Source organism: Shewanella sp. 10N.286.52.A9, assembly GCF_041468985.1.
GTDB lineage: Bacteria > Pseudomonadota > Gammaproteobacteria > Enterobacterales > Shewanellaceae > Shewanella > Shewanella japonica.
In genome coordinates this window covers 232,929-290,599 of the sequence record NZ_JBFRJQ010000004.1, presented here as the reverse complement: position 1 = coordinate 290,599, position 57,671 = coordinate 232,929, and the positions used below count along the sequence as shown (strand labels likewise).

General features: G+C 38.3%; 54 protein-coding genes (1 of these 54 only partly in view). 41 read left to right on the top strand and 13 right to left on the bottom strand.

The annotated features are described in order from the left end of the window. From speE to AB4128_RS03800, 9 genes are all read left to right on the top strand, one after another. Positions 1-75: the final stretch of a polyamine aminopropyltransferase gene (gene speE / locus AB4128_RS03840; protein WP_372036907.1), read on the top strand. Its footprint begins 804 nt before the window's first position; the window shows 75 of its 879 coding nt (coding positions 805-879); the start codon falls outside the window, past its left edge; it ends in the stop codon at positions 73-75. 27 nt (positions 76-102) lie between these two features. After that, on the top strand, positions 103-2,016 hold the full coding sequence (gene speA, locus AB4128_RS03835; protein ID WP_055023330.1) for a biosynthetic arginine decarboxylase: 1,914 nt from the start codon (positions 103-105) through the stop codon (positions 2,014-2,016). Between the two features lie 51 nt (positions 2,017-2,067). Next, the gene (locus AB4128_RS03830) at positions 2,068-2,997 is read left to right on the top strand and encodes an adenosylmethionine decarboxylase (protein WP_055023329.1); all 930 of its coding nucleotides are present in this window, start codon (positions 2,068-2,070) and stop codon (positions 2,995-2,997) included. Between the two features lie 31 nt (positions 2,998-3,028). Beyond that, positions 3,029-3,961: an agmatinase gene (gene speB / locus AB4128_RS03825; protein WP_055023328.1), complete on the top strand. Its 933-nt coding sequence runs from the start codon at positions 3,029-3,031 to the stop codon at positions 3,959-3,961. 234 nt (positions 3,962-4,195) lie between these two features. Beyond that, positions 4,196-4,834: a pyridoxamine 5'-phosphate oxidase gene (pdxH, locus tag AB4128_RS03820; protein WP_065107867.1), complete on the top strand. Its 639-nt coding sequence runs from the start codon at positions 4,196-4,198 to the stop codon at positions 4,832-4,834. A gap of 53 nt (positions 4,835-4,887) precedes the next feature. Continuing rightward, the gene (locus AB4128_RS03815) at positions 4,888-5,337 is read left to right on the top strand and encodes a YaiI/YqxD family protein (protein WP_055023326.1); all 450 of its coding nucleotides are present in this window, start codon (positions 4,888-4,890) and stop codon (positions 5,335-5,337) included. A 90-nt stretch (positions 5,338-5,427) separates the two neighbouring features. Then, entirely contained in the window at positions 5,428-6,018 is a 591-nt protein-coding gene (locus AB4128_RS03810; protein ID WP_372036904.1) for a YceI family protein, read from the top strand. Positions 6,019-6,071: 53 nt separating this feature from the next. Further along, positions 6,072-6,422 carry a DUF3802 family protein gene (locus AB4128_RS03805; RefSeq protein WP_055023324.1) on the top strand — a complete coding sequence of 117 codons (351 nt, stop codon included), beginning with the start codon at positions 6,072-6,074 and terminating at the stop codon, positions 6,420-6,422. 40 nt (positions 6,423-6,462) lie between these two features. Further along, positions 6,463-7,341, top strand: coding sequence for a RimK/LysX family protein (locus AB4128_RS03800; protein WP_192022847.1), 879 nt, complete (start codon positions 6,463-6,465; stop codon positions 7,339-7,341). Between the two features lie 80 nt (positions 7,342-7,421). On the opposite strand, the gene AB4128_RS03795 is transcribed toward AB4128_RS03800, so the two are convergent. The 3 genes from AB4128_RS03795 to AB4128_RS03785 form a co-directional block, all read right to left on the bottom strand. Further along, complete coding sequence (locus AB4128_RS03795) at positions 7,422-7,865, bottom strand: hypothetical protein (RefSeq protein WP_055023322.1); 444 nt, start codon at positions 7,863-7,865, stop codon at positions 7,422-7,424. A 21-nt stretch (positions 7,866-7,886) separates the two neighbouring features. Then, entirely contained in the window at positions 7,887-9,851 is a 1,965-nt protein-coding gene (locus tag AB4128_RS03790; RefSeq protein ID WP_372036979.1) for an EAL domain-containing protein, read from the bottom strand. 106 nt (positions 9,852-9,957) lie between these two features. Beyond that, on the bottom strand, positions 9,958-10,554 hold the full coding sequence (locus AB4128_RS03785) for a transglutaminase-like cysteine peptidase (protein ID WP_080915937.1): 597 nt from the start codon (positions 10,552-10,554) through the stop codon (positions 9,958-9,960). Between the two features lie 1,213 nt (positions 10,555-11,767). On the opposite strand from AB4128_RS03785, the gene AB4128_RS03780 reads away from it, so the two are divergent. From AB4128_RS03780 to AB4128_RS03685, 20 genes are all read left to right on the top strand, one after another. Beyond that, a complete protein-coding gene (locus tag AB4128_RS03780) occupies positions 11,768-12,763 on the top strand; it encodes an acyltransferase family protein (protein ID WP_372036901.1) in 996 nt (331 codons plus the stop codon). A gap of 28 nt (positions 12,764-12,791) precedes the next feature. Then, complete coding sequence (locus AB4128_RS03775) at positions 12,792-13,757, top strand: glycosyltransferase family 2 protein (RefSeq protein WP_372036899.1); 966 nt, start codon at positions 12,792-12,794, stop codon at positions 13,755-13,757. Beyond that, positions 13,754-14,668: a polysaccharide pyruvyl transferase family protein gene (locus tag AB4128_RS03770; RefSeq protein ID WP_372036897.1), complete on the top strand. Its 915-nt coding sequence runs from the start codon at positions 13,754-13,756 to the stop codon at positions 14,666-14,668. The genes AB4128_RS03775 and AB4128_RS03770 overlap by 4 nt, the downstream gene beginning before the upstream one ends. Before the next feature lie 17 nt (positions 14,669-14,685). Beyond that, positions 14,686-16,101, top strand: a complete 1,416-nt coding sequence (locus AB4128_RS03765; RefSeq protein WP_156003264.1) for an oligosaccharide flippase family protein — start codon at positions 14,686-14,688, stop codon at positions 16,099-16,101. Beyond that, on the top strand, positions 16,088-17,233 hold the full coding sequence (locus tag AB4128_RS03760) for a glycosyltransferase (protein ID WP_080915932.1): 1,146 nt from the start codon (positions 16,088-16,090) through the stop codon (positions 17,231-17,233). The genes AB4128_RS03765 and AB4128_RS03760 overlap by 14 nt, the downstream gene beginning before the upstream one ends. Further along, positions 17,230-18,123: a glycosyltransferase family 2 protein gene (locus tag AB4128_RS03755; RefSeq protein ID WP_055023314.1), complete on the top strand. Its 894-nt coding sequence runs from the start codon at positions 17,230-17,232 to the stop codon at positions 18,121-18,123. Before AB4128_RS03760 ends, AB4128_RS03755 begins: the two co-directional genes overlap by 4 nt. Before the next feature lies 1 nt (position 18,124). Further along, positions 18,125-19,234 (top strand): glycosyltransferase, encoded by a 1,110-nt coding sequence (locus AB4128_RS03750; RefSeq protein ID WP_055023313.1) that lies wholly within the window; start codon positions 18,125-18,127, stop codon positions 19,232-19,234. After that, positions 19,231-19,962 (top strand): WecB/TagA/CpsF family glycosyltransferase, encoded by a 732-nt coding sequence (locus AB4128_RS03745; RefSeq protein WP_372036894.1) that lies wholly within the window; start codon positions 19,231-19,233, stop codon positions 19,960-19,962. Before AB4128_RS03750 ends, AB4128_RS03745 begins: the two co-directional genes overlap by 4 nt. Before the next feature lie 37 nt (positions 19,963-19,999). Next, on the top strand, positions 20,000-20,686 hold the full coding sequence (locus AB4128_RS03740; RefSeq protein WP_372036893.1) for a heparin lyase I family protein: 687 nt from the start codon (positions 20,000-20,002) through the stop codon (positions 20,684-20,686). Beyond that, complete coding sequence (locus AB4128_RS03735) at positions 20,677-21,921, top strand: O-antigen ligase (protein ID WP_144430134.1); 1,245 nt, start codon at positions 20,677-20,679, stop codon at positions 21,919-21,921. The genes AB4128_RS03740 and AB4128_RS03735 overlap by 10 nt, the downstream gene beginning before the upstream one ends. A 10-nt stretch (positions 21,922-21,931) precedes the next feature. Next, positions 21,932-23,332 carry an undecaprenyl-phosphate glucose phosphotransferase gene (locus tag AB4128_RS03730; protein ID WP_065107882.1) on the top strand — a complete coding sequence of 467 codons (1,401 nt, stop codon included), beginning with the start codon at positions 21,932-21,934 and terminating at the stop codon, positions 23,330-23,332. 41 nt (positions 23,333-23,373) lie between these two features. Beyond that, complete coding sequence (locus tag AB4128_RS03725; protein ID WP_055023308.1) at positions 23,374-24,573, top strand: outer membrane beta-barrel protein; 1,200 nt, start codon at positions 23,374-23,376, stop codon at positions 24,571-24,573. An 11-nt stretch (positions 24,574-24,584) separates the two neighbouring features. Next, complete coding sequence (locus tag AB4128_RS03720) at positions 24,585-25,106, top strand: polysaccharide biosynthesis/export family protein (protein WP_192022836.1); 522 nt, start codon at positions 24,585-24,587, stop codon at positions 25,104-25,106. Continuing rightward, the gene (locus AB4128_RS03715) at positions 25,106-27,322 is read left to right on the top strand and encodes a polysaccharide biosynthesis tyrosine autokinase (protein ID WP_055023306.1); all 2,217 of its coding nucleotides are present in this window, start codon (positions 25,106-25,108) and stop codon (positions 27,320-27,322) included. Before AB4128_RS03720 ends, AB4128_RS03715 begins: the two co-directional genes overlap by 1 nt. Next, positions 27,319-28,050: a tyrosine-protein phosphatase gene (locus tag AB4128_RS03710; RefSeq protein WP_119968633.1), complete on the top strand. Its 732-nt coding sequence runs from the start codon at positions 27,319-27,321 to the stop codon at positions 28,048-28,050. The genes AB4128_RS03715 and AB4128_RS03710 overlap by 4 nt, the downstream gene beginning before the upstream one ends. Positions 28,051-28,139: 89 nt before the next feature. Further along, positions 28,140-28,769 carry a hypothetical protein gene (locus tag AB4128_RS03705; protein ID WP_156669075.1) on the top strand — a complete coding sequence of 210 codons (630 nt, stop codon included), beginning with the start codon at positions 28,140-28,142 and terminating at the stop codon, positions 28,767-28,769. Positions 28,770-28,771: 2 nt separating this feature from the next. Beyond that, complete coding sequence (locus AB4128_RS03700) at positions 28,772-30,112, top strand: O-antigen ligase family protein (protein ID WP_372036889.1); 1,341 nt, start codon at positions 28,772-28,774, stop codon at positions 30,110-30,112. Positions 30,113-30,132: 20 nt separating this feature from the next. Continuing rightward, positions 30,133-31,020, top strand: a complete 888-nt coding sequence (gene galU, locus AB4128_RS03695; RefSeq protein WP_055023303.1) for a UTP--glucose-1-phosphate uridylyltransferase GalU — start codon at positions 30,133-30,135, stop codon at positions 31,018-31,020. A 304-nt stretch (positions 31,021-31,324) separates the two neighbouring features. Beyond that, positions 31,325-34,234 (top strand): ExeM/NucH family extracellular endonuclease, encoded by a 2,910-nt coding sequence (locus tag AB4128_RS03690; protein WP_372036887.1) that lies wholly within the window; start codon positions 31,325-31,327, stop codon positions 34,232-34,234. A gap of 151 nt (positions 34,235-34,385) precedes the next feature. Then, positions 34,386-35,084 (top strand): RluA family pseudouridine synthase, encoded by a 699-nt coding sequence (locus tag AB4128_RS03685; RefSeq protein WP_372036885.1) that lies wholly within the window; start codon positions 34,386-34,388, stop codon positions 35,082-35,084. A 202-nt stretch (positions 35,085-35,286) separates the two neighbouring features. Here the strand turns inward: AB4128_RS03685 and hppD are convergent, their stop codons facing one another. Both hppD and AB4128_RS03675 read right to left on the bottom strand, forming a co-directional pair. Beyond that, positions 35,287-36,327, bottom strand: coding sequence for a 4-hydroxyphenylpyruvate dioxygenase (gene hppD, locus AB4128_RS03680; protein ID WP_372036883.1), 1,041 nt, complete (start codon positions 36,325-36,327; stop codon positions 35,287-35,289). Between the two features lie 75 nt (positions 36,328-36,402). Continuing rightward, the gene (locus tag AB4128_RS03675; protein ID WP_055023299.1) at positions 36,403-37,563 is read right to left on the bottom strand and encodes a homogentisate 1,2-dioxygenase; all 1,161 of its coding nucleotides are present in this window, start codon (positions 37,561-37,563) and stop codon (positions 36,403-36,405) included. A gap of 276 nt (positions 37,564-37,839) precedes the next feature. Between AB4128_RS03675 and AB4128_RS03670 the strand changes: the two genes are divergently transcribed. From AB4128_RS03670 to AB4128_RS03655, 4 genes are all read left to right on the top strand, one after another. Then, a complete protein-coding gene (locus tag AB4128_RS03670) occupies positions 37,840-38,754 on the top strand; it encodes a LysR family transcriptional regulator (protein ID WP_065107891.1) in 915 nt (304 codons plus the stop codon). A 270-nt stretch (positions 38,755-39,024) separates the two neighbouring features. Continuing rightward, positions 39,025-39,936 (top strand): sulfurtransferase, encoded by a 912-nt coding sequence (locus AB4128_RS03665; RefSeq protein WP_372036880.1) that lies wholly within the window; start codon positions 39,025-39,027, stop codon positions 39,934-39,936. 55 nt (positions 39,937-39,991) lie between these two features. Next, entirely contained in the window at positions 39,992-40,456 is a 465-nt protein-coding gene (locus tag AB4128_RS03660) for an EVE domain-containing protein (RefSeq protein WP_055023296.1), read from the top strand. A 10-nt stretch (positions 40,457-40,466) separates the two neighbouring features. Further along, complete coding sequence (locus AB4128_RS03655; protein ID WP_372036877.1) at positions 40,467-40,781, top strand: hypothetical protein; 315 nt, start codon at positions 40,467-40,469, stop codon at positions 40,779-40,781. Between the two features lie 118 nt (positions 40,782-40,899). Here the strand turns inward: AB4128_RS03655 and AB4128_RS03650 are convergent, their stop codons facing one another. After that, a complete protein-coding gene (locus AB4128_RS03650; RefSeq protein ID WP_055023294.1) occupies positions 40,900-41,313 on the bottom strand; it encodes a YccF domain-containing protein in 414 nt (137 codons plus the stop codon). 279 nt (positions 41,314-41,592) lie between these two features. On the opposite strand from AB4128_RS03650, the gene AB4128_RS03645 reads away from it, so the two are divergent. Next, the gene (locus AB4128_RS03645) at positions 41,593-42,576 is read left to right on the top strand and encodes a 1-aminocyclopropane-1-carboxylate deaminase/D-cysteine desulfhydrase (protein ID WP_372036875.1); all 984 of its coding nucleotides are present in this window, start codon (positions 41,593-41,595) and stop codon (positions 42,574-42,576) included. Between the two features lie 1,027 nt (positions 42,577-43,603). Here AB4128_RS03645 and AB4128_RS03640 read toward each other — a convergent pair. From AB4128_RS03640 to AB4128_RS03625, 4 genes are all read right to left on the bottom strand, one after another. Next, positions 43,604-44,299 carry a ChrR family anti-sigma-E factor gene (locus AB4128_RS03640; RefSeq protein ID WP_119968627.1) on the bottom strand — a complete coding sequence of 232 codons (696 nt, stop codon included), beginning with the start codon at positions 44,297-44,299 and terminating at the stop codon, positions 43,604-43,606. Beyond that, positions 44,292-44,972, bottom strand: coding sequence for a sigma-70 family RNA polymerase sigma factor (locus AB4128_RS03635; RefSeq protein WP_080915916.1), 681 nt, complete (start codon positions 44,970-44,972; stop codon positions 44,292-44,294). Before AB4128_RS03635 ends, AB4128_RS03640 begins: the two co-directional genes overlap by 8 nt. Before the next feature lie 188 nt (positions 44,973-45,160). Further along, positions 45,161-45,709, bottom strand: a complete 549-nt coding sequence (locus AB4128_RS03630) for an LON peptidase substrate-binding domain-containing protein (RefSeq protein ID WP_055023290.1) — start codon at positions 45,707-45,709, stop codon at positions 45,161-45,163. A 101-nt stretch (positions 45,710-45,810) separates the two neighbouring features. Beyond that, positions 45,811-46,347 carry a lipocalin family protein gene (locus tag AB4128_RS03625; protein WP_055023289.1) on the bottom strand — a complete coding sequence of 179 codons (537 nt, stop codon included), beginning with the start codon at positions 46,345-46,347 and terminating at the stop codon, positions 45,811-45,813. A gap of 247 nt (positions 46,348-46,594) precedes the next feature. Between AB4128_RS03625 and AB4128_RS03620 the strand changes: the two genes are divergently transcribed. Continuing rightward, positions 46,595-47,539, top strand: coding sequence for a chemotaxis protein CheV (locus AB4128_RS03620; RefSeq protein ID WP_372036872.1), 945 nt, complete (start codon positions 46,595-46,597; stop codon positions 47,537-47,539). 123 nt (positions 47,540-47,662) lie between these two features. Here the strand turns inward: AB4128_RS03620 and AB4128_RS03615 are convergent, their stop codons facing one another. Next, positions 47,663-48,304, bottom strand: a complete 642-nt coding sequence (locus tag AB4128_RS03615; protein WP_372036870.1) for a hypothetical protein — start codon at positions 48,302-48,304, stop codon at positions 47,663-47,665. A gap of 105 nt (positions 48,305-48,409) precedes the next feature. Beyond that, on the bottom strand, positions 48,410-48,769 hold the full coding sequence (locus tag AB4128_RS03610; RefSeq protein ID WP_055023286.1) for a DUF2750 domain-containing protein: 360 nt from the start codon (positions 48,767-48,769) through the stop codon (positions 48,410-48,412). 218 nt (positions 48,770-48,987) lie between these two features. Here AB4128_RS03610 and AB4128_RS03605 point away from each other — a divergent pair, with 218 nt between their 5' ends. The 3 genes from AB4128_RS03605 to AB4128_RS03595 all read left to right on the top strand — a co-directional run bounded on the left by AB4128_RS03605 (position 48,988) and on the right by AB4128_RS03595 (position 51,242). Further along, a complete protein-coding gene (locus tag AB4128_RS03605; RefSeq protein WP_055023285.1) occupies positions 48,988-50,205 on the top strand; it encodes a lytic murein transglycosylase in 1,218 nt (405 codons plus the stop codon). 207 nt (positions 50,206-50,412) lie between these two features. Continuing rightward, on the top strand, positions 50,413-50,895 hold the full coding sequence (locus AB4128_RS03600; protein WP_055023284.1) for a peptidylprolyl isomerase: 483 nt from the start codon (positions 50,413-50,415) through the stop codon (positions 50,893-50,895). A gap of 119 nt (positions 50,896-51,014) precedes the next feature. Next, positions 51,015-51,242 carry a DUF3389 family protein gene (locus tag AB4128_RS03595; protein ID WP_119968624.1) on the top strand — a complete coding sequence of 76 codons (228 nt, stop codon included), beginning with the start codon at positions 51,015-51,017 and terminating at the stop codon, positions 51,240-51,242. A 149-nt stretch (positions 51,243-51,391) separates the two neighbouring features. Here the strand turns inward: AB4128_RS03595 and AB4128_RS03590 are convergent, their stop codons facing one another. After that, entirely contained in the window at positions 51,392-52,420 is a 1,029-nt protein-coding gene (locus AB4128_RS03590) for a glutathione S-transferase family protein (protein ID WP_372036867.1), read from the bottom strand. 477 nt (positions 52,421-52,897) lie between these two features. Here AB4128_RS03590 and ushA (AB4128_RS03585) point away from each other — a divergent pair, with 477 nt between their 5' ends. From ushA (AB4128_RS03585) to ushA (AB4128_RS03575), 3 genes are all read left to right on the top strand, one after another. Further along, entirely contained in the window at positions 52,898-54,610 is a 1,713-nt protein-coding gene (gene ushA, locus AB4128_RS03585; protein WP_372036865.1) for a bifunctional UDP-sugar hydrolase/5'-nucleotidase UshA, read from the top strand. Between the two features lie 152 nt (positions 54,611-54,762). Continuing rightward, on the top strand, positions 54,763-55,443 hold the full coding sequence (locus tag AB4128_RS03580) for an alpha/beta hydrolase (protein ID WP_055023280.1): 681 nt from the start codon (positions 54,763-54,765) through the stop codon (positions 55,441-55,443). Positions 55,444-55,851: 408 nt separating this feature from the next. After that, positions 55,852-57,528 (top strand): bifunctional UDP-sugar hydrolase/5'-nucleotidase UshA, encoded by a 1,677-nt coding sequence (gene ushA, locus AB4128_RS03575; RefSeq protein ID WP_372036977.1) that lies wholly within the window; start codon positions 55,852-55,854, stop codon positions 57,526-57,528. The last annotated feature ends 143 nt before the right edge of the window (positions 57,529-57,671 follow it).

The following is a 57,671-nucleotide window of genomic DNA, read 5'->3' as shown; positions in this document are numbered from 1 at the left end:
CTACACATGGCGAGCTTTGCTTTGCCCGCTTTTGTTGAAACTGCAGTGAAGTCCGCACAGTCGGTAACTGCATAATCTGCTTGAATAGACGGAATGGATAATATGAAAGATTGGTCTATCGAAAATGCTCGTGCAAGTTATAACGTGACACATTGGAGTCAACAGTATTTTGGTATTGATGATAGTGGCGAGGTGACAGTAACCCCTGATCCGAATAAACCAGAATGCACTATCGGATTAAATGAGTTGGCTAAAGATATGGTTAAAGCTGGGGTTGCTTTACCGGTTTTAGTGCGTTTCCCACAAATTTTACATCGCAGAGTTGAAAACTTATGTGATGCCTTTAATGCGGCGATTCAAAAATACGAGTATCAAAATGATTACTTGTTAGTGTATCCGATTAAAGTAAACCAACAGCAAACCGTTGTTGAAGAGATTTTGGCTAGCCAAAAGTCAAAGGAAGTGCCACAACTAGGGCTGGAAGCAGGTAGTAAGCCTGAGTTAATGGCCGTACTTGCTATGGCGCAAAAAGCCAGCTCAGTTATCGTTTGTAACGGTTACAAAGATAAAGAGTATGTGCGTTTAGCACTCATCGGTGAAAAGCTTGGTCATAAAGTTTACATCGTCATCGAGAAAATCTCTGAGCTTAAGTTGATTCTTGAAGAATCTAAAAATTTGGGAGTGACGCCAAGACTGGGTATCCGCACTAGACTTGCTTTTCAAGGCAAAGGTAAGTGGCAAGCCAGCGGTGGAGAAAAATCAAAGTTTGGTTTATCTGCAGCGCAAGTGCTTAAGGTGCTTAATGAATTAGAAGAGCTCAATATGATGAGTTCGCTGCAATTAATTCATTTCCACTTGGGTTCGCAAATCGCCAATATTCGAGATATTCGCCAAGGTGTAAGTGAAGCTGGCCGCTTTTACTGTGAGTTGCGTAAAATGGGCGCACTTATCGATACCTTTGATGTGGGCGGCGGCTTAGCTGTAGATTATGACGGTACTCGAAGTCAAAGTAATAACTCGATGAATTATGGTTTGACTGAATACGCCAATAATATCGTCAATGTGTTAACCGATATTTGTAATGAATATGAGCAGCCAATGCCACGTATTATTTCTGAGTCAGGTCGTCACTTAACAGCGCATCACGCGGTGTTAATCACTGACGTTATTGGCACTGAATCATACAAGCCTGAGGACATTCAACCGCCCGAGGAAGATGCGCCGCAGCTACTTCATAATATGTGGATGTCTTGGACTGATATGAGTGAGCGTCCTGATAATCGGGCTATTATTGAGATTTATCATGATACTCAAAGCGATATTGCTGAAGCGCACTCGTTATTTTCTGTCGGGCAACTGACATTAATGCAACGTGCTTGGGCTGAGCAAACTAACTTGCGTGTTTGTCATGCTCTTAAGAGTTTGTTGAGTAATAATAACCGTTATCACAGACCCATTATTGATGAGTTGAATGAAAAGTTAGCGGATAAGTTCTTTGTTAACTTCTCCTTATTTCAATCTATTCCAGATGCATGGGGGATTGATCAAGTATTCCCTGTTCTGCCATTGAGCGGGCTTGATAAGCCACCAGAAAGACGGGCTGTGATGTTAGATATTACCTGTGACTCGGATGGTATTGTTGATCAATATGTAGACGGTCAAGGTATTGAGACTACGTTACCTGTTCCTGCTTGGACACCTGAAAGCCCTTATTTGATCGGCTTTTTCATGGTTGGTGCTTACCAAGAGATTTTAGGTGATATGCACAATTTATTTGGTGATACCAACTCTGCTGTCGTTAGGGTTGAAGAAAGCGGTATTCCAAATATTGAGTCAGTTCTTGCTGGTGATACAGTTGCTGATGTACTTCGCTATGTGAACTTAGACGCCGTTGCGTTTATGCGAACTTATGAAGAATTGGTCAATCAGCATATTGCTGAGGATGAAAGAACATCAATACTAGAAGAGTTACAGTTAGGTCTTAAAGGTTATACCTATTTAGAAGATTTTTCGTAATACGAGTACCCGCAGAGCCGATAAAACGGCTCTGCTTTTGTAGGTTTTAATATGTTTTTTGAAGGTTCAGAGAAAAAGATTGAAGTCATTATTGCTGACTCATCTTTGAATATACGTGAATTTGGACAAGCATTCTGGGCTGATATTGTCGCCTGCGCTAATGCAGAAATTCTGTCATCGATCAGTAATGAAGACTGCGATGCTTATTTACTCAGTGAGTCTAGTTTATTTGTCTGGCAAGACCGTTTTGTGATGTTAACCTGCGGCACTACAACACTGGCTGATGCTGTGATGTCATTCATCGAACATGTTGGTGAAGAGTCTATTGCATTTGCCAGTTACCAACGTAAAAATGAATATTTGTCTCACTTACAATCAAGCTCTTTTCAAGATGACTTGAAAAAAATACGCAAAACAATTGCAGGAAATGCATATCGAATTGGCCACTTAGATTCGCATCACCACTATATGTTCAGTACAAAGCGGCCATTTATTGCACCTGATTCAGACGTAACCAATGAATTACTCATGTACCACATTAACGGTAAGGCTGCGGATTATTTACGTGGCGTAAATCAGAGTAAACAAGGTATACGGGATTTATTAGCGTTATCTGAGCTGTTTCCTGATTTCGCTGTTGATGACTTTTTATTTGAGCCATTTGGTTATTCAATTAACGGCATTAAAGGCAATGAATATTTTACTATTCATATCACACCTCAAGAGAAAAGCTCTTATGTGAGCCTTGAAACCAATGTTAATTTAGCCAATCACAGTGTCGATATTTATGCTCGTTTACTGTCAATTTTGAACCCTGGCAGTTGGGATGTGATTGGGTTTAATTCACCTAAGAATACCCAAGGATTTCCTGCTCACCTTTGTTTAGGCAGTTGCTCTTTGGCAACCGAACAAGGTTACAACATTGATTTCAGTCATTATCAGCAACTTTGTCATGAAGTACTGATCCCAGAATATTTGTAGTTATTGGCTTATTGCCTTTACGGAGAGTTTTATGAGCACTTTTGCTGAAAAAGCAGATTATTCACTGTATTCCAATGCATTTGGATATTTACGTCAGCCATTAAATTTTAAACCAACAGAAACCAATGCTGATGTTGTTGTCATCGGTTTACCTTTTGATATGGCAACGACAGGCCGCTCTGGTGGCAGAATGGGACCTGAAGCCATTCGCCGTGCATCTGTTAACCTTGCTTGGGAGGAGACTCGCTGGCCTTGGGATTTTTCTATTTGTGAAACCATTAATGTCGTTGATGCGGGTGATTTAGTTTTTGATTGTGGCGATCAAGAAGACTTCACGACTCGTCTAGAAGCATTTGCAACGCGCATTTTAGAGAGTGACAAAGCCTTACTAAGTTTTGGTGGTGACCATTTTGTGACATTGCCTTTGCTACGTGCTCATCACAAAAAGTACGGAAAAATGGCATTGCTGCATTTTGATGCTCATACCGATACATATAGCCAAGGTAGTAAGTATGATCATGGCACAATGTTTTATCATGCGCCTAATGAAGGCTTGATTGCGCCTGAAAACTCAATTCAAGTGGGGATCAGAACCGAGTACAACAAAGCGGAGCACTTGTTTGATGTTATTGATGCAGCACAAGCGAATGAGTTAACTGCAGATCAAATCGTCACGCAAATTAAACAGCGGGTAGGTGATATGCCTTTGTATGTCACATTTGATATTGACTGTTTAGACCCTGCTTATGCGCCAGGTACTGGTACACCAGTGTGTGGTGGCCTAACAAGTGATAAAGCAATGAAAATCATTCGTGGATTACGTGGCATGAACATAGTCGGAATGGACGTAGTCGAAGTTGCTCCAGCATATGATTCTGCTGATATTACCGCACTAGCAGGCGCAACACTGGGACTAGAAATGCTGCACGTATGGGCAGAAGGTAAAGGTTTGGTGAAAAAGTAGCACCAAGGTTTATAGCTAAATTAAAGCCAGCGATTATTGCTGGCTTTTTTATATTTAAGAGGTTGAACCTTATTTAGCGTCGTATGCAGACGCCGTGTTGTGGCTATATTCAGAGTGAAGCCTTTTGAAATGACTTGAATCGTCGAGCTTAATGTTTTCCTGAATTTATCCAGTATGTAATGATCATATATCAGTATCTTTGAGTATAATGATGAGAATAAAAGAGGGATATTAATGAATGATTTAACTGATATCCGCCGAGAGTATACTCAAGGTGGATTACGCCGCAAAGACTTACCTGAAAACCCACTTGTGTTATTTGAAAAGTGGATTGAGCAGGCTAAACATGCTGAGTTAACAGATCCCACTGCGATGTGTGTTGCGACAGTGGATGCTGATGGTCAACCCTTTCAGCGCATTGTGTTATTAAAAAAATTTGATAATGATGGTTTTGTATTTTTCACCAACCTTGAAAGTCGAAAAGCTACCCATTTAGCGAATAATGCAAAAACCAGCTTATTGTTCCCATGGCATCCTCTAGAGCGCCAAGTGGCTATTACCGGAGAAGCCGAGCCATTATCGATGATGGAAGTGACTAAGTACTTTATGACAAGGCCAAAAGATAGCCAAGTTGCTGCATGGGTATCAAATCAATCAAGTAAAATTAGTGCACGCCAAGCATTAGAAACCAAATTTAACGAAATGAAAGCCAAGTTTGCAAAAGGCGATGTGCCACTTCCCAAGTTTTGGGGAGGCTATAGAGTTAAGCCGCAAAGTATCGAGTTTTGGCAAGGCGGTGAAAAACGATTACATGATCGATTTATATATCAAAAGTTACCATCCGGTTGGAATATCGATAGATTAGCGCCTTAATTTTCTTAGGGAAGCCAGATTAATGAGCCAGACTTTACTTTAAAGAAGAAAAAATGAGCCATAAAATATGGGTTGATGCAGATGCATGCCCAAACCCAGTAAAAGACATGTTATTTAGAGCGGCAGACCGTAAAACGATTCCTCTCGTACTTGTTGCTAATCAGTTAATTCGAGTACCTGCTTCACCTAATATTTCTGTTGTTAGAGTGAGCTCTGGATTTGATGAAGCAGACAACTACATTGTTGAGCAGCTTAACGCGGGTGATTTGGTGATAACTGGTGATATTCCTTTGGCTGCTGATGCGATAGACAAAGGCGCAGTCGTGTTTAATCCGAGAGGTGATATATACACTGTTGACAATATAAAACAAAGATTAACTATGCGAGATTTTATGGAAGAGCTTCGCAGCAGTGGTGTCCATACAACGGGGCCAAATAGCTTTTCTCAGGCAGATAAACATGCATTTGCACAGGCGTTAGATAAATGGCTGAGCCGTTTATAAGTTCAGAAAATAATAGCTTGGCTGATTCCAGTCGAGTTAATAAATTTTAATCTATAATTTAACTGTTTTTATTCACAAAAGGGATTAATGATGAAAAAATGGCTAACAGCGTTACCAGTGGCATTAGTGTCAACAGCGCTATTATCTGCATCGGCGTTCGCCGCTGACTGGCAGGTCAAGCAAGGGCATTCAAAGGTCAGTTTTATTTCTGTTAAAAAAGGCGATATTGCAGAAGTACATGACTTTAAACAGGTCAGTGGCAGCTTAACCCCTGAAGGAGCATTCAATTTAACGATTGAATTAGTCAGTGTAGATACAGGGATTGAAATACGTGATGAAAGATTGCAAACCATGTTATTCGAAGTGGCTAAATACCCACAAGTGAAATTAAATTCAGTGATTAACCCGAAATTGCTGGCAGATTTGAGTGTCGGCTCAACGTTAATGACACAAATTGATGGCACTATTGATTTGCATGGTAAAACCCGCCAAATGTCGTTTGATGTATTGGTGGCAAAGCTTTCTGATACCAAAATGGTAGTAAGCAGTTTAGCGCCAGTAATTGTACAGGCGAATGATTTCGATTTAGTAGAAGGGGTTAACAAATTACGTGAAATAGCTGGATTAAGCAGTATAAGCTTAGCTGTTCCCGTATCGTTTGTACTCACTCTGTCTCAATAATTATACAATGTGGCTTATAGTTAACAGCTTAAGCCACGTTAATAGGGCATTTAATGGTCACTGATAAAGACGGCTATATTCACTTAATTCAATATTTAACAGAACACCTTGGTTTATTTGAAGCTTCAGAAGATACCAGCATCAATAATCAAACGGTGATGGAATTATTTGAAGATCAACTCTCTGCACAAATCATCATGGTTTGTGGTCAAAACCCTAATTTATCTTTCGCGCAACGTAATAAGGTGATTCGAGAAATCGACGCTATTGTCTATGATCTTGAAGAAATTTTAGCAAGTGTAGCTAGCCATAATGCCACGCCAGAGCAATCAGTTTTTATTACAGAGTTTTCTGGTTTAATCAAAAACCTTTTTGATAAAGAAATCGAACAAATTTTACGATAAACCCGCACCTTGTTTTTAAAAGTCATAATTAGGAATTCAAATGCTTAAATCTGTCATTGCCGCACTATTAATAGGTGGAGTTTCTTTTTCAAGTTTTGCTGTAGACAAACAAGTCTTAGGACAAACTGAGATGATGTCAGTTAGTGCTGATGGCATCGTGTTTGAGGCAAGAATGGATACCGGTGCAGTGAACTCATCATTACATGCATTAGATATTTCTGTTGCTGGTGGCAGCGCAACAAAAATGAAAGATAATGTGGGTAAAGACGTTACTTTCACTACGTTTAATGAAAAAGGCGAGAAGCAAGTCGTTACTGCCGAAATTGTTGGTACATCTACGGTTAGTAACTCTCAAGGTACAGAAACTCGTTATGCAGTAAAATTACCGATTAAGTTTGGTGATAACACGCGTAAAGTTAAGGTTAATTTACGAGATAGAACAACCATGGATTACAAACTACTTATTGGTCGTAATTGGCTTAAAGGAAAGTATGTGGTTGATGTTTCAGAAAAGAAATTTATCGGTCCAACAGCGGACATTAGCATTGTTGAGTCTGGTTTGATGTTTGATACTCGTATTGATACTGGTGCGGTCGAGAATTCACTTCATGCAACAAACTTAAGAATTAAAGATGAAGATAAAGAAAACATGGAAAACAATGTCGGTAAAGATGTGACATTTACAACCATGAATGAGAAAAATGAAACAGTAGACGTTACTGCAAGAATTCATAGCACGTCACTTATTCGTAATGCTCAGGGTAGTGAAATTAGATATATGGTGACGTTAACCATTGGTGAACCAGGTCAAGAATTCAAAGTTGATGTTAACTTAAGGGACCGAAGCAAAATGACCTACAAATTACTTATTGGTCGCAATTGGCTTCAGGGGCATTACATTGTCGATGTGGACATGTAGTTAATTCAGTTTTGATAGTTATATATTAAAAGTGGTACAAAAAAAACCTGCATAATGCAGGTTTTTTTTGTGGAAGGCGATTAGTTACCCGAAATTGTTCCGCCACCACCGCCAGAACCGCCACCTAATCCTAGTGCACCTGGTGTTGGGGCTGCGCCCAGTGCAAATGCACCCGCTGCAGTTTGAGTTTCTTCGATAACCTCAGAAACGATAGAAGGGTCAATGCCATTGGCTAGCGCGATAGCTAGAATTTCATCTGGATCCATTCCACTTTCAAGGGCTGCAGCTAGGACACTTTTAACGATTGCCATATCGCTATCAGCAGCAATTAAAGCAAAACCAAGTATGTCGGCACTATCAGCAGGATTATTTTGCATTTGAGCCAGAGCGTACTGTGCAGGGGAATTCCCTTCAGCAGAGGCAGTGACCAAACCAGCAGTGAATTCTTCTTGGTTCACTTCTGCATATGCTCCAGATATACATAGTGAAGATATAGCTAATGCTAATAATTTTTGCTTTAACATTATCGTTCCTCGATAAATAGATTAATTAAAGTCTGCTAAGTCTAGCATGGTTGCAGTATTGATTGTTAGTCCATCAATATGATTAAAATTCTTTACAGCGAATAAACCGTTGCCCTGAAGGCCATCAATATTCATGTGTAAACAGTGCTGTGATACTTGTTCTGTTTCGATTTGTGGTGCAATAACATTGATTCCAATGCCGTGACAAATCTGTGTCACCGTTTGAATGAAAAATTGCGTATCTGCCTGCTCTATGTCTCGGATATAGCTGCCATCTAATTTGACAAAATCGATGTCCATATTCTTTATATATTGGAAAGAGGTCAAACTAGAGCCAAATCTTTCGATCGTAATCCCAATACCTGCGCTTTTGGCCTGAGAGATAAATTGCTTCGTGGAATTTAGCGATACCATAGCTGCTGTTTCATTAAATTCAAATAAAATTGGCGGTAAGCGGTGTTGCAATTGGCGATATAAAGTAAATAACCATTGATGAAAGTTAGCATCATGGAGGGCTGTATTACTGATGTTGATGGCAACAGTAGTTTGCTTAATTTGTTGTAGTTTAAGAAAAATAAAGCTTACTACAGCACGCTCTAAGTTATCGAGTAATCCAAGGCGTTCTGCCATGGCGAAAACATCAACAGTGGGAAGCTCTTTACCGTTATGCTTAAAGCGAACAAAAGACTCAACATATAAAATATTATTATCTTTATCGACTACAGGTTGCATAGTGAGATCAAATAATTTTTCCAATGGGATGCATTTAATACTGAAATCAGCACTACTCGCATTTGCTATTTCATTTTGATAATAGTCAGTGAACTCAGAAATAATATTGACCCATTCGGAGCGCGAACGTGCTTCGTTGGGAGTCGAAATATTGGACGTCATCGGAGAAGCTAAATAATTGTCGTGTGTGAGTAATGTATCTAAACGCTTTGTAACGTCGGTAAAAGAATCGGTTAACGACACTTTAGTAATAACTTGGTTAGCAAAACCCTCTTCGAAACGAGAGGAATTGGCAATGTTGAAGGCATCTAGCATATTTTGGCTAAATTCATTTGCTATTTCTTCAGTGACATAAGCCAGAATTGCAAATTCAGAACCTGAAATTCGGTATACATCGATACCTTCTATATTATGACTTAGAGATAAAAGCAGCTCCGATCCTTCACTAATATAGCTATCACCGCTGCCATAGCCCTCATTACTATTAATTGATTGGAGTGAGGGCATTGATACTAAACTGACAAAAAAACGATCCCCTTGTATCTGGGCTTCAGCTTGTAACGAATCAAATCTTTTTAGCAGTGCTCGACGGTTAGGGAGATGAGTTAACGAATCAACATATACTTCTTGTGATAGCTGTTCTGCAAGTGCTGTTTGTTCAGAAAAGGAACGCTGAATATTGGCAACCATGGTATTCATAGCATTGACAACAGTACGTAACTCAGTTGTAAAAGGCTTCGAAGGGTTAAAATTAAATTGTTTTTGAGTCACTTCTTTTGCTTGCTTTTCAATAGAAAGTAGCGGGATAAGCACCGATTTTAAGATGAAGTATGAAAAGATTAGGGCAATGAATAACTGTAAAAGTGTCGATTTTAATGCGCTGATACTATGATCATAAAGTGCTGTGTAGGATGTCCCTGCATTAGATTGTACTTTTAATATCCCAGCCAATCGCCAACCGTCACTCACTTCACTTTGCATGATAGGAGGTTGTAATGTGAACCAGTTCATAAACCATTGTGGTACTCGGTGAGCTAACGTTGGGTTAGTTCGCTCAAATAGAATATTGTCATCAAAATCAGTGAATCGGATAAATTGATAGTAACCTGAATCGAAAATGGCATTAGTCATTATCTCTGCTGTCACTAAGCCTTCTTCATCCATGTATGGTGAAATAGATAACCCTAGATTATGCGCAGCCCCTTGTGCGTGAGAGGCCAGCTGATCATTCAGATAATCTTGCATGTTTGACACATTATTATATAAAGACGCGCTCAAGGTAAAAATGCATAAACTTGAAACCAAGATATAAAGTTGTGCTCTGAGTGAAAGTCCATTTGAAAAATTCAAGTTATACCTCTTAATCGCCTTGTTCTATTCGTTTGAGTAACTCGGTCCAATTTTTATTACCGGTACTAGTCGGTTTAGCATTACCAAGACCTTGAGCCTTTGCTAGCCATAGCCCTTGGCCATTAAATGAATATATCGGCTTCAGATCAGTTCTTTTATTGGCTGGTAAAATTTTAGTTTTAAGGTTATCTAATACTAATGGCATGTCTCTCAAGTTTTCGAAATAGACTAAAACCATATGGGGCTCGTTTATCGTTAATGCTCTAACGTACATTAAACGCAGTTTGGACTCATCAACCCCCATTGCCTTTAAAGTAAAAAATTTAAAAATGGCATAATCTTCACAGTCCCCACCTCGGGTACCTAAAGACTCGATAGGTGTTGCCCAGTAATCATTTTTACCCCAGTGATCAATATCTAATCGATACCTTATCTTTCTATTAGCAAATTGATTTACCAGATTGAGACGGCTAAAGTCATCTAAATTCTCACCATCTTCAATCAATTGTTGCCAGTCTTTAAAATCTTGAACACTGTTAATGCCATAACGGTTTTCAATGTCTTGATAAAAATTGTCGGTAAAAAAGTAATCGGCAACCGTAGCCATGCAAGTCAAACTAATAAGACTTACAACACTAAGCGCTTTGATTTTCAACTGAATAAAATGCCTAAGTTGATTTATATTGCGACTAATTAGCAAATTTTCGATTGTCCACTTTTATCATTGATGGCTTAACTGAGTGAATGTCTAAACAATCATAACGTAACGGCATTAGAATAAAAACCATACTTATAGTAATTGAATCAATATATTACACAGCCATGCCAAGTGTGTCTGGTTGTTTTATTGAGCTAGTTCTCGTTATTTTAAACTTTAGTATTGGTTACAAATATTTCTGTTTTATTGCTATCTCATCAAAATAACCCATCAGAATTCATAGAATTAACAACAAGGTGTTTACCTTGTTGTTAAGTCTGTCAGCTACATTAGCCCCGCGTTATCTGTCACTTTTTCCTCTGGTCGAGGTGAATTTATCATCTAAATGTTAAATTAAACCACTCTTTAGTAGCCGCTTTTATGTAATTAAATAACGTAAAAGAAATTTTTGATCACATAAAATTAACTGATGTTGCGGTTTGTTGTGCCTTGTATTTGGCGAAAAATTGACGGAATTATGTGCAAAAGTCATCGGGCATGATACCAACTTTTGGGATTTAATAAGCAATAATAATAATTTTTTTGTTCAACCCCATAATTTCGCGAGTTGGCATAAGTATTGATTGCATAACCGTTTACAGGGTTTTGAGTAATAGAAAGTTTTTTGATCTATCTATCTTGTTGAAAAGGTGGGTGTTTTATTTTTGTGGAACAGGGTGCTGAAAATATTGGTGCTTTGGCGCCTCATTGTAGTGCAATTTAATCTAGTCGTAATAAACAAAAAATATAATCGTTTGTAGCTAAACAGGATTAATTGGCAAAAAAATAAAAATAACCTTTCACCTGTGTCAAAAACTTGACTATAATGAGCGCTTTTTTGAAGCCAAGAAAGTAAATTATAGCTAAGTCGTTAAAATATAACGGTATGCGACAAAGTGTTACATCAAGATCTTTTTTAGTGTTTCTTTGTTGCTGTTTTGTTGTGATTTAGCGTTGGCTTTCAGAGTTTATCGCCATGCTAAGTAACGACTAACTAAGTAGAATTTTCGATATCAGAAGATTGTTCTTAAGTAGCATAACCAAAATTTGGAAATCCTAGCGCACTGGAAGCTATAAATTCAGGGGCGGTAGCGTGGCAAAATAACCCTGCAAGGTGTGTAAAGTGACGGCGGCCATTACAATCAATTCTAGATTTCAAAGTAACATTGACAGTCTAAGAGGGTTAGCATGTTTTATGTTGGTCTTGTATCACGTCATTGGATCAACACCAGAGTATGGTTTAAAAATCGAAAACGGTTTCTTAAGAGAACTGAATGATATTTTTATCTATGTAAGAATGCCACTTTTTGGTTTGTTGGCTGGTTTTGTTTATGGATTAAGGCCTGTTTCGGCAAATTATCATAATTTTGTCACTAAAAAGGCAAGAAGGCTTTTACTGCCCATGTTGTCGGTCGGTACGTTATTTGCGATCACTCAATGGTTGGTTCCTGCAAGCAATAGTGAAGAAAATTTGTTCCTTATCCATATTTTACCAGTAGGGCATTACTGGTTCATTGAGTCGTTATTTCTCATTTTTTTGTTTGTAGCGTTAATTGAAAAGCTATTCTTTTCTATCAGCAATAATGCGAAACCCTACTGGCTTATATTATTAGTCATCATGACTTCTATATACATTTTAGGCGTAAACATAAAATACTTTTCGATAGAGGGGGCTTTCTATTTATTGCCATTTTTTTTAATAGGTTGTTTATTCTCTCGTTTTCGTATTGATTTTAGTTTGTTAATCAAAATTACGCTGACTTGTTTTTGTTCGCTGATTGTTTCTCATCTTTTTTTTAGTGAGTTTGCAGAAATGCTAGAAAGAGCGAATAGAGTGTTTATAAGCCTGCTTGTTTGTATTCTATTGTATGTGTTTAATTTTAAATCAAAAACATTTAGTGCCATAGGTCGCTTTTCATATAGCATTTTCTTGTTTCATGTTTTTTTTACAGCAGCTACGAGAATCGTTAGCCATAAACTTGGTATAGAAAATACATCACTCATCATTTTTACAAGCTTATTTACCGGTATTCTTGGACCGATAATTATTGAGTTTGTTTTTAATAAAAATAAGTATTCTGACTTTATTTTCTTCGGGAATAAATTAAGTTCAAATTAGTTTCTACTTGGATAAGCTGGACCCTTAAATGACAATTGATAAAAAAGTTGATGTGATTATTCTTTCCTGGGATCGTGCAGAAGATACTAAGAAAGCCATTATTAGTGCAGTAGAACAACAAAATATAGATTTAAATGTTTATGTAGTCGATCAAGGTTCCAAGATTGAATGTGTTCAAGATATTGAGACGCTTGTAAATGTATATCCAAATGTTCATTTACAAAAGAATTTAACGAATACAGGGGTACCAGAAGGGCGTAATCAAGCTTCGGAATTAGGTAACGGGGATTATATTGTATCACTTGATAATGATGCTGAATTTCTAACGCCTTTTGAATTAGAAAAAGTAATAAAAGCGTATGATACTAGGCCAAAAACTGCTGTTATTGCCTTTAATATAAAAAGGTTTGGTACAGAAAGTAATGATGAGTCAAGTTGGTCTTATGGTTTATCAAGTGTTGATTGGTCCAATAGAGATTTCTTTACTACGCGTTTTGTTGGTGCTGGTCACGCAATCAGAAGATCTGCTTTTGAACAAGTTAATGGCTATGATAATTCATTATTTTTCCTCCATGAAGAAGTTGACTTATCGAGACGGTTCATCAATTTAGGTTATGAAATAGAGTATTTACATAATATTGGCGTTGGTCACAAGGTCTCTGCTGAGCACAGGGTTGCATGGAATGCGGGTCGTTGGACTTATCATGCTAGAAATAAAACATATTTATCTTTAAAGCTGAAATCTCCATTGCTGAGCGTCGTGTTTCATTCCTTTCTGTTGCAAATAGATGGCTTAAAAAAAGGGATGCCTATCGATACATTAAAGGCAACGTATGCTGGTTTTAAAATGTATCAAAAAAATAAGTTTTATTTTAATCTTGCTGAATGTGCATTTAACCCTGATTCAGAAGAGTATTACAGGAAGTATACCCCTGGTGCAGATGGCAGTGTACCAACAAGGATTTTAAGACGGATTAAGGGAATTATAAAGTGATTGAAGTGAGTTGCAGCGTTAGTAAGCTGCTAGAGCAAAAAGAAGAGTTACTGAGGGTTTTTAAGCCACTTCTTGAAAATAAAAAAGTCTTGTTTCTTGATGTTCCTGTAAATTTAAATGTTGGTGATAGCCTGCTGTATCTGGGAACACTGGAACTATTCAAACTATTAAATGTGACAATCATTGATTCTATTTCAGCTTATGAACCAGCGAGATTAGATAAATTACAAATTGAGGAAGATGTTGTTTGCGTATTGCAAGGTGGAGGTAATTTCGGAGATATTTACTCCTTACATCAAAATTTTAGGCATTTAGCTTTGTCTAAATTCCCTAACAATCAATTTGTTTTGATGCCGCAGTCTATACATTATAGTAACTTAAATACGTTTAAAGATGATTGTGACTTTTACAGAACATGTAGAAACTTTAGCATTTTTGTCAGAGATGAACACTCTTTTGAACAGTTTGTGTCTGAAAATGTCAGTCAAGTAACACTTTGTCCTGATATCGCGACTGTTCTTTTTGGAACGTTTAACCCATCAGAAGCCGCTATAGATTCTAAGCTGTATTTTCTAAGAAAAGATGTTGAAGCGGCACCCAATACAGAAACTGCAATATCTGTTGACTGGATAGACATTATTCCAAAGCATCTCAATAGGTTATTTGAAATAAGCAAGTTTATCATTAAGAAAAACAATAGACTTAATATTCGCGGTTTAACTGGATTTCTTGTAAATAATTTACATACAAAATTGGTACATAAAGCCTATAGCTATTTTATTGGGTTTAAAACAATCAAAACGGATAGATTACATGGGTTGATTTTAAGCCAGTTGCTACAAATGAATTGTGAAGCTTTAGATAATAAATATAAAAAATTAGAGCGATATATTAAGCGTTGGTACGCTTAATATAGTTGGAGATTAAGTTGTCTAAAAGTTTCTATTCTATCATTTGGATAATATCGGAAAAACTCGGCGCGTCATTTATTTCAATGACCTCGTTTTTTATTTACGCATATTTTCTAACGCCAACTGAAATTGGTATCGCAACTATGGTCTTAGCCGCATCTATGGGCTTGGGGCAGGTTGTTGGTACTTTATTTCAAGATCCAATGGTGTGTGTTAAGAAACTTGAAAAGCAAGCAATTAATACCGTTTTTATCGGAGGACTAACGTTATCCTTATTGACTGCTTTGCTTCTCGTTCTTGTTAGTTTTTGGGTGACAGAGAGTGTTGATTATCAGCAATTAGCCCTTACTTCATCTGTGCTTATTCCAATATTGTTTCTTAATGCTATTTATACAGCGCTGTTACGCAGAAGACATGCATTTAAGTCATTATCTCAGCGCTTATTGATTGGTAAATTACTGGGAGCGTCTTTAGGTATAATAGGGGTGACGTTAGGGTTTGGCGCCATGTCCATGGTAATCCAAGCTATTTTAATAGAGTTTTTCGGGCTTATCTTTTTAATTAATGCTCAAAAGATTACTTTGTCAGGTCGGATGGACTTCAAAGAGCTTATTAACATTACTCATCTAGGTGTCTCTGTAGCACTGCGTAAATTAAGCTGGGAAGGGTATATCAAAGGGTTACCATTACTAATTGGTGCAACCCTCGGAGCAGGAGCCGTTGGTGTATTTGCTTTTGCATGGCGAATTGTGGACATGCCAAGGACTGCATTAATGAGTGGTGCAATTTCTTATGCACTACCAACTTTTTCTGCACATAAAACATCGACTTGTCTACTTGCTGATTTTATAAAGTTTTCAAAAGTGTCGATGTTAATTTTTGCCCCATTATTTGTCGGCTTAGCGTTGGTTGCTGAACCTTTAATTTTAACGATATTTGGCGAAAAATGGATTGATGCAGTTCCTATCATCATAGGATTAGCTATTTGTACTGTTGTGTCATTAACGACGATGTATATTCCAACAGTCTTGACTGCGCTGTTAACACCAAAAACAACGCTAAAAGTTGATATTTTATCAAGCGTTATTTCGCTATTACTGTGCTACTTATTAATTCCATATTTAGGTTTATATGCTGTTGTAATGTCAATTTTGTTTAGGTCTTTGTTTAATTTACCATTTACGACTTATCAGATGAGTGTTCGATTAAATATACCTGTTTTAAAACAGTTCACTATACATACTAAAACGTTTATTTCATTGTTTTTTATGTCATTACTGGTGTTAGTGGCACAAGATAACTTTGTGCTAAATAATTTCTACATGTTAATGGCATCAATTGCTATAGGTGTATTGATTTATAGTTCGTTCATTATGTTGCTTGAAAAGAGCTTCTTAACCACGTTTTTAAGGCGTTCTAATGAAAGCAAATAAATTAACAGTGGCTATTAATACTAATAAGTACCTGCCTTACTCTGAAACATTTATAAAAAATCACATCGAGGGCCTACAGCAATTTAACGCTGTTGTATTGGTCAGTGAAAAATTATCAGATGGATTATCGGTAAGGTGTGATAATGAGCTAGTTTTAAATACTAATTTATTCGGAAAAATAAAAGATATTATTTATAAGCTTGGTATCAAGCTTCCATCGATTAGTCGCTTTTTTAAAGATAATAATGTAAGACTTGTTCATAGTCATTTCGGGCAAAACGGTTATGCTTCAATTGGCATAACAAAAAAAAATAGTATTCCGCATATTACAACTTTTCACGGATTGGATATTTCCCTTGATCACGTTAATTCACAAAAACATGGAAAACTGTTAAATAAATTTCATAAGGATATGAGTAAACTTGCTGATAATGGTGATGTATTTATTGCAGTATCAAATTTTATAAAAAAGAAATTAATCAAAAAGGGATTTCCGGAACATAAAATTATCACCAATTATATTGGAATAGATACAGCATACTTTTCAAATAATAATGCTGATAAAGAGAAAAAAATATTATGTGTAGCAAGGAATGTTGAATACAAAGGTTTATCGTATTTGATTGATGCTATGGCAATCATATTAAAGTATCACCCTGATTGGGAATTGGTCATTATCGGCGATGGTATTTTACATGATTCATTAAAAAAACAAGCAAATGCCATTTCTCCTCAAATTAAATTGAAAGGACGTCTTTCAAGCTATGAGGTGAAACAAGAATTAAGTACAGCAAGTCTTTATTGTCAACCTAGTATCCAACTTGAAAATGGTCATGAAGAAGCCTTGGCTCTCACCATTGTAGAAGCACAATCTATGGGGATCCCTGCAGTTGTTTTTGACTCTGGCGGAATGCCCGAAGCCATTATCAATAATCAATCAGGATATGTGGTCGAACCCAAAAATACGCAATTACTTGCCGAAAAACTGATTTATTTAATTGATAACCCATCAATTAGAGAGGCATTTAGTACTGCAGCGATTGAGCAAGTTAAGACAAGACATTGCTTTAATAAACAAATAGTAAAGTTAGAAAAAATTTATAACGAAGTCATTGGAGTACAAAAAACATGATGTTGTCAGTTGTCATTCCTTCTTATTGTGCAGAAAAGAACCTAGATCCTTGCTTGCAATCAATAGATAGTCAAAAGGATGAAAATGTAGAAGTCATCGTGGTTGATTGCTCTCCACACGATGAAGTTAAAAGTATTTGTGAAAAATATCAGTTTGTTACCTTTATCAAGTCAGAGGTTCGGTTTAACCCTGGTGAAGGCCGCAATATCGGTGCTAAAGCAAGTAAAGGAAGTCATTTAATATTTATTGATGCTGATGTTGTTTTGGAGCAAAATGCCATTGCTAACATACGCCGAAATATTACTAACGGATTCAATAATTTTGGCGGTGCTTTAGAGTTAAATCGTGATATCAATAATGACTTTTCAGCTAACGTAGAGCACTTCTATTTCAATCATGAATCTCAATCTACACGAAAAGTTAAAAAGCGCAGTAATTTAAGCTCAGCATTTATGATCTTCGATAAGTCAGTGTTTCTTAATTACGGTGGATTTAAAGATATACCTAGAATGCAAGACACTGAGTTAACAGAACGTTTAGTTTCTAATGGTGAAACGTTATATCTAGCCCCTGATGTTATTGGTTATCAAATTCAAGACTCTCCATTAAAAAAAGTACTTAAAAAGATTTCAATAACGGGTAATAACCTATATTTCATTCGTTACGGTAATCACTCTGAAAAAGTGTTATGGAAAATTTTGATGGCGATGATCTTGCCATTATTGATGTTAGCTAAAGTGACTCGTATTAACGTTCGTCAATTAAAGTATGCCTTTAGTGTTCCGAACTTACTTATTTACAGCCCATTTATGTATGTTTGCGGTGTTTATTGGATGCTCGGATTCTATCGCGGCTTGATTGTGAATGATGGAATAGCTTCAGGGCGATAAAATGCACATATTTTTCTTTTCAACTTCTGAAGATTTCTCAAGTTATCATAGAAAACGCGAAGTTGAGGCAATTTCAGAAAAGTTGGATGGTGGTTGTACGTTCTTTAATCGACCAAGGTTTTTTTTAAGCTCTCGTAACAATAAAAACGTGCTCGCTAAAAGCTCATCTAAGGTAACTGAACAAGAGTTATATACATTATTGCCTCTGTCTATCGCTTTTAAGCATAGTCTTTTGCTGTTTTTATTTGTTAAGTTGCCAATCTTATGCCAGCTAACGCTATATCGAATGAAGAATGATATTTCACAATCCTCATTATTTCACTGGATATATAAACCAGATCAATTTTTGTACCTTCCAACCGACAATTTAGTGTATTTACAATACGATAACTATAAAGATGATAAAGGATATTTTTATGGCCGGAATGACCGATTTGATGAGACTGTCGAACAATGTATAAATACCAGCTTAGTAAGCTTATTTACCAGTAATAGGTTACTTCAACAGGAAAATGTTAAACGCAGTCATTCTTTCTACTATCCAAATGCAATATCTCGAAGCTTAATTAACCAGAATGTACCTAATAATATAGTGGTTAAAGATAGCGTCACTATTGGATTTATTGGTCAAATTGATAACAGTTTTAGCAGTGAAATACTTGAATCAATTGCCACACAGTACCCTCAATATCAGATAGTGCTTGTTGGTCCGGTATCGAATGCTAAGGCGCAAGAGGTTATTGATAGCCATTCAAATATTATCGAGAAAGGTTATGTGCCTTATGAGGAATTAAGCGAGTTAATCTCTACTTTTGATATTGGCATTTGTCCATATTCTTTCGACACATTTAACACATATCGCAACCCGTTAAAGGTTTATGAGTTTTTCTCGTATGGTCTACCTGTCGTTTGTACCAATTGCGATGTAGATGAGAATACAAAGGGTTACCTGTCTGTTACTTCTTCGGTAGATGAATTTATTCAAAAAATTTCATATGAATTAACGACAAACACAGTAGCGAAAAAACACTTTCGCATCAATTTTGCGAAAAATAATTGCTGGGATAACCGCGCTGATTTCGTCATTCAAAAACTAAAGGCTTTTACGTGAGTTCAACTTTTAAAACTTTAGCTGAGAAATTAACTATTTATTCTCAACCAGAACAAGCTATTCAATCCATTCAAAATGCATTAGAAGCCAAAAAAACGGTGACTGTTGCGTTTGCTAATGCTCACGGTTTCAACTTAGCAAAACAAAATAAAGATTTTTATCAGCACCTTTTGAATAGTGATTTTGTCTTTCGAGATGGAATAGGGGTCAAATTGTTATTTAAAAATTTAAACATGGATTTTGGTTTTAATTTAAATGGCACTGATTTCATTCCTCAATTATTAAGGCATTTGGCTAACAAATCATCGCAAAGCTCCACACCGCTGAAACTTGCAATCTTTGGTACTAGCGATGAAATCCTTCAATCTGCTAAACCCGCTTTTGAAAAACTAGGCCTAGAAGTTGTTGCTGTAAAGAATGGTTTTGCAAGCGCCGAAGATTACGTTTCACTGTCGAAATCTGTGCAAGCTGATATTTATTTGCTTGCGATGGGAATGCCAAAACAAGAAATGGTGGCAATGCAGTTAACCACAGAGTTAGATAAAGGATTAATTATATGTGGTGGGGCAATAGTTGATTTTCTTGGTGGTAAAGTGAAACGCGCCCCTTCATTTATCAGAAATATGGGGCTTGAGTGGCTTTACAGACTTCTAATAGAGCCAAAGCGGATGTTCAAGCGCTATGTAATTGGTAATGTTAAATTTTTATACTCAACTTTACATGCGTAATATATACCTAGCCCTATTTTTCGCTTGCTGCCTGTTAATGACTTTAACGAGCGCTGCACAATCGCAAACATCGCAGAGTTTTAACGAGTGGGGACGCGAATGCAGTTCAAGCGAGCATCAAATAAATACCGATAATTTTTACTCGTCTTTAGGTTACCGAGAAAGAAGTAAGAAACGTTGTGAAATAACTAATCAGGCAGATTTAGTGCTAGATAAACCTTTTAGTCTTTCATTCAGTTTCTTAACGAGCAGCGTAAATAAAACAGATAGTCAGTGGCACAGTATTTTCCAAATACATTCATTTCCAGATAAAAAAATGGGTGAGGACTGGCGTTGCCCTGTCATGGCATTAGAAGTGTTAAACGGTCAATTACGTATGTTTAATCGTTGGGATAAAAGTCAGCTATCAATAACTGACTCTGGTCATTGTTCAAACTCTGGAAATACTATTTCTTCTCGGTTATTTTTTGCTGATTACGACATTGAACCTGACAAAATCTATGAGTTCGAATTAAAAGGAATATTATCAATATCCGATTCAGCATGGCTAGCAGTTAACATTAATGGTGAGCAAATTGCTTCTTTGAAGGGGCCGAATACGTTTAATGACAACAAAGGCCCATTTATTAAATTAGGTATCTATAAACCTACTTCATGGCGCTTAGGTGATCGATTTAACTATTCATATTCGGATTACACATTTGAGGCAGTATCTTGGGATTAACTAGGGATAGATTAGAATACATTTTGCTTAGTACGATGCTTTTCCTGGTATTTTTTAGAACTTCAGGAATCGGCATTGGTTATCCAAATGTTGAGTCTCAATTGGGGTCAGCAAGTTATCTACCTCAAAAACTTGCTCAGGCGTTAATTTTGGGGCTAATCATTGTATATGTTTATATTTACCCTAAATGTTTGCAGGCTCTGCGTTTTAACTCAGTTTCATTAATGCTGCTTGGTCTAGCTATAGTCTTATCTATTGTGCTGTCGCATTACAAAGGGCTTTCGGTAAGATATTTATTGTCTTTTGTTGTGGTGATTTTGCCGTTATGTTTTTACCGTGCACGATTTGGTATAAATGCAATGGTACATAATTTCTCCGTTTTTGTTTTTTTGGTATTAATCTGCAGCTTTATTTATGCTTTGCTTCTTCCACAATATGGCATTATGGCTGCAAATCATGCTGGGGCGTTAAGAGGGCTTTTTTTACATAAAAATGTATTTGGCTTCTTTTGCGTATTAACCTCACTATTTTGTTTGTATTATATAATTTCAAAAAATGCGAGTAATAATAAATTATATGCATTTATTTATTTTTTAAGCTTTATCGGTGTTGCAAAGTCACAATCTACAACATCTTTAGTTTTATTTGGTTTAGGATTGATTTGTTTTGTCTTTTTTACATTTATTCTAAGTTTGTCCAACCCTAAAGTCAGAGTCATTCTTTACTATTTATTTCTCGTCATTGTGTTTGTTAGTACGTTCACTTTTTCAGTGTACTTTGAGCAAATTACCTATGCTTTAGGTAAAGACCCTACGTTAACTGGCAGAACGGAGTTGTGGGAAATACTGTTTTATGTCGGTATGGATAAACCTTTATTTGGTCATGGCCTAGGCCTATTTTCAAGACCAGAGATTATGCATCAGTTTTCACTGGATTTTGGTTGGGAAGCAAAGTCTGCACATAATTCGTTTTTAGATGTTTTTCTAGGGATAGGATTTGTCGGTTTATTTGCCTTTCTATCGCTTGTTTTAACTAACATATTCAAGTTTCCATTTAGTCATTATGCATCAGCAAATAGAGTGCTTTCCGCTTCAGGAATTGTCACTATTTTGTGTTTTGGATTTTCTGAAAGTGGTGCATTTATGGGAGTTGGCTTTATTTGGCTTACTTTCATTATATTTTTATTTTTAAGTTCGAATACCTCATTTAGTCGTAATCAACTAAATCAACATTAAGGTTTTTATAATGTTAGCTAATAACTCTTTCTCATTAGAAACTGATGGATATAGTTTTCTATATCGTTTGGTAGATATATTTATAATTATTACAACATTTGTTATAGCTGCATTATCATATGGTATTGAATTCTCGCAGGACTATTTTACTTTAATCATAAGTACACTATTAATTTACGCTTACTTGTCAGAGTCAATGCAATTATATCGCTCTTGGCGAGTAGGTAAGTTCTCAAAAATGATTTTGTTATTAAGCTGTATTGTATCGCTTACTTTTATGTGCTTATCGGCAATTCTTTTTATTTTTAAACTTGGTGACTCATTTTCTAGGGTTGTTATTGTTGGTTGGTTTTTCTCTGCATTTATTTTATTAATCAGTTGGCGAGTCGTTACGAAAGTTATTAAAAGTAACAGGCGTAAAAGTGGTCGGAACAATCAAGATATTGCCATCATTGGCCTAACAAAAAGTGGGCATCAACTTTACGATGAAATCGAGCAGCACTTTGAGTTAGGTTTTCGTTTTGCAGGTTTTTACGATGACAGACAGCCGGATAGAATGACTGGTCTACCAATTAATTTGTTAGAAGGAAATATCGATAAAGCGATTGATCTAGCAAAAGCTGGTCGCATTCAAAAGTTGTATATTTGCTTACCTATGGTGGCTGAAAAAAGAATTGCCGAAATCATCAAAAAAACTGGTGATACCACAGTGGACGTTTTCATTATCCCTGACTTCATGCTTAAGAACTTGATGCAAGCAAGGATTGGCAGTGTGGGCTCAATCGATACTATTAGTGTATTTGAGTCGCCACTAAATGGAATGAAACATTTTTATAAACGTACGTTCGACATTATTTTCAGTGCCGTTGCTATTACTGCGCTTTCTCCATTATTAATCGCGATTAGTATCGCTATTATGCTGAATTCGAAAGGGGCTGTGATATTTAAACAAGACAGATACGGCTTAGATGGTCGCAAGATTAAAGTATGGAAGTTTCGTTCCATGACTGTGGTGGAAAACGCATCAGTGGTCACGCAAGCAACAAAAGGCGACGCTCGTATCACCAGTGTTGGCAGGTTTTTAAGAAGAACATCTTTGGATGAATTACCTCAGTTTTTTAATGTGTTATTTGGTGATATGTCAGTTGTTGGTCCTCGTCCGCATGCTGTAGCCCACAATGAAGAATATAGAAGCCTTGTTTCGTATTATATGCTCCGCCATAAAGTCGTGCCAGGTATTACAGGATGGGCTCAAATCAATGGTTGGCGTGGTGAAACCGATACCCTAGATAAGATGGAAAAACGAGTTGAGTTCGATTTAGCGTACATACGAAATTGGTCCTTAATGTGGGACTTCAAAATTGTATTTATGACTATTTTTAAAGGTTTTGTTGGAAAAAACGCTTACTAACAGTTTATTTAATTAATGATTAATTATTAAGGTCAAAGGAAATGAATCCTAAGTTTAAAGTAAAAGCATTAGCATTGGTTGTTACAAGTTTTATGAGTCATTCTGCTTTTTCTGCGAATGAAAATGCGAGTGTTATTAGAACGGAATCTGGCGTTGATATCACACCAGGTTTAAATACGGCTCTGAAATACGATGATAACATTGCTAGTTCAAATGATAATAAACAAGACAGTTGGATACTAACTGTTACGCCTGCTGTTAAAGCCGAATTACTTGATGGTAATAATGCTTATTCAGTAGAAGCGGGTCTAGAGTATGCTGAATACTTTGATAGTTCAGATGATAATTATCTTGATTTCTTATTAAAAGCTAATGGCGATGTTGAGATAAATCAATCTAATAAATTTAACCTTAATGCTATGTATATTAATGGTCATGACGATCGAGGTACGGGGATTTTTGCTGGTGCTGGTGGTGTACAAGATGAGCCTAATACATATGAACTGTATTCGGTAGGGGGTTACTACGAATATGGTGCTCGTGGGACGCCAGCACGAGTTCAACTTAACGCTAAGTATTTTGAGAAACAATATACCAACTTTAAGTCAGTGACACAGTACCGTAATTATAATGATGTCATTTTAGGGGCGACATTTTTTTATGATACTCAATCATCAAGTAGCTTTTTCCTTGAATTGAAGAACATCGACACGAGTTATGATGAACTTGACCCTACTGGGGATCGCGATAGTCAAACTCAAAATGCCAAACTTGGTATGAGCTGGGAAGCCACATCAACGACAGAAGGTCACGTTAAGGTTGGTTATCAAAATAAATCGTTTGATAATAGTGACAGAGAAGATTTTAGTGGTATTGCATGGGATGCGAAATTAACGTGGAAACCATTAACATACAGCCAATTTGATTTCACAACAGGCCGTGATAGTAAAGATCCTAATAGCTTTGGTGACTACGTTAAAGAAACCAACTATGGGGTAAAATGGAAACATGAATGGTCTGACTTTTTAGCAAGTACAGTTGCGTATACATTCACAAATGAAGAATACACAGGGGTTGCTCGAGAAGATGACACTAGCTCAGTAAGAGTTGCATTAGAGTACGCAGTTACTCGTTGGTTATTGATAAAACCAGGAGTCGACTTTAATCAAAATTCTTCAACTGAAGATAGATTCGATTATGATCGCAATGTTTATTTCATCCGTGCTGAAATGACAATGTAAAGGAGAGGTCGTTGAAAACTATAATTTGTTCACTTGTTATTTTTTTATTTACCATAACTGGAAATGCTTATGCCAATGAAAGTTATCGTTTAGGATCTGGCGATACCATTATTATTCAAGTTTACGGTGAAGAAGCATTAACGTTAGAAACACAAATAACAAATAGCGGTAAAATTAATTACCCTTTTTTAGGTTCTTTAAATGTCAAAGGGTTAACGATTAAAGAAGTTGAACACTTAGTTTACAACGGCCTTAAAGGCGACTATTTCGTTAAACCAAATGTATATGTTGGCATGATTGAGTATCGTCCATTTTATATTCATGGTGAAGTTAATAAACCTGGTGGTTATCCTTACAATCCTGGAATGACAATTAACCAAGCTATTGCGTTAGCTGGTGGATTAACGGAAAGAGCATCGAGAGATAAAATATTCATATCTCGAGAAAACAGTAAAATCGACTCAGAAAAAGGGTCAATTAACAGCAAAATAAATGCTGGCGATACTATTACAATTGAACAGAGATTCTTTTAATGATTCAAAACGATAATCAAGCAACTTCTTTTCTTCAGCAACCTATGGATCAGATTGTTGATTTTAAGAAAATGTTTAAGCCACTTTTTCGATATAAATGGCGAATACTGACGTTCTCAGTTTTGGTATCTGTATTAGTTTCGTTTTTTCTATTAAGTATGACACCGATTTTCAGTGCGACTTCAACGTTATTAATAGAATCAGAGCAAGCGAAAGCGATTAAAATTGACGAAGTGTATGGTATAAACTCTGGTCAACAAGAGTATTATTTAACCCAATTTGAAATAATAAAATCTCGCACAATCGCAGAAAGAGTTTTTAATGATTTAGATTTAATTAATCATCCCACTTTTAATCAACCGCCTAGTTTACTTTCTCAGCTAAAATCGAACTTAAAGTTTGTCCCCAAAGAACAAGCTGGGGAGTTTAATGTCGATGAAAATGCGGTAAAACAACGTTTGATAGAAGGCTTTTCAAAGAATATTTCAGTTTCACCTGTCAGAAATACGCAATTAGTTAAAATCAGTTACGAAAGCCCTGATGCTAATCTTGCTGCACTGGTTTCGAATGCCATTGGTGATACCTATATATTAAGTCAACTCGAAGCTAAATCTGGCATGACTCATAAAGCGAACGTCTGGTTAGGTGGTCGTTTAGAAGAGTTGAGGCTTAAGCTCGATGAATCTGAAAATCGCCTTGAAGAGTTTAAAATCAATAATGGACTTATTGACGTTGAAGGTGTTACAGCACTAGATGCTAAAGAACTCGAAAGCCTGCGTGACGAAATAACGCTAGCACGGTCACGAAAAGCCCAAGCTGATAGTTTCATGTCTGTGGTACAACGATATGGTGCAACTGATATCAGTAGGCTCGAAAGCTTACCAGAAGTGACGTCACATCAATCAATTCAAAATGTGAAACGGGAAGTCGTTTTAGTCGAAAGAAAAGTGTCTGAATTAGAGCAAGTTTACGGCCCTAAACACCCTAAAATGATTGCAGCTTATGCAGAACTCGCTACCGTTGAGAAAAACCTACATCGACAAATTACACGCCTTGTTCAAGGCATTGAGGATGAAGCAAAAACTGCCGCGCAAAAGCTACAAGATCTACAAGCACAGTTCAATGATTCAAAAGGCTCTTATCAAAACTTGAGTAGTATTGATACTGACTATCGCCGTTTGGTCCGTGAAATTGATACAAATCAGCAATTGTTTGAAAGCTTTCTTGCTCGTCAAAAAGAAACCGAAGTGACAGGGGATTTTGACTCGCCGATTGCAAGGTTTACCGATAGAGCTGTTGTCCCGTTATTACCGGTTAAACCTAAGAAGAAAGTGCTGGTTTTATTAACCTTCTTTGCAAGTTTAGTTTTTGGTGGCGTTGTGGTGCTTTTACTTGAGGCCTTAAATGACACGGTAAAGAGTAATGAAGATGTAGAAAAGCTATTGGCTCAACGTGCATTAGGTTACATTCCGAAAGCAAATAAAAAAGCCTCTTTCGAAGATATTAATTTTGCATTCTATGACAAGAACCTCCCCTTACATTCAGAAGCTGTACGTACAATTAGAACTTCTATCTCTTTGATGAGCATTGGTAGTGATTTAAATACCATTGAAGTCACTTCTTCTGTGCCCAACGAAGGCAAGACAAATGTATCAATGAATTTAGCATTTGCTTATTCGACGATGGAGAAGGTTCTGCTTATAGATGCGGATTTACGTAAATCAAGTTTGGGTGTGCGATTTGGTTTACCAACATATCAACCGGGTTTGGCTAATTTACTGGCTAAAACGGACACAGTTGAAAATTGTATTATTAGTGATATTAAGCCAAATGTAGACATCATGCCAGCTGGTGCTATTCCGCTAAATCCACAAGAACTTTTATCTTCTGAAACGTTTGCTGATCTATTAGCTGAGCTGAAAAAGTCTTATACAAAAATCATCATCGATACACCACCTGTGCATGCCGTCAGTGACGCATTGGTTATATCTTCGAAATGTGATGCGGTAGTTGTCGTTGTAAAATCTGCTAATACACGGATTGATGCTATAAAAATGACCTTAGCGAAAATCAATCAAGCACGTGGAAAAGTGGTGGGTGTTGTGCTTAATCAGTTTAATACTAAAGAAGCGAAGCATTACAACGGTGATTATGGTTATTATCAAGCATATGGCCAAGACTATGCCATTAAACAAGATAACGAAAAAGCATCATGATAGATCTGCATTGTCACATTTTGCCTGGTATTGATGATGGGGCTAAGTCACTAGATGAATCGATTGCTCTGCTGCAGCTTGCAGCAGAGCAAGGTATAACCCATGTTGTTGCTACGCCACATATCCATTTGGGAATTTTCGACAATACGTTGGCGTCCATCAATGCAGCATACGAATTGCTGGTGAATGACACTCGGTTTAGCCAGTTAAACCTTGCCCTTAATACAGCTGCAGAAGTGAGAATTTGCCCAGAAATAATCCCATTTATTGAAAACAGTCAAATTCCTTTTCTCGGAAAATACCAAGATAAAGACGTGTTATTGTTAGAGCTTCCAAGTAGTCATATACCGCCTGGTGCTGATAAATTAGTTCGCTGGTTAGTTGCTCGCAATATTATTCCTATGATTGCTCATCCTGAAAGAAATAGGGAACTTCAAACTCACCCTGAACGAATTCAAATGTTTCAAAGGTTGGGGTGTTTATTTCAATTAACTGCATCTTCACTTCTTGGTGATATGGGAGAAAAGCCGCTGCAATTAAGTCAGTTATTTTTAGAACAAAATCTTTATACTATTATTGCTTCTGACTCTCATTCGATAAACCGTCGTCCGCCTAAATTAAAACAGGCATATCAAGTCGCTGAAAAACTCGTAGGTCAACATCGCGCTGATGCATTGGTGCTTGATAATCCTAGAGCCATTTCTGAGTCATTATTTTTAAAATCATGATGAAATTTAATCTATCTATCAGAAATGGCATATATTGCATTTTAATTATATCAATGCTGGTTTCATTGCCGTTTTTAGGGCAAAAAATATTGGCGAGTGCATATCATTTTAAGTCATCGTTTTATGTTGATAAATGGCAAAATGAGCCCATTAATCAAGAACAATATTCCAATGCTTATCTTGCTGCTGAGTTTGCCGCTAATATTGAACCTGCCAACCCTCATTATTTGCTAACATTTGCCAAAGTGATGGAGTGGGGAGTGTTTGAAGGTTACTCCGTTGCAAATAATGAGTTGTTCAATCATTTATACATGCGCGCAATAGAGAACCGTCCTACCTGGCCAAATGCTTATGCTGATTACGCCTACAACTTAGCTTTTATTCAGCATGATTTTCCAAAAGCTTGGCAATACAGTGAGCAAAGTTTTGAATACGGACCTTATATTACTGAAAATATTGAACAAGCCTTGGCGATTGGACTGGCTTATTGGCCAAATCTATCTGCAACGCAAAAGAGTCGTATTTTTGATTTATCACTTTTAGCGGTTAATTCAAATTGGCGTTTACGCAAAAAATTAGAATACTTATCAACAAAATATAACAGACAGAACACACTTTGTTCTTTTTTTCGTTATCAACAAAAACCTTTATCAGAAGAAAATATTGATTGGCTAAATCGTGCGCTTTGTTCTGAAAACCTGATTAAAGAAGTGCATTAATAATGGCTAAAACCACTTTCTTTTCGATGCTGATGACTTGGTGCCTTTGCGCTCTAGTGATCTGGGCACCCATTCCTCTAGGTAGTAATCGTATTTGGGCACTGTCCTTACTTGAAATATTTATTGTCATATTAGGGTTAATCCACTTACTTAACTGTGTTAAGCATGATCGATTATTTCTGACGTTTAAGTGGCAAAAAAAACTGCTATTACCTGTTGGGGTTTTTGTTGCCTATCAATGCCTTCAAATTGTGGGATGGATACCTAGCATATCAACAGTTGACAGTTATCAATCAATTCAACAACTGATAAAAACGTGCTGTTTTGTCATTTATATTGTGTTGTTATCGGAGTATTTTCAAACCCCAAAAACACTCAAGTTATTGTTGATTGCTATTGTTATTTCAGGATGTTTTCAGGCAACTTATGGTACAGGTTTAAGCTTGGTAAACTTAGATGCTTCACCGGTATTTGGTTTTAATGATGGCTCACAAGCAAGAGGATCATTTGTATATCAAAATCATTTCGCTAATTATCTTGGTCTGTGCCTATGTATAGCATTTGGTTGGTTAGTGTCTGAGTTAAAAACATCAAGTGCTAAATTTGATGTTAGAGAGTTTGTTGTTTCTGTCTTATCCACTTTATTTAGCCGCAAGTTAATATTGCGCTTATCCATAGTCATCATGGTGATAGGCTTAGTGCTAAGCCGCTCTAGAATGGGTAATGCAGGTTTTTTTACTGCCTTAGGTTTGACGTCATTAATCGCGATTTTTATTTATAAACGCCAGCCTAGGTTCTTTAAACCTTTAGTGATGAGTATCTTTATCCTTGATTTAATTATCATAGGTTCGATGTTTGGTGTCGATAAAGTTAAACAACGAATTCAAGATACAAGCTTTGCTTCTGAGACTCGAGACCAAGTTGTTATAGACAGTTTACCTATCATTAAAGAACACCTTTTAACAGGCACAGGTGGGGGGAGCTTTTATACGGTTTTTCCGGCTTATCAGCCCCAGTTTTACAGTGGTTTTTATGACCATGCTCATAATGAATATATTCAGTTCTCAATTGAGTATGGTGTCATTTTCACTGGTTTTTTAGGGCTTTGGGTATTGTATGCACTGTGGTTAGCGTGCCGAACTATGTATCTAAGAAACAATAAACTATATAAGGGAATCGCCTTTGGTTGTGCAATGGCCATCGTGTTTATGCTGATTCATATTTCGGTCGACTTTAACTTACAGTCACCTGCAAATACATTGCTATTTCTCACCATTATTACGTTGTGTTGGCAAGTTCGTTATCTGCCATCAGACAAAAAATCTCATCGACAAAAATCTTAATCTTTAACAAGGACATTGATATGAAAGTTGTAATACCAGTCGCAGGGCTTGGAACACGTATGTTGCCCGCTACCAAAGCGATCCCAAAAGAAATGCTACCTATTGTCGATAAACCATTGATTCAATACATTGTTGATGAATGTGTTAGCGCTGGTGTCACTGAAATTGTTTTAGTGACTCATGCGAGTAAAAACGCTATCGAGAACCATTTTGATAAATCTTACGAGCTTGAATCTACGTTAGAGAAGCGTGTTAAGCGCCAATTATTACACGAAGTTCAGTCTATCTGCCCTAAAAACGTGACGATTATGCATGTTCGTCAAGGTGAAGCTAAGGGACTAGGCCATGCGATTTTATGTGCGAAACCGTGTATTGGCGAAAACCCATTTGCCGTTGTGCTTCCTGATGTGATTCTTGATGGTTACAGTGCTGATCAACGTACTGAAAACTTGTCTACGATGATCAGTCGCTATAACGAAACAACGGCTAGTCAGATTATGGTAGCGCCAGTTGATGAGAAAGAAGTTAACAAATACGGTATTGCTGATTGTAATGGCGAAGCAATTTTACCGGGCCAGTCATCTCCGATCGTTAAAATGGTTGAAAAACCGAAAGTAGAAGAAGCGCCATCTAACTTAGCTGTTGTAGGTCGTTACGTACTTTCTGAAAAAATTTGGGATTTACTGGCTAAAACACCACCAGGTGCAGGCGATGAAATTCAATTAACAGATGCTATTGATATGTTGATTGAGTCAGACACGGTTGAAGCCTTTAATATGTCGGGTAAATCCCATGATTGTGGTGATAAGTTGGGCTATATGAAGGCGTTTGTTGAGTACGGATTAAGAGATCCAAAACTTGGCGCAGACTTCTTAAAAGAAATTAAAAAGACGCTGTCAGAATTTTAACCTAAAACCTTAGCGCTTAAACGTCGTGTAATATTTTAGTTGTTAGGCGTACATCAAGCTAATAAAACCGCTCTATGAGCGGTTTTTTTGTGTCTGGCATTTAACCTAAAGCAGGTTTATAAGACTGGCAAACTACCTATCAAGCTTTATAAGTCGAAAGTGTTATTTTCAATTAATTCAGATAATTGAAATCTGGATTTAACATTTTTGCAACCGGCGCTCATTATAGTCGATTGGTTTTTAGATTTACCAAAACGCCAAAAAGGCGAATACATAACGAAAGAAAAAATCTAGGGGTCTCGACATGTTTTTAAGTGCTAAACCAAATGACGTTAAGCAATACATTAAGCAGTACATTAAGCCAAGCCAAGTCGCATTATCGCTGGGGCTATTATCTTGTACGGCGATAACTTCAGCATCCTTTGCAGATGATCTTATTATTTCTGAATATATTGAAGGTAGCAGTAACAATAAAGCAATTGAGCTTTATAACCCGACAGAAAGCGACATTGATTTAACGGGTTATCAGTTACAGTTTTACTTTAATGGAAATACAACCAGTGGCACTAGTATCGACTTAGTCGGCCAAGTGCAAGCTGGGGCGACGTTTGTTCTTGCTGATAATGATGCTAGCAGCGAAATACTAGACAAGGCACAGCAAACGTCAACGAGTAGTTTTTTTAATGGCGATGATGCCATTGTATTACTTAATCAATCAGAGATTATTGACTCGCTCGGTCAGGTTGGGGTTGATCCCGGTTCGCAATGGGGAGAAGGTGAATTATCAACTAAAGACAATACGTTAAGACGTGATCATGATGGCGTAGTGGCTGATGTTGTTGTAGACGACGAGGTGACGTTAGCCAATTGGTTCGGTTTTGCTCAAAATGACTTTTCAGATTTAGGGAACTTTAATGGCTCAGTTACTGACCCAACAGATCCAACAGACCCTGTTGATCCCGTGGAGCTCATTTGCGGCGAGACAGCAATAGCTATTCATGCGATTCAAGGTGCAACCGATATTAGCCCACTACTGGGTGAGACTGTCGTGGTTGAGGCAATTGTTACGGCTGATATGCAAGCTGGTTTAAAAGGCTTTTACTTACAAATGGCAGATGCTGAATCTGATGCCGATCCGATGACGTCAGAAGGCATATTTGTTTATACCGAAAATGCATCGATTGCGGTGAATGCAGGTGACCGTGTCCGCCTTCAGGCAGAAGTGAAAGAGTATAATAACCTAACTGAGCTCGCGGATGTCTCAGCATGGACAATTTGCCAAACCCAACAAAATTTACCGACGCTAGCAATGGTGACATTACCCACATTAGAAGGTGTGGGGCTGGAACCGTACGAAGGTATGCGAGTGCGTTTTGAGCAGAGCTTAGTGGTTAATTCAGTCAGTAATTTAGGTAAATATGGTGAAGCTCAATTAGGTAGCAGCAGGCATTTTATTGGGACACAAATAATGAGTCCTGGCGCTAATGCACTTGCACTAGAAGCTAGCTACCAATATGACCGGGTGATACTTGACGATGGAAAAACGGCTTCAAACCCTGATGTTGTCCCTTATCCTGCACCGCAATTATCCGCAACAAATACACTGCGTGCAGGTGATTCTGTATCGAGCTTAACGGGTGTACTTCATTATGGTTTTAATGAATACCGAGTGATGCCGACCGAAATGGTCAATGTCGTGTCGACCAACTCTCGTACAGTATCGCCTGAGCGCTCTTTAGCAGCGGATGTCACGATAGCCAGTTATAACGTATTGAATTATTTTAACGGTGATGGCGCAGGCCAAGGATTTCCAACCAGCCGTGGCGCTGATAGCGTCAGTGAGTTTGAGCGTCAGCAAGCTAAAATTGTCAGTGCGTTATTAAATATTGATGCAGATATTGTTGGCTTAATGGAAATTGAAAATGATGGCTTTGGCGCAAACTCAGCTATCTCTACCTTAGTCGCTGAGCTTAATGCTGCAGTGGGGGAAGCAAAATATCAATTCATTAGCGCAACTAACTCTATTATTGGTACTGATCAAATTGCAGTAGGGCTGTTGTATCAAGCGGATAAGGTAAGCCCTGTTGGTGAGGCGAAAATCCTTTCAAGTGCTAATTCGCCATTAGATGAAAATGGCGCTGTATTTTTTGATAGTAGCAAAAACCGCCCAATGTTAGCGCAAGTATTTGTTGATGATGCATCTGGCGAATCGTTCGTGGTTGCGGTGAATCATTTAAAATCTAAAGGGGGCAGCTGCAGTAGTATTGGCGATCCAGATATGAATGACGGTCAAGGCAATTGCAATGTAACTCGTACTCGTGCCGCTCAAGGTTTAGCTATTTGGTTAGCACAAGAGTTTACGGACAATGGTGAAGAGTTAAAGGCATTAGTGATAGGCGATTTAAATGCTTACGCTAAAGAAGATCCTATTACGGCATTGAAGCAAGCTGGTTATATTGAGTTGTTTGAACACACTGGCCAATCAAACGCTTATTCGTATCTATATAATGGTAAAGCAGGGCAAGTAGATCATGCATTAGCAAATAGTGCATTGATTGAACATGTGCTAAATGTGTCAGAGTGGCATATAAATGCCGATGAACCTGTTGTGATTGATTACAATGAAGAGAACAAATCGCAAGCGCAACTAAGTGATTATTATCAAGCTGATGCATATCGCTCTTCGGATCATGATCCTATGATTGTTGAGTTACAGTTTTTACCCAGCAATCAAGCGCCAATAGCTGATTTTACTTGGGCTCTGCAAGGTGGTGTTGTCAATGTTGTTTCTACATCAACTGACGATAATGATGAGCAACTAACGCATGAATGGTCATGGGGGGATGGAGCGACATCTTCAGGTAATGTGGCTGGTTATGAGTACAGCAGTAATGGCACGTATACCATCACGTTGACAGTGACAGATTCTCAAGGGTTACTTAGCAGCAAAAGCCAAGTTGTCGAGGTGGTAGATCTTATCGAGAATATTCCACCAGTTGCGAATATTCGTCATATCGACCTTTGGTTCGTTGATCTGTTCATTTCATTTAGTACCGACGAGGATGGCTATATCACATCTCAGCAGTGGCTATTTAATGATGGCCATGTGGTTAATCGCCGCTTGGTTTTAAAGCGTGCAGGAACAGCGAATAGTGTGCAGCTAACGGTAACTGATAACCAAGGTGCTACTGACAGTCAATCAACTGCTTTTTAGTGAGTTGATTCGATTTAAGTTAGCTGACTCTCAATAAGAGTGGGTTTTATGTTGTAATTTCACGGTTGGCTTAATGCAAGTTAAGTACAAAAGGTGGCCTATTGGCCACCTTTTTATTACTATGCAACCTTGATTGACGGTTTAGGTAACCATGACTGAATTTATTGCCCCACCTTGCGCTGAGCAAATCTCAATTCTGTATCAAGACGAGCATTTACTGCTAATCAATAAGCCCAGTGGTTTATTGAGTTTATCTGGCAAGAACCCATTGAATAAAGACTCGGTTCATTATCGGCTTGTGCAAGATTTTCCAAGTGCAACCTTAGTGCATAGGTTAGATTTTGGTACATCTGGCATTATGCTGGTGGCATTAAATAAATCCATCAATGGACTACTGACGAAACAGTTTCAAGATAAAACCATTGATAAAACATACCATGCAATCTTGCATGGTCACGTATCGAGTGCGCTCGCTCAATATGGAGAGATTAATGCCGCAATTGCGAAAGATACTGAAAACTTTCCTTACATGAAGATTTGCCCTGATTCTGGCAAACAAGCGAAATCAGAGTTTGAAGTACTTGAGCGAACTATGCTGACAATAGTAGATAGCGCTAGCACTCAACAAATACCAATCACAAAAGTGAAGTTCACTCCAATAACAGGGCGTACTCATCAATTAAGAATTCATAGCCAATATATACGCCATCCCATTTTAGGGTGTGACTTATATTGCAATAGTGAGTCACATGCTCTTGCGTCAAGGTTACTATTGCATGCTAGCTATTTAAGCTTTACCCATCCAGTTACCAAACAATTGATGAATATTGAATGTGAAGTGCCGTTTTAATTTGGTAAAAGCCAGCCGCTTGTGTCGATGAAAACTTTAGTCATCTCTTTTGTACATCAGTTAATCTTTGATAAATATTTCCTGACCCTTTTAATGTAAAAAGCCCGCTGTTAATAACAGCGGGCTTTTGCTTTAGCCTTAACATGCGCTTAAGGGCGTAATTCGGGGAGAGGATTAAGCCTTAATTCGCATGACAAATAGGTTAAAGCACACCACGTTTCATTTGATCTCGCTCGATAGATTCAAATAAAGCTTTAAAGTTACCTTCACCAAAGCCTAGATTGTTCTTACGTTGAATGATCTCAATGAAGATAGGGCCAAATAAGTTTTTGGTGAAGATTTGCAGTAAATAACCTTCATCATCGCCATCAACTAAAATTTGGTGATGTTTAATGCGATCACGATCTTCAGTCACTTGTGGCAACTTATCAAAAATCGTGTCGTAATACTCTGGAATAATATCTAGCGTTTTAATCGCAGTGCCTTCCATCGCATCAAGTGAGCCAACAATATCACGGCTTCTGAATGCTAAATGCTGCACACCTGGGCCATTGTACTCACCTAAGTATTCATCAATCTGGTTATTGTTGTTGCCTTTACCTTCGTTGATTGGAATACAGAAGCTACCGTCTGGTGAACGCAAAGCATAAGACACCAATGCCGTTTGTGCGCCGCTAATGTCAAAGTAACGAACTTCAGTGAAAGCAAAAATGTCTTTATAAAAGTTTGCCCATTTTTCCATGGTGCCTTTATAAACATTGTTGGTTAAGTGGTCGACTTCCATGAAGCCTTTTTCTTCAACAATCATTTGCTCGGCTAAATCTTCAAAATCATTTTTGTATATGTTTTGCGCTTCACCAAACACATCAATAAAGTAAATTAAGCTGTCGCCAATACCGTAAATAGCAGGGTAAGCCATATCTTTAGCTGCATCGTCAGCTGGTTTTGCACCACGTGCAACAGCTTCGTTAAAAGCAAATTCAGCATCTTCAACGCGCCAACCCATAGAACAAATAGCAGGGCCATGTGACTTAGCAAAGTCCGCCGAGAAGCCTTGCTTAGACTTGTTCAGTAAAAAGTTAATGTCATTTTGCTTGTAGTAAACAATATCGTTCGCTTTTGCTTTTTTAAGCATAGAAAAACCAAAGTCAATAAACACTTGATGCATAAAATCAGTGTCAGGGCTGGCAAATTCTGTAAATTCAATGCCTAAAAGACCAAGTGGGTTTGTTTCGCTCGCCATTGTGTTTTCCTTAATTTATTTTGCTTTTAGCGCCACTCTTTGGTGACGTTTGATTATGTAAAGGTGAATCAGTGTTTATGATTCAATCCAAGAACGGTTGTAATCGTCGCTCATGCAGTTTTTTACATGAGCGGTTAAATTCAGTGGTGCAAAAGTGTCGACCATAACGGCGTACTCATAAGTCTCAGTTTTACCTATGGAGGCTTCGGTTTTACCTGGTTGCGGTCCGTGGGGGACACCTTTTTGATGTAAAGTCATATAACCCGCTTCAATGCCTGTGCGGCTCATAAAGTCACCGTCGACGTAATACAACACTTCGTCGCTGTCGATGTTGTTGTGGTAATAAGGTGCAGGAATCGATTGCGGATGAAAGTCATACAGGCGTGGTACAAAGTTACATACGACAAAGTTATTAGCAGTAAAAACGATGTGATCAGACGGCGGTAAATGAATTTTACCAACCTTAGGTGCATATTCGGTGATGTTGAATGCCCAAGGGTAGACGCAGCCATCCCAGCCCACTAAATCAAATGGGTGCCACTCTAAAGTGGTGACTTGGTATTTATCACCAAACTTACTGACTAATGGGAATTCGCCTTGTTCAACTATGGCATCTTTAAGTAGTGGAGTGCGAATATCTCGCTCACAATAAGGAGCAGACTCAAGCATTTGGCCGTATTCATTTCTAAAATGCTTCGGTACTTCAACCATCGAGTAAGCTTCAATGACAAACAAACGGACATTCGTTAAATCATTAAATTTAAGCTGATAGGTGGTACCACGAGGAATGACTAAATAGTCCCATTGTTTAACGGCTAACTCGCCGTATTCACTTAGGAGTGTGCCTTCTCCATTGTGCACAAATACAATTTCGTCAGCGTAAGCATTACGGTAAAACTCATGAGTATCTTGAGTTACCTTAGCGGTATACATCGCCACGTCAGCGTTATAAAAAATTTTGTTACGGGCACTAAAGAAGTTACCGTCACAATCTGCTTGGCGCGAATCTAATTTGTAGTTTTGGATTAACGAATCTTGCCAAGCTTCACCGTGATCTAATGCATAAGGCGCAACAGCCAAGGCTTTGGTTGGCATGTTGTGGTGATACTTATTGGAGTAAATATTTGAAAAACCATGAGTTGAAAAAAGCTCCTCACGGTAAAGCTCGCCTGATTCTTTTTCAAAAGCGATATGGCGTTTAGCAGGTATCTGACCTTGCTGAACATAAACCGGCATACTGACTCCTTAAATTCAAATATAAGCGATCGATATCGTCATTGGCGCATTCTTTTTTGTTATTTGTATGTGCTAAATACATACTTTACGCATCTGCAACATGGGTTTTCTAGCGCAATTAAATCAACCACTTTGTGATCTAGTTATCAATTTAGTTGCTAGTATGAACAAAAAAAAGAATAATAAAGCGCGTAACTCCATCAAATTTTTAGATGGTATTGTTTTGTTTACAATAGTGTCACGGCTACTGAACAGCAACTGAGCTTGGGGTGTACGATGAAAATTGATGTTGAAGCGTTTAATGTACTGCAAGTGCTTGTTGAAGAAGGAAGTTTTGCTAAAGCATCCGAAAAACTACACAAGGCGCAATCTGCAGTGAGCTATCAAGTTAAAAAGCTCGAGCAGCATTTAGGCGTCGAATTATTTAATCGAGATCAGTATCGTGCAGAGCTCACACCAGAAGGACGCGTGATTTTGGCCGAAGGCCAGCGTTTGTTGCAGCATTTATCCAATATCGAGCATTTAGCCAGCCGCTTTAGCGAAGGTTGGGAGCCGAAACTTGAGCTCGTTATTGATGGCGCATTACCAATGGAGCCAATCATGACTGCCCTAAAACGTATGTCAGAGAATAATGTGCCGACGAAAGTGCAACTTAATATGGAATTTTTAGGCGGGGTGCAGCATAGATTTGAGCAAGATAAAGCCGATTTAATGCTAGTGAAAGACTATATCGCAGCGCCGTATTTTTCTGCCACCACATTGCCGACTGTCACCAGTTTATTGGTGTGTTCAACCCAACATGCGCTAGCTAATAAAAGTAATGTGAGCTTGTCAGAGCTGCAGCAACATGTTGAATTAACCATTGAAGATTCATCACCAACAAAGCAGCGAGACGAACTGCAATTTGGCGGTGATAAAGTGTTTTACCTATCTGGCTTTATCATGAAGAAAAACGCCTTATTAAAAGGTTTAGGTTTTGGTTGGATGCCAGAGTTTTTAATCAGTGAGTTAATTGAAACTCAGCAATTAGCCATTGTCGATTTTGTTGGTGGCCACCGCTTTCGATTTACCCCACAATTGGTGTCTACACTGGAGCGGCCGTTAGGGCGAGCGGGGCAATTATTTACCGATCTTATTTTAGAAGAGTTCGCATTGTTTGATAGTAAACAACATCAATCGACAGTCGTTTAACTTAGCATTCAAGTATCTACTGTCACTCAATAAAAGCTTGTGAATTGCAAGTCTTTATCGTGTTTTTGTATCCAATGACGTTAGGGAGCTGAAAGGCCGAAGTCGTGGCGTTTTGTTGCCATCTTTTGTGAAGCATATTGATAGGGAAGCAACTGCATATCCCAATTAAAAATTCTTTTGCAAGCCAGCTTAAACCTCACCTTTTCACTGTGTTAATGTATCAAAAAACAATGAGTAGTAATTAGCTAATTAAAGCACGGTTGAAAATACATGAATCGAAAACCAAATAATTACCCGTTAATGTCCGTTAGCTGCTTGTATGAAAAATGCAATGATGACGCTGTGATGATTATTGATGTCAGTATGGATAAGGTGATTGGCAAAGAGCCTATTATTTATGATGAATTAGTGACGATACCTAATAGTCATTTTCTTGATATTAACGTAGATTTAGTCGATACCGACAGTGCTGGTGTGCACTCATTTCCGAGCCAAAGCCAAGTGAATAAGGTTATCAATAAGCTGGGTATTTCAGAATATTCAACACTTGTTTTATATGATAATCAGGGAATATATTCGTCTCCACGTGCGTGGTGGATATTTCATACGTTTGGTTTGAGTAATGTGTTTATTTTAGATGGCGGTCTGCCTGAATGGATTAAACAGGGCTATCCAACTTCATCTGAATATCTAACCATTGATACGAAAAACGTAGAAAGCCTAGTTAATGTTGGCAGTGATGTGATCTCATTTATGGACTCTTGTTTCGATGCTCGTCAGCTTGTGTCAAAACAAGAAGTGTTAATCAACCTCACTGATAAAAAATTTAGTGTGATTGATGTTCGGGCTACTGCGCGTTTTAATGGCTTGGTTGATGAACCAAGACAAGGCGTGAGAAGCGGCCATATTCCTGACTCAATAAATCTCCCTTTTGCCAATGTGCTAAATGGTAATACATACAAGCGTCCTAATGAATTGCGCCATTTATTTTCCAGCATATTACCTGAAGATAGTAAGCGGGTTGTATTTAGCTGTGGCTCAGGAATTACTGCTTGTATTGGCTTGGTAGCGCTTATATCAAGTGGAACAGATACAAGGTTATATGATGCTGCCTTATATGATGGATCGTGGAGTGAGTGGGGCAGTGATGCATCTCTGCCGATTGCAAAATCAAAGATCTAAAAAAGAAACATACTACAATACTCATCAAAAGTAGCTTAAACAATAGGATTGCAAAATGGCGTATTGGTTAATGAAGTCTGAGCCAGACGAGTTCAGTATTGACGATTTACAGCAATGTGAAAACCAAACTGAACCTTGGGAAGGGATCCGTAATTACCAAGCGCGTAACTTTTTACGTGATGCGGTAAAAGTGGGAGATACGGTATTGTTTTATCATTCCAGTTGCAAAGTGCCGGGTATTGTTGGCTTGGCGACAGTATCATCTGAGCCTTATCCCGACCAGAGTGCTTTTGATAATGAGTCAAGTTATTATGATCCTAAATCAGATATTGAAAATCCGCGCTGGGTTGCTGTGGATTTAACTTATCGGCAAACCTTTAAGCAGATTATTACCTTAAAAGCGCTTAAAGCTGATCCTCAACTTGCTGATATGGTATTAGTGAGTAAAGGGGCAAGGTTGAGTGTTCAACCTGTGACTGAAGCAGAATTTCAGCATATTGTTAGTGTGTTAGCGTCATAGGAGAAAGTGGATGTCGTGGACATGCGAAAATTGTAATACCGTCATTGATGATGGCTTTCAAGTTTGTTGGAATTGTAACTGTGAAAAAGGTCAACCAGCGCCAGTCGCTTCACCTAACAAAGCGAGTATTGATTGTATTCGATGCAAGAGTAGCCTTACATTTATTGGTACTAAAAGTTTTCATGAAGGTACGCGCTGGGGCGTTTTAGGTGAACTTGGCGAGCTGTTTGTTAATAAAGAAGATTTTGATATGTTTGCCTGTAAATCTTGTGGCAAAGTAGAGTTTTTTATTGCTGGTTTTAACCACAAAAATAACGAAATTTAGAATGGTTTACTCTATTTAAAACTGAACAGAAACACCTCATAATCTGCTAGCTGAATATAAGGTGTTTTTGTTTTAACGCTACTGTCCAATATCTTTGCTTTCAGTCATAAGTGACCTGTTAGTAGCTTTCTTTTGCCACAACGGTTTGGCCAATTGGTGTTAAGCTCAGTAGTGCGAGTTTTACGTGTTGTATTGCAAACGGAATACCGATAATGGTAACAAAGCAAGCTACAGCATGGGTTAAGTGACCAATCGCGAGCCAAATACCACAGAATAAGAACCAAATAACGTTGCCAATCATGCCCAATGGACCAGTACCAATATCTTCAAATCCTTTTAAATGTTTACGGTTAACGTTTTCTTGTCCAAATGGCCAGAACGCCATTTCACCAATCACGAAGCAAGCACGGCCAAATGGAATACCAATAATACTGATAAAACACAATAAGCCTGCTAGCCACCATGCTAGACCCATTACAAATCCGCCCATGATGAACCATGCGATATTAAAAATTAATCTCAAGACTGACATTGGTGCTCCCTAAGTCATACAAAACTGGTTAATGAAATGACCAATATTCCATTGGTGATAATAATCACTAGAAAGCCAAAACTATGCCAATATTTTCATTAGCTTTTCTGTTTATTTTAAGTGGTTGATAATTATTGATTTTATTTTGATTTATTTAGAAGGTTAGAAGACATTACTTGACTTAGTTTGGGCTGTCGACAATTGATGATAGCGAAAATCGCTAATAGTTAGTTAAAATACCACTACAGACTATAACTCTTTATTTAAGCGACGTTACTTATGTTTGCAGCTGGCTCTAATGTATCTCTTGCGGATATCTCAATCGACACGCCCGTTGATAAAATGAGATTTGCTGATCGTGAGGTTTTTGTTAAGCGAGATGACTTGATTCATCCTGATTTTAGCGGAAACAAAGCCCGTAAGTTTCAATTCTTCTTGACCCAGGACTTTCCTCATATCAATAAGGTTATTGGATACGGTTCACCTCAAGCTAATTCATTACATTCACTTGCAGTGCTGGCTAAGTTGCGCGGATGGCAGTTAGATTATCATGTGGATCATATCGCTGATTATCTTAAACAAAACCCACAGGGGAACTACCTAGCAGCGCTTAATAATGGCGCCAATATTGTCGAGAAACCTAAACATGTAAGCGGCAATCTTGATAGCTATGTGTCTGATTTAGCGAAACAAGCATCTGCGAATGAGATCTATATTCCTGAAGGTGGACGATGTGAGTATGCTGCAGAAGGGCTTGAAACATTAGGCCTGCAAATTTTGAGTTGGATGCATCAGCAGAATATGACTAGATTAAATCTGTTTTTGCCTTCAGGTACGGGCACAACAGCATTATTCTTGCAACGATTTTTTAAGCGCTACCTTCCGCAGGCGAGTCAGCCAACTGTAACAGTTAATGTCATAACCTGCAGTTGCGTGGGGGGAGACAATTACCTAACGCATCAGTTTAGTCAGTTAACATCACAGAGTGAGTTTCACCCGCATATTGTATCAAATGGTACTAAGTATCACTTTGGAAAACTTAATCGACAGTGTTATGACATGTGGCGTCGTGTGTGTGATTCTGGCATTGAGTTTGAGCTACTTTATGATCCCGTTGGATTTATCATGCTGGAGCACTTTTTAAATAAAGATTATAAAGCGGAAACTGTCGATAATACTTGGCCTGTTATGTATTTACACCAAGGTGGTTTATTGGGTAATACAAGTATGCTAGCTAGGTATATACGCAAATATGGTCAGTAAGTTAACTGTAGCTAAAGAAAGTTGTTTAAGTATTAGTGCTGGAAGTGAAGCGAATGGGGCTGTTTCATGTTGCTCAGTTCTAATAAACGTCCGGTAAAGTGTGAGAGGAAATACCGAGAAGCGATGTTTATTGAGTAACTGAGCAAATGAATAACGCAAGCGTTATGGAAGGTGTTACTTGTTAGCCGTTATCAACCATTTCATAAATTTTAACGCTTCAGTGCGCTTTGAAAAAGTTGTTTTAGTTTTACCTTGGCTGTCAGTAAAAGCTATTGAGTTTTTGTTTGATGATATTGAATTTACAGGGAAATTGACTGTAATTTCGTGACCATTAATGTTGTATGACATATGCCACACTCCTTTTTTTAATTTTCACCTATCTGGTGAGTAAGTAATAACAATAAATATCCTTAAGCAGTTGTGTTGCGTAAGTTTGGGCTTATTGAAGCTAATGTGTGTGCTTAAGTTAACTGTGCTTATTACACTGACAAGTCGTGTTGATTATTTATTTTAATCGCCAACTTACTTGCTTTGTCTAGTTGAACACAGGCATATGACAAACAAATGACAATGTTTAACCAAAAGGCGTGACTTGTAGTGTGGGTTTACGAGTGCAGTTATGAATAACAGAAGGGTAAACAGTTAAATACAAGTTAACTTAATAACATTGTGGATAATATGCGTATATTTTTAATATAGCAATACATATTTTACAAAATAGAACAGTTTAAGACTAAAAGGTGAGCGATACGTCTTTTTGTCGTATAAAAACCAAGCTAAAACTGAAAGGGTGTTGATAAAGTTACACTAATTCAGTGTGCTAATGAGTGGTTAACTTCGCTATTTTGTTAAATGGTATCCCTCAATTATGTCATTTCGTATCGAGTTTACGATCGTTTAAACATAAGGTTTGAGCATTGTTATTAAGAAGCCTACTTTAAAAGCTGATTACCTAGTATAAATTCGCTAATTATCAAAATAGAACAGCCTGAAACACAGGCTGTTTATGAACATTTTCATAGGCTATTTAGTAAATCAGTTCACCGATTGGATTAAGCAATTTACTGATACCTTTAGTAAAGTATAAAGGTGCATCGACAACGGTATAACATAAACAACCATCAATGGTTTTAGGACTATGTTCATGCTCAGAATCGAGCATGATAAAGTCACCGGCTGTATAGGTATTGAACTCATCACTAAATTCACCAGCGAGTAACAAGGTTAGCTCTTGGCCTTTGTGACTGTGCTGTGGAATTTCTCCATTTTCAGCAATGTGCAGCAGGCTCGCTCTCGCTTGCTTTTCACCTGTGTCTAATCGTATCCGGTTGACCTTACCGATACCTTGCCAGCTGTTGTTAATTTGCTGGCTAAATGCTCGAGGTAAGGTGTATTCATGTCCTTTAATCGATACGTTAACATGGTTAGCAACATGAGTTTGATTACTTGCTTCAACTTCTTTTGCTTCAAGTACGTCATCTTGCATCATGTCAGCGAGTAGGGCATCTAAGTCTGCGTCTAAATCAGAACCATCAGTGTCGATAGAGGACATCGGCGCGAGTGAAAAGCTGTCGTCAGAGGCTTTTAAAGTTAACGCCATTAATTGCTCAGTGCATTGGGGGCACAGCTCACAATGTGCTGATACTGCGATAGATAAAGATAACGGTAATTGACCCTTCGCATGGAGCGATAACAATTCCTGATTTGGGTGGTACTTAATCATAATGTTTCTCCATGAAGCCTTTTAACTTTTCTAAACCTAAACGTAATCTTGACTTGACTGTACCAATGGGCACTTTTAATTTGTCAGCGAGCTCTTGCTGCGTTAATTCTTGCATGTAGATGCCTTGAACCACTTGCTTTTGTAACGGAGGTAAGTCATCAACATGTTTTAGTAATGTGGCTGATAATTTGAAGTCGTTATCGGTTTCATCACTCTCATCAGATTCAAATAGTGGCCAAATGTCATCACCGTACGCATCTTCACGATTATTTTGTACTTTACGAAGCATGTCGAAGCATTGATTTCGCATAACGGTAAACACCCAGGTACTCACAGCGGCTTTATCGGCGTTGTATAAATGCGCTTTGGTCCACACTCGTGTCATGGTTTCTTGAACGAGATCCATTGCTAAACCTTGTTGGCTTAAACGCTGAACCCCAAAAGCACGAATTTTGGGAGAAAAATGAGCAAATAACTTGGCGAAAGCAGCTTTACTACGCTGGTTGGCCACTTGCATCATCAAATCTGCAAGGTACTTGGCTTCATCGTTGCTGGCTTGATTATCAATTGCGTTATTGTCACTGGAATCATTTGTCGTCATGGCATTATTATTTTTAGATAACATGCCTTTATCATAACGACTTTGAACAGTTTGTGATTGAAAATTTTCCATTTATTTTCGCTCGCATATTCTGACGTTGGTGATGTACATAAAAGACGAAAGGGTTTGTATTAGCTGTATTAGCATTTGTTTTACCAATCAATCATGCACTTGTTATTTACCATTACGTGAGACGGCAGGAATGGATCAAAAAATTTCTAGAAAGAGTATAAAGTCAGTGTTTGTGGTATTAGCTTGGGTTACTTAATGATGCTTGTAAGTAATTCTTCGGTCATTTTATGGTTATGACTATTAATGCATTGATATTTTTCTTCTGCGGTAATCGGCATTATTTCTAACCAACGCTGGCATACCCAGGACATGTTATCGAAATCTTGTTTATTGTAATGGGACAGCTGAGCTGGGTATTGTTCAAGTATTTGCTGCAAGGTTTCGCTCAAGAACTTTTGATTGGGCACGATGTCAGAATTTGGCCAATCAGGTAACAGGCTTACGTTGCCACGTTTAAGGCCATCATCTTCGATGTTGAAATCATTGATTTTGAATCGCTGCTGTCCTTGGATACTGATCCCGAGTAAACCATCATCTAACGTTTCAAAATCAATAATGTGTACCCAAGTACCGATTGGCATCAGTTCGTTTTTGCTGTTTAGCATACACAGTCCAAAACCTTCGCCAGACTTTAATGACTCAGTCACTAGACGTTTGTAGCGTTGTTCAAAAATTCTAAGTTGCGTAAACCCCTGAGGTAGTAAGCAAATCGAAAGCGGAAACAAAGGTAGTATCATAACAGCACCTATATGATGAAAGTGTTATTTGTCGGCTAAGGTTTATTTTTAAATCAACTATATATACGCATACAAATAACACTATGATCATTATTTATTGGTTAGTTTTGGCTTACCCAAATAAGGTCTTGCTCGTTAATGCCCAATGTGCGCATTTTGGACACAAAACGCTGCTTAACATCATCAGAAATCACGGTGTCACGGGCTAAAATCCACGCATATTCGTTATTGGGACCAATGACTAACGATGCTTGATAGTCTCCGTTATCGTCTTTAACTAAATCGTGGATTTGATATGCACCATAAAACGGGCCGAAGAAAGAGACTTTTAAGCGACCTATTTTGTCAGATTCAATGAAGTAGGCTTTACCTTCTGCTTCTTTCCATTTTTGTGCGTCTGTTAAATACCCTTTATTGATCACTATGACTTTGTCGCCTTCTACACTGTAATTAGCGGTAACTTGGTTCATACCTCGCTCAAAGGAGTGATCGAGTCTAGCTATTTCGTGCCATGTACCTAAGTAATTGGTTAGCTGAAAATCATCCACAACGTCGACTTTAGTGTCGAGCATGGTGCAAGCACTGGTAGATAAAAGTAATACAGCAGAGGCGATAGTTTTAATGAATTGTTTACGCATCATATTTCCTTTATGTCTGTAGCAAGGGGCTTTTTCTGATGTCAGCCAAAGACTTCAGTAATTTAATCTAATGATACGTCGATTTTGGCCGATAAGATCTTATTCAAAATGTGATTGTTTAATTTACATGCAAATTGGTATGTTTTTCTGCAAAACACTGAGTAATTACGATGAAGTCAGCAGTTTTTTGATGTAAATCATTTTATAATTTACGTGAAGCCGATGTTGAGTTAACTGAGAAATAATAATGAAGAAAGTTCTTGATACTGTAGATCAACGCACCCAGCTAGTGGGTGAGAACCGGTTGGAATTACTACTGTTCAAAATAAGCGCAACTCAATTATTCGCAATTAATGTCTTTAAAGTCAAAGAAGTTGTTAAGTTACCAGCACTCAGTGCCTTACCAGGTAGTAACTGCAATATTAGTGGCGTAGCCAACATACGTGGTATGTCGATACCTGTGATAAATCTGCGAGGAGCGATTGGGTTTAGCCCGATGCCAGTATCTGAAGATTGTAACCTAATTATTACTGAATATAATCGCAGTGTGCAGGGCTTTTTAGTAGGTAAAGTTGAGCATATCGTTAACATGACCTGGAGCGACATTATGCCGCCGCCAAAGTCAGCGGGCGCGAACAACTACCTCACTGCAATAACCAAGCTAACCGAGAATGATGTTGAGCGATTGGTGTCTATTATTGATGTCGAAAAGGTGCTTGCTGAAATTATTGATTACGATATTAGTTTGTCAGATGGCGTATTAGATGAACAACTTGCAGAGCATATGCCGGGTAAAAAAGTGCTTATTGTTGATGACTCCTCTACGGCAAGAAAACAAGTCAGAGACACATTAAGTCAGTTAGGTATTGAAATTATTGAAGCGTCGGATGGCTTGCAAGCGTTACACTATTTACAAAAGTTAACTGCAGAAGGCATTGATGTCACTACTGAGTTTTTGATGATGATAACTGATGCGGAAATGCCTGAAATGGACGGTTATAAGCTTACCTCAGAAATTCGCGCTGATGAGAATATGAGCGCCTTATATATCACTTTAAACACTTCTCTCAGTGGTAGCTTTAACCATGCAATGGTTGAAAAAGTGGGCTGTGATGAGTTTATTTCAAAATTCCAACCTGATTTATTAGTTGATGTTGTGCAAAAACGATTAAAGACCTTATTGAGTAAATGATTATCGGAATTAGATAATTAAAGTAACAATGAGAGAGTTAACGATTTAAAACGCAAACTATTAAAAAATAAAGGCTAATCATTGTTGATTAGCCTTTATTTTTGCCACTGGATTCAAGCAAGATTATTGTTCAAACTCTTCTTTAACTTGTTGTAACAATAGCTTTTGATGCTCACGGGTAATACCAATGTTCATGCGGCATAACCTGATAGCGTAAGCAAATTTCTCTTTGCCGACAATGTTGAGGAGTTCGCAAAGTAAATGCTTATTCAATGACAGTGTGTCGCAGTAATGAGTAATGGCTTTATTTAATGAATTAAAACTAAGTCCGTCAAATTCAAACTGGGGTTGGTAGCCTTGCTCAATATCAATACCATTAAGTACTAACGGCCAACCTTTGGCGTTGATGCGTCCTTTGGCTATTTGATACATCATCCACGCACTTTCTTTAAAGCCTGATAAAATACGGCAGTCAAACCCAGACTCTGCTAGCTCTTCTTCAGTCCAATTAATACCAATGGCCAAGTCTTTGTGGTAAATCTTCATTAAATCGTCTTTAACGGCATCACGGCAATCCCAGATCGACGTTAAGAGGTGCTTTTTAGCAAGCCGACTGCATTCAGTGCATGCGGGTAGCGTTAGCGAAGGATGTGGCGTGCTTGGTTTTGCATAATAGCTGAACACATCATTGGATGGCTCTGCACAAAACCAACATTGATGTCTGAGATCAAAAGGAATGTCGACTAAAGGAGGTAAATGATTCACTACAGGCCTATATGACATGACGTTATATAAAAAAGCTGCCAAGCATCACAGGTTTGCGATGACATCTAGCAGCTTTGTATTATGTGGCTGTTAACAGCGCAGTGCTTATTCCGCTTCTACGTCTACAAGCTCTTTAGCAAGGACGATAGGGTCAACTTCTACACAATCTTCGTTAGCAACCCAATCAATACCGACTAATACGCCGTCTTCATTTAAGTCACCAACCCAATACTCTAAAAACTCATTTAAACTGATTTGTACCGCTTTATAGTCTGCCCATTCTTCAGTACAGTGGCCAGCAGCTTGTGCTTCAGTTGACCATAATGGCATCACATCAGTTTCTTCAAATTCAGAAGAGTCACAGACAACCCAACCTTCGCCCGTTTCATCGGCTAAGCCCCAAAGGACTTGGTGTTCTTTAACGTTCTCAATAAAGCTTGCAACAGCAGGGGTTTGTTCAATCATGATTAGTCTCTTTGATGAATTCAATTAACGTGTCGATTATACGGTAACTCTATTCAATACAAAACACTATTAATCTAATGTGACAAAAGCTGATGAAACATGAAGCTTAATTAACCAGATAAACACATAATTTCGATATTTAAGCCGTATAGGCTCTTGTTTCCTGTATCGCTATCAGTCACGATGTGGACAGTCATTATTTGTAGAAGTATTCATTTATGGTGAGTTCACAGTATTCTTCCGTTTTAAAGTCAGCGTTATTCTTTTCTAGCTGTTTTGTTAGTCTTCAATCTATTGCAGCTGTTGACGATTTTTCCCAATGTGTCGATAAACTCAAAGTAACAGCACGAAGTGAGGGTTTGTCTGAGCAAACTATCAATACTAGCGTGGCTAACCTGAAGTTTATTCCTCGTGTTATTGAGCTTGATAACCAGCAACCAGAATTTAGCCAAACCTTTGGTAATTACTTTAATAAACGCGTAACTGATTGGCGTGTAAAAGAAGGTCGTCGGTTACTGGCTGAAAACCGTGAATTACTTAACAAGTTAACTAAAGAGTATGGCGTTCCTGGGCAATACATTATTTCGTTCTGGGGGTTAGAAACTAACTTTGGCGGCTATAAAGGTAAAATGTCGGTGCTCAATTCGCTAGCAACATTAGCGTGCGATCCTCGACGCAGTGACTACTTTACTAATGAATTAATGCAAGCATTAAAATTAAAAGAAAAGTATAACTTTGACGACGCGACCATGGTTGGCTCATGGGCTGGCGCTATGGGGCATACCCAATTTATGCCGACAAACTATGCCAAATATGCTGTAGACGGCGATGGCGATGGTAAAGTGGATTTATGGAACAGCACCGCAGATGCATTAACGTCAGCGGCGAATTTTTTACAGCAATTAGGTTGGAAAGCTAACGAGCGTTGGGGTCGAGAAGTGACCTTGCCCGAGAATTATGATTATCAATATCTTGGACGAAAACACTCACAGCCTTTAACCCAGTGGGCTGCATTGAATATCACCCAAACTAGCGGCAAGCCGTTATCAACTCCTGACATGAAAGCCTCTTTGTATGTTCCATCTGGTCATACAGGGCCTGCGTTTTTAGGCTATGACAATTTTGATGTGATTATGCGTTGGAATCGTTCAGAGTTTTATGCCATTGCAGTCGGTCATTTGGCAGATCGTATCAATGGCGCTGCTCCTTTACATGTTAGTGCGCCAGAGCATGGTATGTTCAATCGTAGTGATATTAAAGTAATGCAAGCCAAATTAAATGAACTTGGTTTTGATGTGGGTAAACCAGACGGTGTGCTGGGGCGTAATTCAATTGCTGGTGTACAGGCATTTCAGCGCAGCAAAAATTTAATTGCTGATGGTTTTCCTGATGAGAAAACCTTTGCCGCATTGGGAATGGATATTGGTAACCAATAACCCAGAGTCCATATAACGGTCAGTAACGCAGCGAAGTGAGCGATAAGCAAGATAGGTATCAAAAAGTCATGAGTCGTGTTGTTTGATTACCAGATAATCGCTAAATCACTACCAAAGCCGATTAACATCGGCTTTTTGCTGGCAGCTTGTTAGTCGATTTGTTAAGCTGCGGCAACTATTGAAATCGAAGTGAATTAAGGATATTCGATGACAGCTCAAGATAATATGGTAGTGCGCTTTAACTACACATTACGCGATGAACAAGGCGAAGTAATTGAAACCAACGAAGGTGGTTCGCCAATCGCTTATTTACATGGCCATGACAACATGATGCCGGGTATTGAAGATGCCATTGCTGGCAAAGAAGCTGGCGCTAAATTCAGCGTGACACCGCCTGCAGCAGATACCTATGGTGAACGTATGGAATCGGCTGAGCAGCGAGTGTCGGTTAAGCATTTACAAGGTGCGAAAGTCTGGAAAGCGGGCATGCCTGCGATTGTAAACACTGAGCAAGGTCAACGCCAAGTCACAGTTGTTAAAGTGGGTAAGTTTATGGCGACGATTGATACCAATCATCCTCTATCAGGCCGTGAATTAACTTTTGACATTGAAGTGGTTGATATCCGTGAAGCCACTGATGAAGAGATTGCTCATGGCCATTCACATGGTGAAGGCGGTCATCAGCACTAATCTACACAATATCAACGCCGAGCTAATGCTTTAATAGAGCATTAATGCCAATCCCAAGTGAGTTAATCACTTGGGATTTTTATTTCCAGTATTTTGCTGGTAGAGATTGGATTGTATAAATGATTATTGAGTTTTCTCAAGGTAAATTAGTCGTCACCCCATTTGAAATACAATGTCGTTTAAATGTCAGCAAGGTCGTATTGACCGCTATGGTTGATGACATCAAATGCATTGCTGAACGTTTACTTATTATCGCTGATGCTGGCGCTGTGCGCTGGAGTATTCAGCTTGATAATAATCAGCAGTTTTACGAAGCCATTGAGGTTCTGGGCATAGCTCCTGAATAAATGGCTCCTGAATAAATGGCTTCTGAATATAGCTCCTGAATAAAATCCCTTGAATAAATGCCCCTGAATCTATTGTTTCTGAATAAGTGGTTTTTAATCATTTAATCGACGAGAAAAACCCATAAGCAGCAACTGGCTTGCTGCATTTTTTATCGCTTATTTTCTAGCCTATTATTTAACTCATCACGAAAATGTGGCGTCATATAGTCAATGATAGGCCCTGCTGGCACAACTTGGGTGGGATTAATATGCTGGTGGCTATAGTAATAGTGCTGCTTTATATGTTCTTGATTGACGGTTGCTGCAATACCAGGTTGTTGGTATAAGTCTCGTAAATATCCTGATAATTGTGGGTAGGATTCAATAGTACGCAAATTGGTTTTAAAATGACCGACATAGACACTATCAAAACGGATCAAGGTAGTGAATAGTCGCCAGTCTGCTTCGGTGATTGTTGAACCAGTCAAATAGCGTTGTGTCGTAAGGCGTTTCTCTAACGTGTCTAAAGCATCAAACAGCGGGAACACGGCATCATGATACGCTTGCTGTGTCGTGGCAAAACCTGCTCGATAAACGCCATTGTTAATCTTGTGATAAACCAGTTCATTAATAGTATCGATTTCACTACGTAATCGCTGCGGGTAATAGTCTTCTTGATTACCAGTTATCAAATTAAACGCACTGTTAAACATACGAATAATTTCAGACGATTCATTACTGACAATGGTTTTATGTTTTTTATCCCAAAGCAGCGGCACTGTGACACGCCCGTTATAATTGGGCTTAGCTTCTTGATAAACTTGATATAAATAGTCTTTTTGCATTAATGGGTCAGAAGCTGCACCGCTAATGCTTTTTGCCTCAGGTGATTGGTTTTTGCCGCTAAACTCCCATCCGTTACTGAGCATGTGAGGCTCGACCACTGAAACGCTGATATGGACTGTCAATTGTTTTAATTGCAGAAAAATTAAGGTGCGATGAGCCCACGGACAGGCAAGGGATACGTATAAATGGTAACGATTTGATTCCGCTTTAAACCCTGCTTCACCAGTGGGGCCAGCCGAACCATCTTGAGTGATCCAGTTTCTAAGTTGGGCGTCTTCTCTGACAAATGTTCCACCGTTTTCTTTAGTTTCATACCATTGATCGACCCATTGACCGTTTTGTAGTAACCCCATATTACGCACCTAAGATTGATAGTGAATCATTGAGTATAATGGTCGATTAAGTAGAGCATAAGCGCAAAAATATAACCCTATCTATCGATTTTGTAGAAGGGTTAAGTTAATCGGTTCCATTGCTATCGTAATTTACTGAAATGTCAATCTGCTAATTTTGACGTTTAATTGGTCATTGGAGCGTGCGTTTTTGTTTATGCATAATTGAACCAAGCAGATGTTTTGTATAAACCTTCATGAAATTAGCAGTTTATCGGGTTTGTTTTTTCAATGTTCTTAATTCGGAACTGGTTTTTATTTACGGCATTGTTATTGTTGCTAAGTTCGATGTAATGCCCTTTGTAAGATATTGTTATTATTGAGTTAAATGTCACGTTTTGTCATGTGGATGACATATTACTTTGTCAGTGTTTGATACCATTCAATCAGAGCTGGGTAGCTCGTAAATATAACAATATATTGATTAGGGGTTAGATCATGAAAAACACGTTATACAAAGGATTAGTGGCAACAGCAGTGATTGCTGCCTTATCAGGTTGTAGTAGCGACGACGATAAAGACCAAACAGCATGTGAAGCAGCGGGTGATGCTTGTACTAGCTTTACGGTTATTCATACCAACGACAACCATGGTCGCTTTTGGGAAAACAGCGAAGGCGAATATGGCATGGCAGCACGTAAAACGGTGATTGACCAAATTCGTGCAGAGGTAGAAGGCCGTGGTGATGAAACGATTTTATTATCAGGTGGTGACATCAACACTGGTGTACCAGAGTCTGATATGCAAGAAGCGATTCCTGACTTTGTAGGGATGAACTTACTCGGTTATGACGCAATGGCGGTCGGCAACCATGAGTTTGATAACCCGCTAAGTACTTTGGATATGCAATCTACTTTAGCAAACTTCCCAATGCTTGCGGCTAACATTTACGATAAAAATGCGGATGAGCGTTACTTTGAACCTTACCGTGTATTCGATATCAATGGCCTTAAAGTTGCGATTATCGGTTTTACGACTGTAGATACGCCTAAAATCGTGAATCCTGAAAACGTTGAAGATTTAACGTTCACAGATCCTCAAGTTGAGCTACCAAAAGTCTTAGCTGAAATTGAAGCTAACGAAGAAGTCGACATGGTGTTCGCTGTAACACACATGGGTCACTATGCTGATGGCAACCACGGTACAGAGGCACCAGGCGATGTGATGCTAGCTCGCTCAGTAGAAGAAGGGCAGTTGCATGCGATTATCGGTGGTCACTCTCAAAATCCAGTATGTATGGAAGGGGATGAGTACGCAGATTTTGCACCAGGTGATGAATGTAAACCTGATCAGCAAAACGGCACTTACATCATGCAAGCGCATGAGTGGGGTAAATACGTAGGCCGCGCTGACTTTGAATACATGGACGGTGAGCTAACGTTAGCCAACTACTCATTGATACCAATTAACTTGAAAGAAGAAGATGATAACGGTGAGTTAGTCTTTATCACTGAAGAAATCGAGAAAGATCAAACGGTTTACGATATGTTAAAACCATATCAAGAACGTGGCCAAGAGTTACTTGATGTCGTGATTTCATACACTGATGGTAAGTTAGAAGGCGACCGTGAAGTGGTGCGTGTTGAGCAAACTAACTTAGGTAACTTACTCACTACGGCTTACTCTGAATTTGTGACGAATAACTTCAATGTTACAGCTGATTTTGGCGTAATGAACTCAGGTGGTATTCGCGCATCAATTGCTGAAGGTGATATCTCTTACCGTGACGTATTAACTGTACAACCATTTGGTAACTTTGTCGCTTACGTGACAATGACAGGTAGCGAAGTAAAAGATTACTTAGCTAACGTAGCAGTTAAAACCGGTGGTGGTTACCCACAATTGAATAATGTTGCTATGGATGTTCAATGTACTGAAGGTACTGTCGATATTGCTTCATTAGGTGGCCGTGCATTTGATGAACAAGAAAACTATACATTCTCTGTGATTCATTTCAGTGCTGCTGGTGGTGATGATTACCCAATCATCAATCAACACCCTAACTACATTGATACTCAGTTAACCGATGCTGCAGTATTCCGTGAGTACTTTGTAGCTAATCCTGAGATATCAGCAGAAGATTATGCGCCAGTAGAAGGTCAATTAAACTTTTACCGTGATGGTACGCTAGTTAAAAGCTGTGCTGAATAATAGGTGCTGATAGCAGCTCTTTATTTAAAGAAACGCAGTTAATCAAAAAGGTAGCTTAGGCTACCTTTTTTGTTTTTCATTCTTAAGTTTCCGGTTAACGGACTAGATTGTTTAAGTTAAGATAGCCGCAAAAAATTAAAAGGGAATAAATCATGTCGTCTGCAACTACTGCACTTGAACGTATTACTGTTGAACCTACTACTGCAGCCACAGCTTGTGTCATTTGGTTACATGGCTTAGGTGATTCGGGAGCTGGCTTTGCACCAGTGGTGCCTTTATTGGGGTTACCACAAGATCACAGCATTCGATTTGTTTTTCCTCATGCTCCGGAACAACCCGTAACTATTAACGGTGGTTACATCATGCGCTCATGGTATGACATTAAAAGTATGGACTTACATGACCGTGCAGATATTAACGGTGTATTAGCATCAGAAAAATCGGTTAAAGCGCTGATTAATGAACAAATTGAGTCGGGTATTGCTGCTGAAAATATTGTTTTGGCTGGCTTTAGCCAAGGTGGCGTGATGAGTTTATTTACTGGTTTGCGTTTTGAGCATACATTAGCTGGCATTATGGCGCTGTCTTGTTATTTGCCTGCTGGCGAGGCGTTACCTGAAGGTTTACATCCATCAAATAGCCAAACCCCTTTATTACAACACCATGGTGAGCAAGATGAGGTCGTCCCTTTGTTTGCAGGTAAGATGGCCTATGATGCGTTAAATAAAGCCGGTTATGCGTCGACTTGGAAAACGTTCCCTATGCCGCACAGTGTTATTCCTGAACAATTAACTGAAATCGGCCAATGGATCACAGGGCGACTAATTAACTAGTTGTTTCAGTAAAAAGATAATGCGTCTGTTGTGGTGGAAGTATCAGTTAGAGTAATAAATAGCGTTAAATAAAAGGCTTAAGTGAATCGACTTAAATAAGTTGGCTAGCTTAAGCTTTTTTTATTTTTAATGGGTAATAGTCACTTTAATTGTTGTTCTTAAATAAAGATAATCCACTTCAAAATATATAACTAAATATTTGTTATTTAAGGTTTTGATTTAAAAAAACTGACATGAATTGATGGTAATTTGTTATTATATTCTGCGAATTTTGTAATCAATATACGTTTACTGTTAATACCAAGGTTTAAACGATTGCGCTTTTTAGTGCTAAAAACCTGACTCTTTACGGATAAAATAATGAAAAAAACGATTCCGACGTTTTTGGCTTCCACTTTGAAAACCAAAATGAGTAAGACAATACTGCCGTTACTTATTGCCACGAGTGGGTTGGTGGCTTTATCGGGCTGTGAACAACGGCCACAATGTGACGATAACAACTGTACTAAATTTACTGTACTACATACCAATGATAATCACGGACGCTTTTGGCACAATAAAGCGGGCGAAGCAGGAATGGCTGCGCGATTTACTGTGATTGACGGTATTCGTAAAGAAGTGGCTGCGCAAGGTGGTCATACACTGGTGTTATCAGGCGGTGATATTAACACCGGTGTACCAGAATCTGATTTACAAAAAGCAGTACCTGATTTTATTGGTATGAACATGATTGGTTACGATGCCATGGCCGTTGGTAACCATGAATTTGATAACCCTTTATCTGTTTTAGATGAGCAAGCAAAGCTGGCTAACTTTCCAATGTTAGCGGCAAATATTTACCATAAAGATACTCAAGAGCGCTATTTTGAGCCTTACAAGATGTTTACCTTGGGGGATTTGAATATTGCGGTAGTGGGTCTGACGACAGATGATACCCCCAAGTTGACCAATCCTTTACATACCGAAACGCTGACCTTCACTAATCCTATTGCAGAAATGAAGCAGCTTATTCCACAAATAAAGGCAAATGAAAAAGTCGATCTTGTGTTTGCTGCAACGCACATGGGCCATTATGAAAATGGCGAATTTGGTAGTAATGCACCAGGTGATGTCACTATGGCTCGTGAGCTTGAAGAAGGCATGCTTGATGCGATTATCGGTGGACACTCCCAAAACCCTGTGTGTATGAGTGGTCGCAACAGTGAGTACGATAAACGCTTTATGCCGGGGGACTCATGTCGCCCAGATAAGCAAAATGGCACGTATATAATGCAAGCTCACGAATGGGGGCGTTATGTAGGCCGTGCAGATTTTGAGTACATTAATGACAAACTTTATTTAGTCGATTATCAATTAATTCCTATTAACCTTAAGCGTATGGCTTTTGGTAAAAAGTTAGCTTGGCCAGTTGCTGAGCCAATTGAACGAAATGCGGAAGTTGAAGCTGTGCTTAAACCTTACCAAGATAAAGGCAGTGCTGAACTCGATATTGTTATTGGTCGCGTAAATGGTTTATTGCAAGGTGAGCGTAAAGTTGTACGTTCTCAGCAAACCAACCTTGGTCGTTTGATTGCAAAAGTGCACAGTGAAAAAGTGCGTGCTGATTTTGGCATTATGAATTCAGGTGGTGTAAGGGCATCCATTCAAGCAGGCGAGGTCGCATATCGTGATGTATTAACGGTACAACCTTTTTCAAATACCATAGGTTTTGCTGAAATGACCGGTGAAAAGCTGGTTAAATACTTATCAAAAGTAGCGTCCAATACGCGCACTAGCGGCGCTTATGCACAGTTTTATGGTATTGATATGACAGTGAAATGTCGTGATCAAGATGTTGAGATCCATAGCATAAACAACAAGCCTTTTGATATTAACGAAACTTATACCTTCTCGATCCCAAGCTTTAGCGCCGCAGGCGGTGATAACTATCCTAAGATTAATATTTTAGAAGCAGGCTACGTGGATGCTATTGAGCTTTATGATTATATTAAGACGCAACAGCAAATTAATATTGAAGATTATGAGCCAAATGGTGAAGTTAAGTTTGTTCAGTCTAAGAGCAGTTTAGGGTGCAGTATTTATTAATACTCACCTTTAGTTAAGCCACTATTGATGGCTGTAAAGTGACGCTGCAGTACTCAATATAGTTAAAGGCAACCGTAAGGTTGCCTTTTTTTATAAAACAAATTAATTTTTAAGTTGTTGAATATTAATGATTAAGTTTTATT

Coding starts and splice junctions, on each gene's coding strand:
- speA (WP_055023330.1), top strand. CDS start 103: ATGAAAGATTGGTCTATCGAAAATGCTCGTGCAAGTTATAACGTGACA.
- AB4128_RS03830 (WP_055023329.1), top strand. CDS start 2,068: ATGTTTTTTGAAGGTTCAGAGAAAAAGATTGAAGTCATTATTGCTGAC.
- speB (WP_055023328.1), top strand. CDS start 3,029: ATGAGCACTTTTGCTGAAAAAGCAGATTATTCACTGTATTCCAATGCA.
- pdxH (WP_065107867.1), top strand. CDS start 4,196: ATGAATGATTTAACTGATATCCGCCGAGAGTATACTCAAGGTGGATTA.
- AB4128_RS03815 (WP_055023326.1), top strand. CDS start 4,888: ATGAGCCATAAAATATGGGTTGATGCAGATGCATGCCCAAACCCAGTA.
- AB4128_RS03810 (WP_372036904.1), top strand. CDS start 5,428: ATGAAAAAATGGCTAACAGCGTTACCAGTGGCATTAGTGTCAACAGCG.
- AB4128_RS03805 (WP_055023324.1), top strand. CDS start 6,072: ATGGTCACTGATAAAGACGGCTATATTCACTTAATTCAATATTTAACA.
- AB4128_RS03800 (WP_192022847.1), top strand. CDS start 6,463: ATGCTTAAATCTGTCATTGCCGCACTATTAATAGGTGGAGTTTCTTTT.
- AB4128_RS03795 (WP_055023322.1), bottom strand. CDS start 7,865: ATGTTAAAGCAAAAATTATTAGCATTAGCTATATCTTCACTATGTATA.
- AB4128_RS03785 (WP_080915937.1), bottom strand. CDS start 10,554: ATGGCTACGGTTGCCGATTACTTTTTTACCGACAATTTTTATCAAGAC.
- AB4128_RS03775 (WP_372036899.1), top strand. CDS start 12,792: ATGACAATTGATAAAAAAGTTGATGTGATTATTCTTTCCTGGGATCGT.
- AB4128_RS03760 (WP_080915932.1), top strand. CDS start 16,088: ATGAAAGCAAATAAATTAACAGTGGCTATTAATACTAATAAGTACCTG.
- AB4128_RS03755 (WP_055023314.1), top strand. CDS start 17,230: ATGATGTTGTCAGTTGTCATTCCTTCTTATTGTGCAGAAAAGAACCTA.
- AB4128_RS03750 (WP_055023313.1), top strand. CDS start 18,125: ATGCACATATTTTTCTTTTCAACTTCTGAAGATTTCTCAAGTTATCAT.
- AB4128_RS03740 (WP_372036893.1), top strand. CDS start 20,000: ATGACTTTAACGAGCGCTGCACAATCGCAAACATCGCAGAGTTTTAAC.
- AB4128_RS03730 (WP_065107882.1), top strand. CDS start 21,932: ATGTTAGCTAATAACTCTTTCTCATTAGAAACTGATGGATATAGTTTT.
- AB4128_RS03725 (WP_055023308.1), top strand. CDS start 23,374: ATGAATCCTAAGTTTAAAGTAAAAGCATTAGCATTGGTTGTTACAAGT.
- AB4128_RS03715 (WP_055023306.1), top strand. CDS start 25,106: ATGATTCAAAACGATAATCAAGCAACTTCTTTTCTTCAGCAACCTATG.
- AB4128_RS03710 (WP_119968633.1), top strand. CDS start 27,319: ATGATAGATCTGCATTGTCACATTTTGCCTGGTATTGATGATGGGGCT.
- AB4128_RS03700 (WP_372036889.1), top strand. CDS start 28,772: ATGGCTAAAACCACTTTCTTTTCGATGCTGATGACTTGGTGCCTTTGC.
- galU (WP_055023303.1), top strand. CDS start 30,133: ATGAAAGTTGTAATACCAGTCGCAGGGCTTGGAACACGTATGTTGCCC.
- AB4128_RS03690 (WP_372036887.1), top strand. CDS start 31,325: ATGTTTTTAAGTGCTAAACCAAATGACGTTAAGCAATACATTAAGCAG.
- AB4128_RS03685 (WP_372036885.1), top strand. CDS start 34,386: ATGACTGAATTTATTGCCCCACCTTGCGCTGAGCAAATCTCAATTCTG.
- hppD (WP_372036883.1), bottom strand. CDS start 36,327: ATGGCGAGCGAAACAAACCCACTTGGTCTTTTAGGCATTGAATTTACA.
- AB4128_RS03675 (WP_055023299.1), bottom strand. CDS start 37,563: ATGCCGGTTTATGTTCAGCAAGGTCAGATACCTGCTAAACGCCATATC.
- AB4128_RS03670 (WP_065107891.1), top strand. CDS start 37,840: ATGAAAATTGATGTTGAAGCGTTTAATGTACTGCAAGTGCTTGTTGAA.
- AB4128_RS03665 (WP_372036880.1), top strand. CDS start 39,025: ATGAATCGAAAACCAAATAATTACCCGTTAATGTCCGTTAGCTGCTTG.
- AB4128_RS03660 (WP_055023296.1), top strand. CDS start 39,992: ATGGCGTATTGGTTAATGAAGTCTGAGCCAGACGAGTTCAGTATTGAC.
- AB4128_RS03655 (WP_372036877.1), top strand. CDS start 40,467: ATGTCGTGGACATGCGAAAATTGTAATACCGTCATTGATGATGGCTTT.
- AB4128_RS03650 (WP_055023294.1), bottom strand. CDS start 41,313: ATGTCAGTCTTGAGATTAATTTTTAATATCGCATGGTTCATCATGGGC.
- AB4128_RS03645 (WP_372036875.1), top strand. CDS start 41,593: ATGTTTGCAGCTGGCTCTAATGTATCTCTTGCGGATATCTCAATCGAC.
- AB4128_RS03640 (WP_119968627.1), bottom strand. CDS start 44,299: ATGATTAAGTACCACCCAAATCAGGAATTGTTATCGCTCCATGCGAAG.
- AB4128_RS03635 (WP_080915916.1), bottom strand. CDS start 44,972: ATGGAAAATTTTCAATCACAAACTGTTCAAAGTCGTTATGATAAAGGC.
- AB4128_RS03630 (WP_055023290.1), bottom strand. CDS start 45,709: ATGATACTACCTTTGTTTCCGCTTTCGATTTGCTTACTACCTCAGGGG.
- AB4128_RS03625 (WP_055023289.1), bottom strand. CDS start 46,347: ATGCGTAAACAATTCATTAAAACTATCGCCTCTGCTGTATTACTTTTA.
- AB4128_RS03620 (WP_372036872.1), top strand. CDS start 46,595: ATGAAGAAAGTTCTTGATACTGTAGATCAACGCACCCAGCTAGTGGGT.
- AB4128_RS03610 (WP_055023286.1), bottom strand. CDS start 48,769: ATGATTGAACAAACCCCTGCTGTTGCAAGCTTTATTGAGAACGTTAAA.
- AB4128_RS03605 (WP_055023285.1), top strand. CDS start 48,988: ATGGTGAGTTCACAGTATTCTTCCGTTTTAAAGTCAGCGTTATTCTTT.
- AB4128_RS03600 (WP_055023284.1), top strand. CDS start 50,413: ATGACAGCTCAAGATAATATGGTAGTGCGCTTTAACTACACATTACGC.
- AB4128_RS03595 (WP_119968624.1), top strand. CDS start 51,015: ATGATTATTGAGTTTTCTCAAGGTAAATTAGTCGTCACCCCATTTGAA.
- AB4128_RS03590 (WP_372036867.1), bottom strand. CDS start 52,420: ATGGGGTTACTACAAAACGGTCAATGGGTCGATCAATGGTATGAAACT.
- ushA (WP_372036865.1), top strand. CDS start 52,898: ATGAAAAACACGTTATACAAAGGATTAGTGGCAACAGCAGTGATTGCT.
- AB4128_RS03580 (WP_055023280.1), top strand. CDS start 54,763: ATGTCGTCTGCAACTACTGCACTTGAACGTATTACTGTTGAACCTACT.
- ushA (WP_372036977.1), top strand. CDS start 55,852: ATGAGTAAGACAATACTGCCGTTACTTATTGCCACGAGTGGGTTGGTG.